The organism is Rhizobium sp. NZLR1b (assembly GCF_019685155.1).
In the GTDB taxonomy this organism is placed as follows: domain Bacteria; phylum Pseudomonadota; class Alphaproteobacteria; order Rhizobiales; family Rhizobiaceae; genus Rhizobium.
In genome coordinates this window covers 1-48758 of the sequence record NZ_JABDWC010000037.1, presented here as the reverse complement: position 1 = coordinate 48758, position 48758 = coordinate 1, and the positions used below count along the sequence as shown (strand labels likewise).

At 61.2% G+C, this 48758-nt stretch carries 47 protein-coding genes, 1 tRNA gene and 1 pseudogene; 25 read left to right on the top strand and 24 right to left on the bottom strand.

The window, feature by feature from the left end; all coding sequences use genetic code 11:
- From HJB84_RS31845 to HJB84_RS31825, 5 genes and pseudogenes are all read right to left on the bottom strand, one after another.
- A pseudogene (locus HJB84_RS31845) lies at nt 1-413 on the bottom strand (electron transfer flavoprotein subunit beta/FixA family protein); the annotation flags it as partial.
- Nucleotides 414-590: 177 nt separating this feature from the next.
- Nucleotides 591-1376 carry a rhomboid family intramembrane serine protease gene (locus tag HJB84_RS31840; RefSeq protein ID WP_207581983.1) on the bottom strand — a complete coding sequence of 262 codons (786 nt, stop codon included), beginning with the start codon at nt 1374-1376 and terminating at the stop codon, nt 591-593.
- Between the two features lie 32 nt (nt 1377-1408).
- Entirely contained in the window at nt 1409-1987 is a 579-nt protein-coding gene (locus HJB84_RS31835) for a cob(I)yrinic acid a,c-diamide adenosyltransferase (protein ID WP_207581982.1), read from the bottom strand.
- 394 nt (nt 1988-2381) lie between these two features.
- Nucleotides 2382-2585 (bottom strand): twin transmembrane helix small protein, encoded by a 204-nt coding sequence (locus HJB84_RS31830; RefSeq protein WP_207581981.1) that lies wholly within the window; start codon nt 2583-2585, stop codon nt 2382-2384.
- A 14-nt stretch (nt 2586-2599) separates the two neighbouring features.
- Nucleotides 2600-3433: an SDR family oxidoreductase gene (locus HJB84_RS31825; protein ID WP_221117841.1), complete on the bottom strand. Its 834-nt coding sequence runs from the start codon at nt 3431-3433 to the stop codon at nt 2600-2602.
- Nucleotides 3434-3509: 76 nt separating this feature from the next.
- Here HJB84_RS31825 and HJB84_RS31820 point away from each other — a divergent pair, with 76 nt between their 5' ends.
- A complete protein-coding gene (locus tag HJB84_RS31820; RefSeq protein ID WP_207581979.1) occupies nt 3510-4433 on the top strand; it encodes a YihY/virulence factor BrkB family protein in 924 nt (307 codons plus the stop codon).
- On the opposite strand, the gene gluQRS is transcribed toward HJB84_RS31820, so the two are convergent.
- Nucleotides 4398-5279 (bottom strand): tRNA glutamyl-Q(34) synthetase GluQRS, encoded by an 882-nt coding sequence (gene gluQRS / locus HJB84_RS31815; protein WP_207581978.1) that lies wholly within the window; start codon nt 5277-5279, stop codon nt 4398-4400. The two genes, HJB84_RS31820 and gluQRS, sit on opposite strands and share 36 nt — an antisense overlap.
- Between gluQRS and HJB84_RS31810 the strand changes: the two genes are divergently transcribed.
- Nucleotides 5278-5970, top strand: coding sequence for a DNA-3-methyladenine glycosylase (locus HJB84_RS31810; RefSeq protein WP_207581977.1), 693 nt, complete (start codon nt 5278-5280; stop codon nt 5968-5970). The genes gluQRS and HJB84_RS31810 overlap by 2 nt on opposite strands.
- A gap of 111 nt (nt 5971-6081) precedes the next feature.
- The gene (locus tag HJB84_RS31805) at nt 6082-6639 is read left to right on the top strand and encodes an HNH endonuclease (protein WP_007632738.1); all 558 of its coding nucleotides are present in this window, start codon (nt 6082-6084) and stop codon (nt 6637-6639) included.
- On the opposite strand, the gene HJB84_RS31800 is transcribed toward HJB84_RS31805, so the two are convergent.
- Nucleotides 6640-7155 carry a disulfide bond formation protein B gene (locus HJB84_RS31800; protein ID WP_207581976.1) on the bottom strand — a complete coding sequence of 172 codons (516 nt, stop codon included), beginning with the start codon at nt 7153-7155 and terminating at the stop codon, nt 6640-6642.
- Nucleotides 7156-7228: 73 nt separating this feature from the next.
- A complete protein-coding gene (locus HJB84_RS31795; protein WP_207581975.1) occupies nt 7229-7819 on the bottom strand; it encodes a YqaA family protein in 591 nt (196 codons plus the stop codon).
- Between the two features lie 253 nt (nt 7820-8072).
- Between HJB84_RS31795 and HJB84_RS31790 the strand changes: the two genes are divergently transcribed.
- Nucleotides 8073-8363 (top strand): hypothetical protein, encoded by a 291-nt coding sequence (locus HJB84_RS31790; RefSeq protein ID WP_207581974.1) that lies wholly within the window; start codon nt 8073-8075, stop codon nt 8361-8363.
- Between the two features lie 38 nt (nt 8364-8401).
- On the opposite strand, the gene HJB84_RS31785 is transcribed toward HJB84_RS31790, so the two are convergent.
- Nucleotides 8402-10150: a cation:proton antiporter gene (locus HJB84_RS31785; RefSeq protein WP_207581973.1), complete on the bottom strand. Its 1749-nt coding sequence runs from the start codon at nt 10148-10150 to the stop codon at nt 8402-8404.
- 200 nt (nt 10151-10350) lie between these two features.
- On the opposite strand from HJB84_RS31785, the gene HJB84_RS31780 reads away from it, so the two are divergent.
- Together HJB84_RS31780 and HJB84_RS31775 are read left to right on the top strand one after the other, a co-directional pair.
- Nucleotides 10351-10635 carry a hypothetical protein gene (locus HJB84_RS31780; RefSeq protein ID WP_207581972.1) on the top strand — a complete coding sequence of 95 codons (285 nt, stop codon included), beginning with the start codon at nt 10351-10353 and terminating at the stop codon, nt 10633-10635.
- Nucleotides 10636-10803: 168 nt separating this feature from the next.
- Entirely contained in the window at nt 10804-11091 is a 288-nt protein-coding gene (locus tag HJB84_RS31775) for a hypothetical protein (protein WP_097622071.1), read from the top strand.
- 185 nt (nt 11092-11276) lie between these two features.
- Here the strand turns inward: HJB84_RS31775 and HJB84_RS31770 are convergent.
- Nucleotides 11277-11361, bottom strand: a tRNA-Leu gene (locus HJB84_RS31770).
- Between the two features lie 124 nt (nt 11362-11485).
- A complete protein-coding gene (locus HJB84_RS31765) occupies nt 11486-12781 on the bottom strand; it encodes an MFS transporter (RefSeq protein ID WP_221117840.1) in 1296 nt (431 codons plus the stop codon).
- A 129-nt stretch (nt 12782-12910) separates the two neighbouring features.
- Here HJB84_RS31765 and HJB84_RS31760 point away from each other — a divergent pair, with 129 nt between their 5' ends.
- On the top strand, nt 12911-13489 hold the full coding sequence (locus HJB84_RS31760) for a TetR/AcrR family transcriptional regulator (protein WP_207581970.1): 579 nt from the start codon (nt 12911-12913) through the stop codon (nt 13487-13489).
- Nucleotides 13490-13574: 85 nt separating this feature from the next.
- Here HJB84_RS31760 and HJB84_RS31755 read toward each other — a convergent pair whose 3' ends face one another.
- Complete coding sequence (locus HJB84_RS31755) at nt 13575-14555, bottom strand: aldo/keto reductase (RefSeq protein WP_207581969.1); 981 nt, start codon at nt 14553-14555, stop codon at nt 13575-13577.
- A 250-nt stretch (nt 14556-14805) separates the two neighbouring features.
- On the opposite strand from HJB84_RS31755, the gene HJB84_RS31750 reads away from it, so the two are divergent.
- Nucleotides 14806-16437, top strand: a complete 1632-nt coding sequence (locus tag HJB84_RS31750; protein WP_221117839.1) for an AMP-binding protein — start codon at nt 14806-14808, stop codon at nt 16435-16437.
- A 58-nt stretch (nt 16438-16495) separates the two neighbouring features.
- Here the strand turns inward: HJB84_RS31750 and HJB84_RS31745 are convergent, their stop codons facing one another.
- The 3 genes from HJB84_RS31745 to secA all read right to left on the bottom strand — a co-directional run bounded on the left by HJB84_RS31745 (nt 16496) and on the right by secA (nt 22086).
- Nucleotides 16496-17773, bottom strand: coding sequence for a GNAT family N-acetyltransferase (locus tag HJB84_RS31745; RefSeq protein ID WP_207581967.1), 1278 nt, complete (start codon nt 17771-17773; stop codon nt 16496-16498).
- Entirely contained in the window at nt 17774-19189 is a 1416-nt protein-coding gene (locus HJB84_RS31740; RefSeq protein WP_221117838.1) for a lipopolysaccharide biosynthesis protein, read from the bottom strand.
- A gap of 179 nt (nt 19190-19368) precedes the next feature.
- Nucleotides 19369-22086 carry a preprotein translocase subunit SecA gene (secA, locus tag HJB84_RS31735; RefSeq protein WP_207581965.1) on the bottom strand — a complete coding sequence of 906 codons (2718 nt, stop codon included), beginning with the start codon at nt 22084-22086 and terminating at the stop codon, nt 19369-19371.
- Between the two features lie 245 nt (nt 22087-22331).
- Between secA and HJB84_RS31730 the strand changes: the two genes are divergently transcribed.
- The 6 genes from HJB84_RS31730 to HJB84_RS31705 all read left to right on the top strand — a co-directional run bounded on the left by HJB84_RS31730 (nt 22332) and on the right by HJB84_RS31705 (nt 26550).
- A complete protein-coding gene (locus tag HJB84_RS31730; RefSeq protein ID WP_207581964.1) occupies nt 22332-23213 on the top strand; it encodes a peptidylprolyl isomerase in 882 nt (293 codons plus the stop codon).
- A gap of 114 nt (nt 23214-23327) precedes the next feature.
- Nucleotides 23328-24569 carry a bifunctional glutamate N-acetyltransferase/amino-acid acetyltransferase ArgJ gene (argJ, locus tag HJB84_RS31725; RefSeq protein ID WP_207584384.1) on the top strand — a complete coding sequence of 414 codons (1242 nt, stop codon included), beginning with the start codon at nt 23328-23330 and terminating at the stop codon, nt 24567-24569.
- Complete coding sequence (locus HJB84_RS31720) at nt 24550-25356, top strand: N-acetyltransferase (RefSeq protein WP_207581963.1); 807 nt, start codon at nt 24550-24552, stop codon at nt 25354-25356. The genes argJ and HJB84_RS31720 overlap by 20 nt, the downstream gene beginning before the upstream one ends.
- A complete protein-coding gene (gene mutT / locus HJB84_RS31715; protein WP_221117837.1) occupies nt 25353-25766 on the top strand; it encodes an 8-oxo-dGTP diphosphatase MutT in 414 nt (137 codons plus the stop codon). Before HJB84_RS31720 ends, mutT begins: the two co-directional genes overlap by 4 nt.
- A 228-nt stretch (nt 25767-25994) precedes the next feature.
- Nucleotides 25995-26312, top strand: a complete 318-nt coding sequence (locus HJB84_RS31710) for a hypothetical protein (RefSeq protein WP_207581962.1) — start codon at nt 25995-25997, stop codon at nt 26310-26312.
- 70 nt (nt 26313-26382) lie between these two features.
- The gene (locus HJB84_RS31705) at nt 26383-26550 is read left to right on the top strand and encodes a Flp family type IVb pilin (RefSeq protein ID WP_207581961.1); all 168 of its coding nucleotides are present in this window, start codon (nt 26383-26385) and stop codon (nt 26548-26550) included.
- Nucleotides 26551-26564: 14 nt separating this feature from the next.
- Here HJB84_RS31705 and HJB84_RS31700 read toward each other — a convergent pair whose 3' ends face one another.
- Nucleotides 26565-27449, bottom strand: coding sequence for a methyltransferase domain-containing protein (locus HJB84_RS31700; protein WP_207584383.1), 885 nt, complete (start codon nt 27447-27449; stop codon nt 26565-26567).
- 182 nt (nt 27450-27631) lie between these two features.
- Between HJB84_RS31700 and HJB84_RS31695 the strand changes: the two genes are divergently transcribed.
- Genes HJB84_RS31695 through HJB84_RS31680 form a run of 4 tightly spaced genes read left to right on the top strand, consistent with a single transcriptional unit; the run spans nt 27632 to nt 29990 of the window.
- Complete coding sequence (locus HJB84_RS31695) at nt 27632-28408, top strand: ComF family protein (RefSeq protein WP_221117836.1); 777 nt, start codon at nt 27632-27634, stop codon at nt 28406-28408.
- A 31-nt stretch (nt 28409-28439) separates the two neighbouring features.
- Complete coding sequence (grxC, locus tag HJB84_RS31690) at nt 28440-28697, top strand: glutaredoxin 3 (RefSeq protein ID WP_221117835.1); 258 nt, start codon at nt 28440-28442, stop codon at nt 28695-28697.
- A 10-nt stretch (nt 28698-28707) separates the two neighbouring features.
- Nucleotides 28708-29565 carry a carbon-nitrogen hydrolase family protein gene (locus tag HJB84_RS31685; protein ID WP_207581958.1) on the top strand — a complete coding sequence of 286 codons (858 nt, stop codon included), beginning with the start codon at nt 28708-28710 and terminating at the stop codon, nt 29563-29565.
- The gene (locus tag HJB84_RS31680) at nt 29562-29990 is read left to right on the top strand and encodes a DUF1178 family protein (protein ID WP_207581957.1); all 429 of its coding nucleotides are present in this window, start codon (nt 29562-29564) and stop codon (nt 29988-29990) included. The genes HJB84_RS31685 and HJB84_RS31680 overlap by 4 nt, the downstream gene beginning before the upstream one ends.
- 110 nt (nt 29991-30100) lie before the next feature.
- Here the strand turns inward: HJB84_RS31680 and HJB84_RS31675 are convergent, their stop codons facing one another.
- The 7 genes from HJB84_RS31675 to HJB84_RS31645 all read right to left on the bottom strand — a co-directional run bounded on the left by HJB84_RS31675 (nt 30101) and on the right by HJB84_RS31645 (nt 35339).
- Nucleotides 30101-30373, bottom strand: coding sequence for a type II toxin-antitoxin system ParD family antitoxin (locus HJB84_RS31675; RefSeq protein WP_207581956.1), 273 nt, complete (start codon nt 30371-30373; stop codon nt 30101-30103).
- 61 nt (nt 30374-30434) lie between these two features.
- Nucleotides 30435-31124, bottom strand: a complete 690-nt coding sequence (gene ubiG, locus HJB84_RS31670; RefSeq protein ID WP_259671226.1) for a bifunctional 2-polyprenyl-6-hydroxyphenol methylase/3-demethylubiquinol 3-O-methyltransferase UbiG — start codon at nt 31122-31124, stop codon at nt 30435-30437.
- Nucleotides 31015-31743, bottom strand: coding sequence for an amidase (locus tag HJB84_RS33885; RefSeq protein WP_259671224.1), 729 nt, complete (start codon nt 31741-31743; stop codon nt 31015-31017). Before HJB84_RS33885 ends, ubiG begins: the two co-directional genes overlap by 110 nt.
- 403 nt (nt 31744-32146) lie before the next feature.
- Nucleotides 32147-32779: a glutathione S-transferase family protein gene (locus tag HJB84_RS31660; protein ID WP_207581953.1), complete on the bottom strand. Its 633-nt coding sequence runs from the start codon at nt 32777-32779 to the stop codon at nt 32147-32149.
- A 35-nt stretch (nt 32780-32814) separates the two neighbouring features.
- Entirely contained in the window at nt 32815-33561 is a 747-nt protein-coding gene (locus tag HJB84_RS31655) for an SDR family NAD(P)-dependent oxidoreductase (protein WP_207581952.1), read from the bottom strand.
- Nucleotides 33562-33679: 118 nt separating this feature from the next.
- Nucleotides 33680-34528: an alpha/beta fold hydrolase gene (locus HJB84_RS31650; protein WP_221117833.1), complete on the bottom strand. Its 849-nt coding sequence runs from the start codon at nt 34526-34528 to the stop codon at nt 33680-33682.
- Nucleotides 34529-34592: 64 nt separating this feature from the next.
- Entirely contained in the window at nt 34593-35339 is a 747-nt protein-coding gene (locus HJB84_RS31645) for an SDR family NAD(P)-dependent oxidoreductase (protein ID WP_221117832.1), read from the bottom strand.
- A 178-nt stretch (nt 35340-35517) separates the two neighbouring features.
- Here HJB84_RS31645 and HJB84_RS31640 point away from each other — a divergent pair, with 178 nt between their 5' ends.
- From HJB84_RS31640 to clpB, 7 genes are all read left to right on the top strand, one after another.
- Nucleotides 35518-36417 carry a LysR family transcriptional regulator gene (locus HJB84_RS31640; protein ID WP_221117831.1) on the top strand — a complete coding sequence of 300 codons (900 nt, stop codon included), beginning with the start codon at nt 35518-35520 and terminating at the stop codon, nt 36415-36417.
- Nucleotides 36418-36711: 294 nt separating this feature from the next.
- Complete coding sequence (locus tag HJB84_RS31635; protein ID WP_221117830.1) at nt 36712-37986, top strand: aspartate kinase; 1275 nt, start codon at nt 36712-36714, stop codon at nt 37984-37986.
- Nucleotides 37987-38075: 89 nt separating this feature from the next.
- The gene (gene ptsP / locus HJB84_RS31630) at nt 38076-40343 is read left to right on the top strand and encodes a phosphoenolpyruvate--protein phosphotransferase (protein WP_207581948.1); all 2268 of its coding nucleotides are present in this window, start codon (nt 38076-38078) and stop codon (nt 40341-40343) included.
- A gap of 29 nt (nt 40344-40372) precedes the next feature.
- Nucleotides 40373-41452: a peptide chain release factor 1 gene (gene prfA, locus HJB84_RS31625; RefSeq protein WP_221117829.1), complete on the top strand. Its 1080-nt coding sequence runs from the start codon at nt 40373-40375 to the stop codon at nt 41450-41452.
- Nucleotides 41449-42309, top strand: a complete 861-nt coding sequence (prmC, locus tag HJB84_RS31620; protein ID WP_207581946.1) for a peptide chain release factor N(5)-glutamine methyltransferase — start codon at nt 41449-41451, stop codon at nt 42307-42309. The genes prfA and prmC overlap by 4 nt, the downstream gene beginning before the upstream one ends.
- Before the next feature lie 342 nt (nt 42310-42651).
- Nucleotides 42652-43404, top strand: a complete 753-nt coding sequence (locus tag HJB84_RS31615; protein ID WP_221117828.1) for a DUF4167 domain-containing protein — start codon at nt 42652-42654, stop codon at nt 43402-43404.
- A gap of 250 nt (nt 43405-43654) precedes the next feature.
- Nucleotides 43655-46255, top strand: coding sequence for an ATP-dependent chaperone ClpB (clpB, locus tag HJB84_RS31610; RefSeq protein ID WP_207581944.1), 2601 nt, complete (start codon nt 43655-43657; stop codon nt 46253-46255).
- A gap of 83 nt (nt 46256-46338) precedes the next feature.
- Here clpB and HJB84_RS31605 read toward each other — a convergent pair whose 3' ends face one another.
- Complete coding sequence (locus HJB84_RS31605) at nt 46339-48279, bottom strand: M23 family metallopeptidase (RefSeq protein WP_207581943.1); 1941 nt, start codon at nt 48277-48279, stop codon at nt 46339-46341.
- Between the last annotated feature and the right edge of the window lie 479 nt (nt 48280-48758).

The window sequence follows — 48758 nt, the reverse complement described above, 5'->3', positions numbered from 1 at the left end:
GCGGACCCCAGCAGTGCTGCCAGCATCTGGCCGGTCTGGTTCGAATCGTCGTCGATCGCCTGCTTGCCGACGATGACAAGACCCGGCTGCTCGGCATCAACGATGCCCTTGAGGATCTTGGCGACGGCGAGCGGCTCGACGGCATCGTCGGTCTCGACCAGGATCGCCCGGTCGGCGCCCATGGCAAGGGCGGTCCGCAGCGTCTCTTCGGCCTTGGCCGGACCGATCGAAACGACGATCACTTCCTCGCACCTGCCGGCTTCCTTCAGCCGCAGCGCCTCTTCCACCGAGATTTCGTCGAACGGGTTCATCGACATCTTCACATTGGCAAGCTCGACACCCGTGCCGTCCGGCTTCACCCGGATCTTGACGTTGTAGTCGACGACCCGTTTGACGGGCACGAGAATCTTCATGGGGGGTCCTTCCTTCACGGGAAACTGGCTTCAACGAAAATGCCCGCTCGCGCGCCGCTCCGATTGTCGAATGGCGACATCGATACGCGCTTTTCCTCCAAATACAACGCTTCTATGCCGCCGGTAGACGATTCGCCGGGCAATATATGAACGTTTACGTTCACGTCAATATTGTTGTCAGCGTCGGCCCCAGGGAAGGCGCTGCGCAGTGCGCCCATCCGTGCCGGCGGCGATGGCAGGGCCGGCGCCAGGATCGCTTCTCACGGCGCGGGGCGTGACGATCTCCCGGTCGAACAGCGGTACACCGGGTCGGCGCAACACCAGGATCAGAAGAGCCCCGGCAAGGATGCCGCCGACATGCGCGCCCCAGGAAACATCGCCATCCGGTGCGATCGCCAGCATGAAGAACTGCTGGCCGATCCACAAAAGCAGCGGGATGAAGGCAGGCAAGGGCAGGGGCAAACGGAAGAATACCAGCACCCAGACCTTGACGCGCGGATGCAGCATGACATAGGCGGCGACGACGCCGGAGATCGCCCCCGAGGCTCCAACCAGCGGTGCCTGCGAGGCCATGGCCAGCAGACCGTGGCAGAGCGCGCCGGCGGCTGCACAGACGACGTAGAAAATCAGGAAGCGCAAGTGTCCCATCGCGTCCTCGACATTGTCGCCAAAGACCCAGAGAAAAATCATGTTGGACGCCAGATGCCAGAAGCCGGAATGGACGAAGGCATAGGTGAGGTAGGTCAGCGGTTCCGGCACGATTTCCAGCCCCTGCGCCAGCACCGCGTCACCGAAGGCGATCGCCGGGATATAGCCGAGCCCGACGGTCGTCGCCTGGGCGGCCTGCTCGCTCTCCAGGCTGGTCACAAGCCAGACCGCGACATTCAATGCGATCAGTGAGAGCGTCACCCACTGAACCTTGATATATTTCAGCGTATTGGCGTCGTGAAAAGGTATGAACATAAGGCCCCCCGGCGATCGCGACCGCGGCAAGCCTATCTGTTTTTTCCCGGAACCCAAAGCACATCCGCATGGCCGCGATCATTTGCATGACGCGCGGCGACGAAGAAGAAATCGGAGAGCCGATTGACATATTTCATCGCTGCCTCGCTGACGATTTCACCGTCGGTGCGGGCAAGCGCCACCATCAAACGTTCGGCGCGCCGCGCAATCGTCCGGGCAAGATGCAGATGTGCGGCGGCCGGGCTGCCGCCCGGCAGGATGAAGGATTTCAGCGGTTCCAGGCCGGCATTCAACTGGTCGATTTCGCGTTCCACGCGGTCGACCTGCGCCTCGACGATCCGCAGCGGTTCGTAGGCCGGCGGCTCGCCGGTATCGGGTGTGGCGAGATCGGCGCCGAGATCGAAGAGGTCGTTCTGGATCGACATCAGCATAGCGTCGAGCTCGGGCAAGCCGGCCGTGTGCAGTCGCGCCAGGCCGATGGCGGAATTGGCTTCGTCGATCGTGCCATAGGCCTCGACGCGGAGATCGTCCTTTGTCCGGCGCGGCCCGGAAACCAGCCCTGTGGTGCCGTCATCGCCGGTTTTGGTGTAGATCTTGTTGAGTTTTACCATGCCGCACCGCCTATTGGTGGGAAGGCTGAACCACTCCACCCTTCGTCATGCTCGGGCTTAACCCGAGCATCCACATGGCATTCACTAGCAGTCGTGGCACGGATCCTCGGCTCAAGGCCTGGGGTGACGGAAGGTGGAGTTGGCATTGTCGCAAAATTTGCCGCTGCGTACAGAACCACCGCGTCGTGCATGGCCTCACCTCCCTCATTCCTGTGCTCGTCACAGGAATCCACCGCGCCCAGGTCTTTGGGCGCGGGAGAGGCTTTTGAACGTCTGATTTTGTTATTCACCGCGCGGACGCGCGGTGGCTGGATTCCTGTGACGAGCACAGGAATGAGGGAGTTCGAGGAGACGATAGTACCCAATTTTATCCCTCTGTCGTTAGATTGCCCGGTCACGTCGGCCGGCCACCACCGGTCAGCCAGAGCGTCACCATGATCAGGACGACGGCGATTGCCTGTAGCAGGACGCGAAGCTGCATCAGCTTGTTGGAACGGTTGGCATCGCCGCCCTTCATCATATTGAAGAGGCCGCGGATCAGGACGAGGGCGACGGCGCCCATGACGATGATCGCAAGGATATAGGTGACCGTGGACATGGCATTCAGCTTTCTCAGTCCGTCCAGCGCATCAGGCGGTAGAAGAGGTCTGCCGGAAGCAGCCGCTTCAGGAACATGCCCTGCTTGGCCGGAGTCGTTACAGGATAATGTGGCCTTGGATTTTTCGAGTTCAATGCGTGTTTCAATACGGAATAGACTGCTTCCGGGCCAAGCTTATGGCGGCTGACCGGGCCAGATCCATTAAGTCTTGCCAGTTGCTTGACATAGTCGGCCGCGTGCGGCGAATTCTCAAGGTCGATATGCTCCTTGATCTTTGCGAGCGCGTTGGCGGTGAAACGCGTGGCGATCGGTCCCGGCTCGATCAGGCTCACATGGATGCCACTGCCCTGTAGCTCCATGCGCAAGGTGATGCTGAGGCCTTCGAGCGCGAATTTGGAAGCGGTGTAGGCGCCGCGATAGCGATAGGGCACGACGCCGAGGATCGACGAGCACTGCACGATCCGCCCCTCTCGGCGTTTGCGCATCGCCGGGATGATCTGCCGCGTCAGTTCGTGCCAGCCAAAGAAATTCGCCTCGAACTGGGCGCGCAACGCGGCCGTCGAAAGATCTTCGACGGCGCCCGGCTGGCCGTAGGCGCCATTGTTGAAAAGCGCGTCGATGCGGCCGCCGCTGCGTTCCAGGACCGCGTCGACCAGCTCCGAAATCGTCTCGGACCTGGCATAGTCCATCAGCAAGGCTTCAATGCCGTCTGCCTCCAGCCCCGGCAGGTCTTCCGCCTTGCGCACCGTCGCAAAGACGCGCCAGCCATCGGCTTTCAGAGCCCGCACGCAATGAGCGCCGATGCCGGACGAGCATCCGGTCACGACGATGGTACGCTCTCCCGCCATGGAATGATTCCTGTACAAAATGGGACTCGTTTCCCATATTCGGCCAGAGGATACAATCTGGAAAGCCGGAGACGGAATGCCGAAGGCGCTGCGCACGATCTACGACGTGGTCTACGACGCGATCTGTCATATGATCGAGGACGACGGCTTTGCCATGGCGAGCCATGTGGCGCTGTCCAGCCTGCTTGCGGTTTTCCCCTTCCTGATCTTCGGCACGGCGCTTGCAAGCTTCCTCGGCGCCGATCAATTTTCCTCGACCGCCATCCATCTGATCTTCGACACCTGGCCCGAGGCGATTGCCAAGCCGCTCGCCGACCAGGTGCTGCAGGTGTTGACAATTCCGCGCGGCGGGCTGCTGACGATCTCGGTGCTGGCGGCCGCCTATTTCGCCTCGAACGGCGTCGAGGCGCTGCGCATCTCGCTCAACCGCGCCTACCGGGTGCAGGAGACGAGACCGTGGTATTTCACCCGACTCGCGAGCCTCGGCTATGTGCTGATCGCGGTGATCATCTTTGCGGCGATCAGCATCCTGCTGGTCGCCGTGCCGCTGGCGCTCGATTATGCCAGGAACTGGTTTCCGCTGTTTGCCGACACGCTCGACATCGTCTTCAGCTGGCGCATTTACGGCACGCTGGTGGTTCTGACGGTCGGATTGCTGGTCATGCATCTCTGGTTGCCGGCAGGCAAGCGGCGGGTCTTTGATGTCATCCCGGGCGTGCTGCTGACCCTGCTTCTCTGGCTCGCCGGCGCGCTGATCTTTGCCTATTATCTGGCGACCTTCGCCAATTATACCGCAACCTATGCCGGCCTCGCCTCGGTCATGATCGTGCTGATCTTCCTCTACATGATCGGCGTCATCTTCATCATCGGGGCGGAGATCAATGCAGCGCTGATCAAATTCCGCGTCTTCCGGATGTTCTCCCACACGCTTTCGATCGTCGGCAGAGAGCGTGCCGAACGGGCATCAGAGCCCGACAAGGCGGCGAATATCGGCCCATGACATGCCGCGGGCGCGCAATTCGCCAAGCCCGCTGTCGCCGTCGCTTTTCGAAAGCTTGCGGCCGGCCGCATCGAGAATGAGACGGTGATGGTGATAGATCGGTTGCGGCAGGTCGAGCAACACCTGCAGCAGGCGGTGCACCGATGTCGCGGGGAAGAGGTCGAGGCCGCGCACGACGTGGGTGACGCCCTGCAGCGCATCGTCGACGACGACTGAAAGATGATAGCTCGACGGGGCGTCCGAGCGCGACAGGATGACATCGCCCCAGACTTCGGGGTCGGCGGCGATCTCGCCCGATCTGCCGTCGCCGGTTTCGGTCCAGAACAGCAGTTCGCCGATCAGGTCCAGCGCCTTGCGCATATCGAGCCGCCAGGCATGTTTCTTTCCCGAGGTCAGCATTTCCCGCCACTCGTCTTCCGGGCGCTCGCGATCGTTTGCGGGATAGTGTGGCGTGCCGTCGGGATCGCGCGGCCAGGATTCACCGGCCGCCTCATAGGCAGCGACGCGCGCCTTCACCTCGCCTCGGGTCAGGAAGGCCGGATAGACCAGGCCGCGCTCGATCAGCGCGTGCAGTACTGCCTGATATTCGGGGAAATGTTCCGACTGGCGCCGCACCGGGCTTTCCCAGCCGATATCAAGCCAGTCGAGATCGCTCAGGATGCCGGCCTCGAACTCTGGAGTGCAGCGCGCCTGGTCGATATCCTCGATGCGCAGCAGCAGGCGCCCACGCGCGATCGCCGCCATGTCGCGGTTCAGGAGAGCCGAGAGGGCATGGCCGAGATGCAACTGTCCGTTGGGACTCGGCGCAAAACGAAAGACAGGTTTTTGACGCTCGCTCGTGGTCATGCTTTCTTCTGCCATGGATTTAGGTTTTGAACCACTGCGAGGCGATGTGCAGATCATCCGCAACGAAGACGACGTCAGCCGGGGGCTCGAAGCACTGCTTCGTGTCGATCCACGCCTTGTGCCGATCGCGGTGGATGCAGGGCCCGTTCCGCTGCGGTTGCGCGAACCGGGTTTTGCCGGCCTTGCCCATATCATCGTCTCACAAATGGTATCGCGCGCCAGTGCCGAGGCGATCTGGCGGCGCATGCTGCCGGCGGACGGTCTTTTGACCGCCGAGGGCTATGCGCTGCTTCACGCCGAGGCCTGGCGTGAATTCGGCCTGTCACGCGCCAAGGCTGAGACCCTGTCGCGGATCGCCGAAGCCGTTGCCTCCGGCCGCCTCGATCTTTCCGGGCTCTGCCTGATGCCGCCTGAAGAAGCGCTTGGCGAACTCACCGCGCTGAAGGGCGTCGGTCCGTGGACGGCGGAGGTCTATCTGATGTTCTGCGGCGGCCATGCCGATGTCTTTCCGGCCGGCGATGTCGCGCTTCAGAATGCCGTCGGCGCGGCATTCGGTCTCGCGGCCCGGCCTGAAGCAAAGGCTCTGGCTGCCTTGGCGGAACCCTGGTCGCCGTGGCGCTCCGTGGCGGCCCGGCTTTTCTGGGCCTATTACGCCGCGAAAACGCGCCGCGACATGGTGCCGACCAGCTGATCGGCAACACTCTTCAAATTGCCTTTATCCTCTGAATTTATTGGACTTCACAATCCTGTAACAACCGGCCTAATATACAGGTGCAGATGCCGAATCGATCAGGAGAGTCCCTTGACGATTGCAGTCTCCCCACAGGCCCTGCCAGCGCTCGTCCTGAACGCTGACTTCCGGCCACTGAGTTATTATCCCTTGTCGCTGTGGTCCTGGCAGGACGCGATCAAGGCGGTATTTCTCGACCGCGTGAACATCATCGCGGAATACGAGCATTCGGTTTCCTCGCCGAGTTTCTCGATGCGGCTTCCGAGTGTCGTGTGTCTCAAGACCTACGTTCAGCCGTCCCGCAATCCCGCTTTCACCCGGTTCAACGTGTTCCTGCGCGACCGGTTCGAATGCCAGTATTGCGGCGCCCATGACGATCTGACCTTCGACCACGTCATCCCGCGCGCCCATGGCGGCGAGACCACCTGGGAGAATGTCGTGGCAGCCTGTTCGCCCTGCAATCTGCGCAAGGGCAGCAAGCTTCCCAAGCAGGCAAGCATGTTCCCGTCGCAGAAGCCCTATCAGCCGACGGTGCAGGATCTGCACAATAACGGCAGGCTGTTCCCGCCAAACTATCTGCATGACAGCTGGCTCGACTATCTCTACTGGGATACCGAACTGCAGCCTTGATCAAGCGGCTTTGCGAACGCCTGCGAAGGCGAAGGCTGCGAGCAGAATTCCGGCAATCACGTTCCAGCCCGCAAAAGACAGGCCGAGCACCCTGAGTGCTGCATCGGTGCAGGATGGGCCCTTGATCGTGTTGAGTTCGCCGAGCAGATCGCCGGCATTGGTCGTCATGCTGCTGGCCGTCGTCGAGCAGGTGGCCGGGCCGGCCCAGAAATGCCATTCGACGCCGGCGTGATAGACGCCCATGCCCGCGGTGACCAGCATTAGCATGCCGGCGGCAAGAATGAGCGCGCGGGTGATCCAGTTCGGCAGGCCGACGAGTTCCGAAATCGCTGCGAGGATGGCGATCGGGATGGCGTAATAATAAGGCTGGCGCTGCAGCAGGCAGAGTGCGCAGGGAATGTAGCCGCCGATATATTGGAAACCAAGCGCCGTGCCGACCGCGGCCGCCATGCCGATGGCGAGCAATATGGAATAGACAAACCCGGGGCGGGCGAGCGGCGAGGAAGTGGCAGTCATGGCGGAACTCCGCGAAGTTGGCTTAGTGGCACGATGCCGAAAAGCGCGAGCGGTTTTCGGACAACCTTATGTTCTAGTGAGCGAGGTAGCGGTAGGCGATGTATAAAACGATCACGGCAGTTGCACCGAAGCCGACGATCTGGCCGAGGCGCTTCTCGATGAAGTCCCGGATCGGTTCGCCGTAGCGGCGCAGCAGCCAGGCGAGGAAGAGGAAACGCGCCCCGCGCGCAACGATCGCCGAAACAATGAAAAGGCCCAGATTGACGTGAATGACGCCGGACAGGATTGTGACGATCTTGATCGGCGGCAGATGCGCAACACCTGATGTGACAAGCAGCAGCAGGATCGTCTCGTAGGTGACATAGGCTTTCATCTGCTCGAAGGCGTCGAGCTTGCCGTAGAATTCGAGAACCGGCCGGGCCACCGTCTCATAGGCGTAATAGCCGAGCGCCCAGCCGGCGATGCCGCCGAGCACGGAAGCGATGGTCGCGATCAACGCGTAGCGATAGGAGCGCTCCGGCTTGGCAAGCGCCATCGGCAGGAAAAGCACATCGGCGGGGACGAGAAAGATGGAGCTTTCGACGAAGGCGATGACGGCGAGCCAGACTTCGGCCGATTTGCGCGAGGCCAAAGACATGGTCCAGTCGTAAAGTCTGCGGAGCATTCCGTTCCCTTCCTGTTGCAGTGCGAAAAGCTTTAGGGGGCGTGTGCGGCGCTGTAAATGCTTGCCCGTGTCCTTCGTGCCACCCCTGTCCAAAAATTTTCGTGATGTGGGGCATCGGCGCCTCTCCCAAGATTTCATGGGATGGCGAATCGGCGATTCTCCGGCAAGCTGTCTCAGAGCATGATACCGAAAACTGTGGGCGGTTTTCTTAAGACATCATGCTCCAGCCGAATTGGGGCGACTGCAGGGTGGCATGAGCATGTTCAAAGTGATTGAAGGCGGCCGCGGGCAGGCCGTGCACATGGTTGAGCGGTTCGAAGAGGGCGGCGGGCCGAGCCGAGACGACGTGCGCCGGGAGGCGGCGCGGCGGTTGAGTGCCAGCGGCTATCATCTCTCGCGCATCCGGGAGTTCGCGACCGGCGTGCCGATGCTGGCGTCTCTTCAATACCTGTCGCTGCAGATCGATTTTGCGGCCGAGAGCTTGTCGCGACTCGATCCGATCCCGGAGGATTTCCGCGCCGATGGCTATTGGCCGGCAGGCTGAGCAATCGTGCTATCGCCGAGACATGCGCCCATGTTGCGTCATGAGAGATCCATCGATTTTTCCCATTGCTGACGCTGGTCGTTCATCTCCGTGCGTTTCTGGGCCATTTCGCTGACTGCGGCGCGCAAATTGGGATGACGCGCCATGAACATGTTGAAGTCGCGCCGCTCGAGCACCTCGAACTGGCAGAAGTCGACGGCAATGACGTCGGCAGTGCGCCGTCCGCCGGTCAGAAGCGCCATTTCGCCGAAAAAGGCACCGGGCTCCAGGCGGATCGCGCCACTGGCGAGGCGGACTTCCACCGCTCCCGATGAGATAAAATACATGCCGTCGCCGCGATCGCCGCGGCGGATGACGCGCTCGCCGGGCGGCGCGGATTTCGCCTTGAAGAGCAGCAGCAGTTCCTCTTGCGCGTCTTCGTCGACCTCAGAGAATAGCGGGAAAGTCTCGATCAGCTGCTGCATCTTCAGTTGATGCTCGCGTTCGCGCTCCTCACCGAGCGCCTTGATTTTTTCCAGTTCCTTGCCGAGCGCCTTCTGCCTCTTCCTGCCGTAGCTTTCCCAAAGGGAGGGCCATTTCGAATGGATATATTTCTTCAGCCCGTCGGTCGCGAAGATTACGATGGGATTGAGTGTGATCGACAGGATTGCCGCAGCAAGGATCAGATCCTGGCCCTCATGCGGCAGCAGCCCAAGCGAGACACCGAGGCCGGCGAGGATGAAGGAGAATTCGCCGATCTGGGCAAGGCCGCCGGCCAAGGTCAGCCCCAGGCCGATCGGATATCGCAGCAGCATGACGATCGTGAAGGTGATGATGCCCTTGCCGAGGATGATGAGCGCCAGCGCGCCGATCACCGCCAGCGGCTGGCGCACCAGGATCGATGGGTCGAAGAGCATGCCGACGGAGACGAAGAACAGCACGGAGAAGGCATTCTGCAACGGCAGCGAGTCGGCCGCTGCCCTGTGGCTGAGCTGGGATTCGCTCATGACGACGCCGGCAAAAAAGGCGCCGAGCGCGAAGGAGACGCCGAAGATCGCCGCCGAGCCGAAGGCGATGCCGAGGGCGATCGCCAGTACCGTCAGCGTGAAGAGTTCGCGCGAGCCGGTGCGGGCGACCATCGTCAGCAGCCAGGGCACGATGCGCGGGCCGAGGAAGATCGCCATGGCGGCGAAACCCATAACCTTCAGCAGCGTCAGGCCGATCGTCAGCACCAGGGAAAGCTCGCCGAGGCCGTGGTTGGCCGTAGCGACGGCATTGCCACCCAGAAGTTCTGCAAGGGCCGGCAGCAGCACTAGCGCCAGCACCATCACCAGATCCTCGACGATCAGCCAGCCAACGGCGACGCGCCCGCTCGGCGCGTTGACGAGATTGCGCTCCTCCAGCGCCTTCAGCAGAACGACGGTGCTCGCCACAGACAGGCTCAGGCCCAGGACGATGCCGGCACCGAGGCTCCAGCCCCAGAGTTTGCAAAGGCCGATGCCCATGAGGGTGGCGAGGATGATGCGCCCGATCGCGCCCGGCACGGCGATGCCACGCACGGCCAGCAGGTCGGAGGCGGAAAAATGCAGGCCGACGCCGAACATCAGAAGGATGACGCCCATTTCGGCGAGTTGACCGGCAAGGGCGGTATCGGCGACGAAGCCCGGCGTGAACGGCCCCATCAGGATACCGGCCATCAGGTAGCCGACCAGCGGCGGCAGCCGAAGCCGGTCAGCAGCATACCCCAGGACCGCCGCGAAAACGAAACTGACGGCAACCGTCGCGATGAGCCCTACTTCCTGATGCACGTCTGACCCTTCCTGTGATTGCGGCGGCCACTCTGTACGAAGTGCAAGCGGAATTAAACAGTTGATTTGGGTGCGCTGCCCTTGTTTGCGGTCTTGCCCGTGAGGCCCGGAACTCGTCTGCCGCAAGGTCGGGCCTCCGGCGATGTTGGAACCACTTGTCTCTTGTCTCGTTGCTCTTTCATCAAGAAAGGAGAAACGACATGCGGAAGATCATCCTGAATTGTACTGTAGCGGCCCTTGCCGCCTGCTCGTTTGCAGCGCCTGTTCTCGCCGACAGCGTCTATGTCCGGGAGCGTTCCTATGACGACGGCTATCGTCATGAGCGGGTACGACCCGGCATCACCATCAGCGAGCGTGGCGTCACTTTCGGTGCGGTGCGCGAACGCGAGCACCGCCGCTATCGCGACTATGGCTGCGAAACCAGGAGCGTCACCCGACAGACCGACGAAGGCGAGGTTACCAAGACGGTCCGGCGTTGCGATTGACCAGGATTACCCGACGAAGGCGAAGCCCGGTTCCAATGAGCCGGGTTTTCGCCTTTCGTGGCGCGAATATCGCAATGCAGTGGTGAAACTCGTCCGTCGGTGTTATGAGCACGCCTTTGGTACAAGCGCATTCCCAGCGCAAACAACACCTGCACAGGATCTTTTAGTATGATTGAGCTTACGCCGTCCCAGATTGCCGCACTGAAACTCGCCAGGGATGGAGACCTTTACCCTCAGCCAGCCAATAAATGGACGCATCAGAACGCGACGGTGACCTACGCAAAGACCGACCGTTGGAAAGAGCGGCCTCAGAAAATCAAATCGGTCACCGCCAAGACGCTGGGTGAGCTGAAGGAGCCTGGTTTTCTCGAGCGGCGGCACCTCGATGACGATGTCTCGAAAGACGTCTACGGCATCACCATGGCCGGCAAGATGTGGCTGTTGAAGAACAAGTAGTTTTATTCGGATACGGATTCGTTGCGTGCTCCCGCGTCAGTTTGTTGATGCGGAGGTACGACACAATTGTATTCGGGATGAACTATCGAACCAGTCCGCCTTCATTCCTGACGGAACTGCGGCGCGACAGCCTCCGCTTAGCTGCTCTCTTCGGCTGGCCGAGCCGAAGCTCATAGAGCGTAGGCTGGTGCCCCATGCCGGAGTCGAACCAGCACTTCTTTCGAAACTCGATTTTGAGTCGAGCGCGTCTACCAATTCCGCCAATGGGGCAACGGATACGACCGGGCGGCTGTCTAACATGTGAGCGCCTGCACGCGCAAGACGGGCAAGCGAAGTTATCCAACTGATCCTGTAGAGAGATCCGACCTCGTTTCGAGGCCGGATGCTTTTGATATCAATGGGCCGCCGCGGGTGCCGGAGCGGTCAGGCCGGACTTCTTCAGCGTGATCGCCAGGATCGATGCCAGCAGGCAGAAGGCGCCGGCGATGAAGAAGGCGGGCAGGTAACTCGAAAGCTCCGTGCGCGAGAGGCCGGCGCCATAGGCGGCGGTGGCGGCTCCCAGCTGATGGCCGGCGAAGACCCAGCCGAAGACGAGGCCGGCCTTTTCGCGGCCGAAGCGGTCGGCGGCGATCTTGACGGTCGGCGGCACGGTGGCGATCCAGTCGAGGCCGTAGAAGACGGCGAAGATGGAGAGGCCGTAAAAGCTGAAATCGCTGAAGGGCAGGTAGAGCAGCGACAGGCCGCGAAAGCCGTAATAAAAGAACAGCAGCCAGCGATTGTCGAAGCGGTCGGACAGCCAGCCGGAGCCGATGGTGCCGAAGAAATCGAAGATGCCCATGACGGCCAGCACACTGGCGGCGGCCACCGGCACGATGCCGAAATCGCCGCAGAGGGTGACGAAATGGGTCTGGATGAGGCCATTGGTGCTGAGGCCGCAGATGAAGAAGGTGGCAAACAGGATCCAGAAAGTCGACGTCTTCGAGATGTCTCTGAGCACTGTGATTGGCGTCATCAGCGCGACTCCGAGAGAGGTGCTTGCCGGCGGCGGCGTTACCTGGGTTTCGCCGAGGGCGGGCAAGTTGAGGTCGGCCGGCCGGTCGCGCATGAAGGCTAGCACGGCAAGGGCTGCGACCATGATCATGGCGCAGACAAAAAACACCGTCGAGCGCCAGCCATAGCGTTGCGTCAGCTCCGCCATCAGCGGCAGAAAGACGAGCTGGCCGGTGGCCGAACTTGCCGAAAGCATGCCGACGACGAGGCCACGATGCTTGGTGAACCAGCGGGTGGAGATCGTTGCGGCGAGTACCATGGCCGTCAGGCCGGTGCCGAAGCCGACGACAATGCCCCAGAGCAGCAGCAGCTGCCACAGCGTGGTCATGAACAGCGAACCGATGAAGCCAGCGCCGATCAGGGTGAGGGCGAAAACGATGACCTTGCGCACGCCGAAATAATTCATGAAGGCGGCGGCGAACGGGCCCATGAAACCGAAAAGGATCAGGCGGATGGCAAGGGCTGAGGAGATCTGCGACGTCTCCCAGCCGAACTCGTCCTGCAGCGGCTTGATGAGAACGCCAGGTGCGCCCATGGCGCCTGCGGTGACCAGCATGGTGAGAAAGGTTGCGGCAGCGACGACCCAGCCGTAGTGGATGTTACGCCGGGCAAGAGAGGAGGCAAGGGCTGTGGAAACCATGGGCGAGATTCCGTTCGAATTCAGCTTGGGGAAAATGCAAGATCGATTTACATGATGGCCATCATATTTGTTGCCTATTGATGATGGACGTCATATATTTTGTCAAGCGACTATTTCTGGAGATGAAAAATGCGGGTGAGCCGCGAGAAGTTTGCCGAAAACCGAGAGAAAATCCTGGGCGTTGCCGGCGTGCTCTTCCGCGAGAACGGTTTCGACGGGGTCGGCGTCGCCGACATCATGAAGGCGGCGGGGCTGACGCATGGCGGTTTCTACGGTCATTTCGCTTCGAAGGACGACCTGGCGCTGGAGGTCAGCCGTAAGCTGATCGACAAGGTCGAAACGCGCTGGAAGGAGCATATCGCCGATTCTCCGGATCGGCCGCTGGAATCGCTGCTCGACCATTATATCCACTGGCGCACGGTCGACGATCCGGGCGGCAGCTGCGTCTTCGCGACGCTGATCCAGGAGGTGAGCCGCAGCCGCGGTGCTGTCCGCGCCGTCTTCAGCGACGGGCTGTCCGTGCTGGTCGACACACTCGCCGATATCGTTCCCGGCGAGACCGAAGAAGAACGCCGCGCCAATGCCGCGACGACCCTCTCATCGATGATGGGCGCCGTCATTCTGGCGCGCGCGGTGGAGGACAGGGCGCTTGCCGAGCAGTTTCTGGTGACGATGCGCCGGCAGCTCGATCCCGGCAGTCGGATATAATCTCAGGATGGTGATGTTTCGATTTCCCCTCCGCGCAAACGGAGGGGATCTGCCTTGATCGCTGAGGCTGAAAACCCGCCGGCGGCTATTTGAAACCGGCGACGGCGTGCGGGATGTAGGGTGCTTCCAGTGCGGCGATTTCTTCAGTGGTGAGCTTGACGGAGAGCGCGGCAACCGCGTCGCTGAGGTGGCCCGGTTTGGAAGCGCCGATGATCGGGGCGGTCACGGCACTCTTCTGCAGGATCCAGGCGGTTGCGACCTGGGCGCGGGAGACGCCGCGAGCCTTGGCGATCTCGGCCACGGCCTCGACGATTTTGCGGTCTGCATCGCTCGACTGCGTGTAGAGCGTCTTGCCGAATTCGTCGGTTTCGCTGCGCGCCGTCGCCTCGTCCCAGTCGCGGGTCAGTCGGCCGCGGGCAAGCGGGCTCCAGGGGATGACGGCGATCTTCTGATCTTCGCAGAGCGGCAGCATTTCACGTTCTTCTTCGCGGTAGAGCAGGTTCAGGTGGTCCTGCATGCTGACGAATTCGGTCCAGCCGTTCAGCCTGGAGACGTAGAGCGCCTTGGCAAATTGCCACGCATACATGGAGGAGGCGCCGATATAACGCGCTTTGCCGGATTTGACGACGTCGTGCAGCGCTTCCAGCGTTTCCTCGATCGGCGTCGTGTAATCGAAGCGGTGGATCTGATAGAGGTCGACATAGTCGGTGCCGAGACGGCGCAGGCTGTTGTCGATTTCATCGAAGATCGCCTTGCGCGACAGGCCGGCGCCGTTGGGGCCTGGCCGCATGCGATTGAACACCTTGGTCGCCAGCACGATGTCCTCTCGCTTGGCGAAATCTTTAATAGCACGGCCGACGATCTCTTCCGAGGAGCCGTTGGAATAGGTGTTGGCGGTGTCGAGGAAATTGATGCCGAGGTCGATCGCCTGCTTGATCATCGCCCGGCTTTCTTCTTCCCGCAGGCTCCAGGCATGATTGCCGCGGCCGGGATCGCCGAAGGTCATGCAGCCCAGGCAGATTTTCGAAACTTCCAGACCGGTCTTGCCAAATTTTGCGTATTCCATGAAACGACTCCGCGATTAAAATTTGATCACCCAATTCGATGCCCCCAATTCCATGCCCCGGGGGATGGCCTCCATGATCTAGCGCGGAACCGGCAAAGTCGCAGGGCGGCCGACGAAGAACCGTTCTGCCAGGCACACAACAATGCGTGATGGGCTCGGAAGCCAGGCCTGTCATCGCCGCCCCGGACCGGCTGCTTGCGCAATTGCAGCACAAGGTGTTAGCTGGTGCAGCATTCACCGGATTTCGCCTATGATCCTGCCGTCCCACGATCGCTACGACGATCTCTATCGCGATTTCTCGTGGCGGATTCCCGAAGGCTTCAATATCGGCCGCGCCGTCAGCGACGACTGGGCGGCGAGGGCGCCGGAGCGCGTCTGCCTCGAACATTTCAGCCCGGACGGCCATCACCGCACCCTGACCTATCGCGCGCTCGCCGACCGTTCCTCGGCCTTTGCAAATGCGCTGGTTTCGCTTGGTATCGAACGTGGCGATCGCGTCGCGCTGCTCTTGCCGCAATCCTTCGAGACGGTGATTGCGCATGTGGCGATCTACAAGAGCGGCGCGATCGCGCTGCCGCTGGCGCTGCTCTTCGGCGTCGAGGCGTTGGAATACCGGCTGAAGGCGGCAGGCGTCGTGGCCGTCGTCACCAATGGCTTCGGTCTCGAACGCATCCGCCAGATCCGCGATCGGCTGCCGATGCTGAAACATCTCATCAGCATCGACGGGGCGAGTACCGATGCAGCCGCCTTCGGCGAATTGGTGGACGGCCATTCTCCCGTCTTCGATGTCGTCAAGACCGGTCCGGACGATCCCGCATTGATGATCTTCACTTCGGGAACGACGGGGCCGCCGAAGGGTGCGCTGCATGGCCACCGTGTGCTGCCCGGCCATATTCCCGGCATGCAGTTTGCCCATGAGGATTTTCCGAAAGCGGGCGACAAGGTCTGGACGCCGTCCGACTGGGCCTGGGCGGGTGGGCTGCTCAACGCGCTGCTGCCGAGCCTGCTGCTCGGCGTTCCCGTCGTCTCGTCGCCGGCGCAGAAATTCGATGCCGACATGGCCTATCGGATCATGGCCGAGATGGGGGTGCGCAACGCCTTCATTCCGCCGACGGCATTGAGGCTGATGCGATCTGTTTCGGATCCACGCTCGAAATACCATCTGGTGCTGCGCACCATCGGCTCGGCCGGGGAGGCGCTCGGCCGCGAGACCTATGAATGGGCACAGCGCACGCTCGGCATCACCGTCAACGAATTCTACGGCCAGACGGAGTGCAATTTCGTGCTCGCTTCGAGCGCTGCCCATGGCGTCACCAAGGCGGGCGCCATCGGACGGGCGGTGCCCGGGCATCGCGTTGCGATCGTCAGCGAAGCGGGTGACGCTTTGCCAGTCGGCGAACCGGGCCAGATCGCTATCGCCAGTCCCGATCCCGTGATGTTCCTCGGCTATTGGGACGATGCGGCGGCGACGGCGCGAAAATTCGCCAAAGGCTGGCTGCTTACCGGCGATATCGGCCGGCAGGACGCCGACGGTTACGTCACTTTCGAGGGCCGCGATGACGACGTCATCACCTCGTCGGGATATCGCATCGGCCCGGCCGAAATCGAGGATTGCCTGATCGGCCATCCCGCCGTGCAGCTTGCCGCCGCCGTCGGCAAACCCGATACGGTGCGCACCGAGATCGTCAAGGCCTATATCGTTCTGTCGCCAGGCCATCATCCAAGCGAAGCGCTGGCCGCCGATATCAGGGAGTGGGTGAAGACGCGGCTTTCAATGCACGAATATCCGCGCGAGGTGGAATTCATCGATGCCTTGCCGCTGACGACCACCGGCAAGGTGATCCGCCGGCTGCTGCGCGAAAAGGAGGCGGCCGAAGATTAGTGCATATCGCCCGGAAGTGTGTAGCGGTTCCGGAAGAACGATATGCAAATAAAGGGCTTTAGCCCCGGCCGGCCAGCGACATGATCTTCTCGCGCAGCATCTTCGCCATATTGCGGGTGCTGCGGTACATGTGGAGCTGGGCTGAGACCTGGCGCATGTCGCGGTCGCCGTTCTGCGTCAGGCCGATCACCAGCGTTCCCATCTCCTCGCGCTCCTGCCAGAAGCGGCTCATGATCGGATGATCCGAGACGGCGCAGGAATCGGAGCGCACGATATTGGCGTCGTCGAGATGCCATTCGGTGAGTTCGCTCATCAATAGCTTGCCCGGCGAATAGCGGGCATAGTTCTCGTCATAGGCGGTCTTCCAGGTGTAGGCCTCGCCACCCATCATCAAAACGACGATGGCGGCAATCGCCTTGCCGTTGAGGTCGATCGTGTGAATACGCACGGCGTCGACGGCGGCAAGGTTCGACACCGCCTCGCGGGCGAAAGCCGTATGATAGCGATCGGTGACAAGAGCGCTTCGCCGCTTACCCTTCCAGCCGCCGGCTTCCATCGCCAGGAATTCCTCGAAACGGATGTGGATTTCGCGGGGCTGGCGGGCGACGGCATACACCGCCGTTCCCTGTTCCTCCAGCAGACGCCACTGGCGGCGCATCTCGCGCATGTGCGAGGAAGAGATGGTGCGGCCGAGATAGGCCGGCGCCTCTTCGTCACTCTGCAGCATCGGCCGCAAGTAGGGATTGGTGACGGTGACGGGAAGATTGCGGCTGAGCGCCACGGCCTTGACCATGCGCACGAAGATGCCGTTCAGCCTGAGATCCGGCAGAACCAGTATGCCGGGCAGATTGAGATCGCGCGCGGTCAGTCCCTCGAAGAGGTTGTCGAGGGTCTCGGCTGCATCCTCGCTGTCGACCAGCGGCGTGCCAAGCGGGCCGAAGCTGTTCGACCAGCCGCGGATGATCGACGGACCGACGGCAAAGCCCGGCTTGTCGATCGAAAACGGCATCAGAAAGCGCATGCGGCTGCGGCCGGCATTGTGGTCGCGGATCAGGGCGAAGTTTACCTGCCGGTCTTCGAGCCGCGGCATGGCGGGAGCGAGAAAGCGGCCGGAGAAGAAGACGTTCGGTTCCATAGCCCGGTGGGAGAGAAAGTCGAGTTCTTCCTGCAGCTCATAGCCGAGCTTGCCCGGGTAGAGGCAGAGCTCGCGTCCGGGTCGTCCGATCTCGGCGCGCGCCTCGGCCCGCGGCGCTTCGAAATGCAGCGCGGCGAGATCATGCACCATGCGGTTGGCAGCGCTGTCGGTGCTTTCGGTAACGGGAGGAATACGCACCATCTATCGAACTCTCATCTCTGGCGTTGCGGTGGAGGGGCTGGCGAAGGCGAAAAGGACGATGCCGAGCGTGCGGCGCACGGCGAGATGCAGCAGGATTGCCTCGACCGCCATGGCGGAAGCCGTGGCGATCGCTGTGCCTTCGATGCCGTAATGCGGGATCAAAGCAAGGTTGAGGCCGACATTGGCCGTCAGCGCGCCGGCGTAGAGCGCGACGCAGATATTCTGTCTGCCGGCCATCATCAGCAGCGTTTCGGCCGGGCCGACCAACGACTTGGCGAGGATGCCGGCGAGCAGGATCGCCATGACCAGATAACCTGAGGTGAAGGCGCCGCCGAAGAGCGACAGCAGAAGATGTCCGGCGGCAAGCACCGCAAGTCCAACACCGAGCGCCGGCCAGAAGGTCCAGCGGGCGGCGTCGATGGCGGCGGTCGCCAGCTGGGCGTGGTCGCCTTCGGCGATAATCGAGGAGAAGCGCGGGCCGGAGGCCGCCTTGACCGAGAAATTGATGAAATGCACCAGCGCCATCGTCTTGGCGGCGGCGAAGTAGATAGCGACGTCGTGCGGCTCGAGGAAAATGCCGACAACGACGACATCGGAATTGGTGAGCAGGAAGCTGACGCCCTCGATCAGGAAAATCGGAAAAGCGACGCTGAACCAGGCGAGGAAATCGACCTTGTGCGGGCCTTTGTCATAATGCCGGCGAAGGCGATAGAGCGTTGCGGCATACTGGCCAAGCGCGGTGACGAAGGTCGCGGCGAGTGCGGCCTGCATCGCGGTGACGGCCGTATGCTCGGCGCCGCTGGCAATGGCGATGAGCATGAAGGCGATGATGAGAATCGGGCGGATAATATAGACCGGGCTCAGCGCCATCACCGGCCAGTGGTTCGCCCGCGAGGTGCCTTCCAGAATGTCGCCGAGCGCGATCATCGGCATGGCGAGCAGGCCGAGGAAGATCGGGACGAGATAATAGACCTGGATCATATCGCCGAAGAAATGCAGCCCGAGCATGCCGGCGGCGAGCACTGCAGTACCCGAAAGCAATGCAAAGATGCGCGCCGTGCCGGTCAGGCCGCGGATTTCCTCGACGGCGCCGGCTGCCCGGTATTGCGGCAGGAAGCGGATGATCGCGGTGTGGAAACCAAGGCATGAGAGATCGCCGAAGACGACGACCAGTACCCAGACGAAAACGAAGATGCCGTATTCATATTCGCCCATCAGCCGGGCAAGCACGATCTGGGAGACGAAGGCGAGTGCCGCGCTAAGGATGCGGATCGTGAAGGCCGTCAGCGCCATGCGCTGAGCGGCCGCCTTCTCACCACGTTCGGTGAGCACGGCTGCAAGCATGCGCAACGCGCGGCCGCCGATCGGGCGCAGGCCCGCGGGCAGCATTTTCTCCGCTGTTTCTATGACCGCCATGATGAACACGCAAAACTCTGAAAGTCAGGCAAATCGTCCCGAAGTCTTGACAGAACAGGGTTAAGAAACGGTTCCGGATCGGGCTTGCCGCCCGACACTGTAATTCCGGTTTTCCGGCGCTGCCGCAGAAAAGAAAATGCCGCCCGAAGGCGGCATTTCCGCAGTCTTTGCGGCTTGCCTCAGACCTGTTCGAAGGCGCCGTGGCAATGCTTGTATTTCTTGCCGGAACCGCAGGGGCAGGTCTCGTTGCGGCCGACTTTGCCCCAGGTGGCCGGGTCATCAGGATTGCGGTTCTCGGGAGAAACGAGGACTTCCGATGCCTGGTAGATCGCCGGGGCGAAATCGTCCTCGCCGGTCGTCGGATCCAGGTGGTGGGCCTGCATCAACGGCGGTTCGGGCTCGACAGGGGCCTGCTGCACCAGCTCGACGCGCATCAGCTGCGCGGTCACCGCCTCGCGCAGATTGTTCAGCAGCGCGGTGAACAGCTCGAAGGCTTCCGACTTGTATTCCTGCAGCGGATCGCGCTGGGCATAGCCGCGGAAGCCGATGACGGAGCGCAGATGGTCGAGATTGACGATGTGCTCGCGCCAGAGATGATCGAGCGTCTGCATGACCACCGAGCGTTCGACATAATGCATGATGTCGTCGCCGAAACGCTCGGCCTTTTCTGTGAAGGCGGCGTTGGTGGCTTCCGTCAGGCGCTCGCGGATATCGTCTTCGCCAATGCCTTCTTCCTTCACCCAATCCTCAACCGGCAGGTCGAGATTGAGGATGTTCAAAGCACCGGTCTTCAGGCCGGCGGCATCCCATTGCTCGGCATAAGCGCGCTCGGGGATGTGCTTTTCGACCAGATCCTCGATCACCTCACGACGCATGTCGGAAACGGTTTCGGAAATATTGGTCGATTCCATCAGTTCGAGGCGCTGCTCGAAGATCACCTTGCGCTGATCGTTGAGAACGTCGTCGTACTTCAACAGGTTCTTGCGGATATCGAAGTTGCGGGCTTCGACCTTCTTCTGGGCGCGCTCCAGGGCCTTGTTGATCCACGGATGGACGATCGCCTCGCCCTCCTTGAGCCCGAGCTTCGTCAGCATGCTGTCCATGCGGTCGGAGCCGAAGATGCGCATCAGGTCGTCCTGAAGCGAGAGGTAGAATTTCGAGCGGCCGGGGTCGCCCTGACGGCCGGAGCGGCCGCGCAGCTGGTTGTCGATGCGGCGGCTTTCATGGCGTTCGGTGGCGATGACGTAGAGACCGCCGGCGGCGAGCGCCTTCTGTTTGAGTTCCTTGATTTCCTCGACGATTGCCTGGATCCGGGCGTCACGCTCCGGACCGGCTTCGACTTCGCCGAGTTCGCGCTCGATGCGCATGTCGAGGTTGCCGCCGAGCTGAATATCGGTGCCGCGGCCGGCCATATTGGTGGCGATCGTGATGGCACCGGGCACGCCGGCCTGGGCGACGATATAGGCTTCCTGCTCGTGATAGCGGGCGTTCAGCACCTTGAAGTCGTCGAAGCCCTGATTGCGCAGGCGCTCTGCGAGCAGTTCGGATTTTTCGATCGACGTGGTACCGACCAGCACCGGCTGACCGCGGTTGTGGGCGTCGAGGATCTCCTCGATGATCGCCTTGAACTTCTCGTCAAAGGTCCGGTAAACCTCGTCGTCTTCGTCGAGGCGCTGGATCGGCAGGTTGGTCGGAACCTCGATGACATCGAGATTATAGATGTTGGCGAATTCTTCCGCTTCCGTCTGCGCCGTGCCGGTCATGCCGGCGAGCTTGGCGTACATGCGGAAATAGTTCTGGAAGGTGATCGACGCCAGCGTCTGGTTTTCCGGCTGGATCTGCACCCTTTCCTTGGCTTCGAGCGCCTGGTGCTGACCTTCCGAATAGCGGCGGCCCGGCATCATGCGGCCGGTGAACTCGTCGATGATGACGACTTCGTCGTTGCGGACGATATAGTCCTTATCGCGCTGGAACAGCTTGTGGGCCTTCAGCGCGTTGTTGACGTGGTGGACGATCGCGACGTTCTCGATGTCGTAGAGTGCGTTGCCCTTCAAGAGGCCGGCCTGACGAAGCAGGTTTTCCAGCTTCTCGGTGCCCTCTTCGGAGAAGTTGGCCGAGCGCTGCTTCTCGTCGATCTCGTAATCGCTAGGCACCAGCATCGGAATGTAGGCGTCGATCGTATTATAGAGTTCGGAGCGGTCGTCGAGCGGACCGGAGATGATCAGCGGCGTGCGCGCCTCGTCGACGAGGATCGAGTCCACTTCGTCGACGATCGCGAAGTTGTGGCCGCGCTGGACCATCTGGTTCTTCTCGTACTTCATGTTATCGCGCAGATAATCGAAGCCGAGTTCGTTGTTGGTGGCGTAAGTGATGTCGCAGGCATAGGCCGCGTGACGTTCCTCGTCGGAGAGGCCGTGGACGATGACGCCGGTGGTCATGCCGAGGAAGCTGTAGACGCGGCCCATGGTCGCGGCATCGCGCTGGGCGAGGTAATCGTTGACGGTGACGACGTGCACGCCCTTGCCGGAAAGCGCGTTCAGATAGACCGGCAGGGTGGCGACGAGGGTCTTGCCTTCGCCGGTCTTCATTTCGGCGATCGCATTCGAATGCAGGATCATGCCGCCGACCAGCTGTACATCAAAAGGCCGCAGGCCGAGAACGCGGCGCGAGGCTTCGCGCACGACGGCAAAGGCCGGGATCAGAATGTCGTCGAGCGTCTTGCCCTCGGCAAGCAGCGCACGAAACTCTACGGTCTTTGCCGTGAGCTGCTCGTCCGTCAGGGCCTTGGTCTTCTCTTCGATAGAGTTGATGGCAGTGACGTTCGGCTGGAAAGACCGCACGCGGCGGTCATTGGAAGATCCAAACAACTTGCGGGCTAGACCGCCAAAGCTGACCATATGACTGGTCCTTTCTCAAATATTCATCCCCGACGTTTGTTGTTCGCGGCCCAGCCGAAAATCAGGCGCGCGGCTAAAACGCCCGGAAACTGTTCTGGACGCGAGGTTGCGTGACAGATAAGAGGGGGGTCGAATGATGTCAACGGATTTGGCGGATACAGAAAGGCCACAATCCGGTGTTGATGGCTATTTTGGGCCGATTCAGGCGATGCTGAAACCGGCGATGTAACTGTGAAGGGTATTTCATGTTGAGCACCAACAAACTTGCCGTACTGGCGTTTGCAACTTTTGTTGCGCTCCAGGCCCCGGCCTATGCCGATGACGCCGTCATCGCCAAGGTCGGCACGCTGGAGATTCACCAGTCGGAACTCGACCTCGCCGTCGCCAATCTCGACCCGCAACTGGCGCAGCTTCCCGATGACCAAAAGAAGGTCGCAGCCCTTTCCGCCGCCATCGACGTGAAGCTGCTCGCCGCCGACGCTGCGGCCGAGAAGCTCGATCAGACCGACGAATTCAAGAAGCGCATGCAGTATCTCACCGACCGCGAGCTGCACAACGCCTACTTCAAGAAGCATGTCGTCGACATCGTGACGCCTGAAGAAGTCAAGGCTCGCTACGACAAGGAAGTCGCTGCTCTGCCGAAGCAGGAGGAAGTTCACGCCCGTCATATCCTCGTCAAGACCGAGGACGAAGCCAAGGACATCATCAAGCAGCTCGACGCCGGCAAGGATTTCGCCGAACTCGCCAAGGAAAAGTCCACCGATCCGAACAAGTCGGAAGGCGGCGATCTCGGTTATTTCTCGCGCGGCCGGATGGTCAAGGAATTCGAGGACGCGGCCTTCGCGCTGGAGAAGGGCACCTATTCCAAGACGCCCGTCAAGACCGATTTCGGCTATCACGTCATCAAGGTCGAGGATAAACGCGACGCCGCGCCGCCGCCCTTCGAGCAGGTGCAGGATCAGGTTCGTCAGCTCGTCATGCGCGACAAGTATCTTGAGCTTCTGAATAAGGCGAAGGCCTCCGCCAAGATCGAAATCACCGACGAGACGCTGCGCAAGGGTTACGATCAGGCCAACAAGCAGCCGGAGCCGGGCAGTGATCCCGTCGCGCCGGCGCCGAAGCAGTAATATTCGCATCAGGGCCCGGTTTTTCCGGGCCCTTTAATATCATTGTTGTTGTTGCATTTCCGGACGGCGAACCGGTTTCCATTCGCCTGGAAATGCCCATTGGCAGGTTTCATCATGTCCGGTTCCGTCTCTCCGCTCGCTCCGAAATCCTTCGTCTCGATGCCGCCGCTGCGCGGCGTGCGCATGGCGACGGCTTCCGCCGGCATCAAGTACAAGGACCGCACCGACGTGCTGATGATGGTCTTTGACAAGCCGGCGGCCGTTGCGGGCGTCTTCACCCGTTCGAAGTGCCCGTCGGCGCCGGTCGATTTCTGCCGGGCCAATCTGCCGCATGGCAGTGCCCGCGCCGTCGTCGTCAATTCCGGCAATGCCAATGCCTTCACCGGCCTGAAGGGCCGCCAGGCGACCGCACTGACGGCGAAGTCGGCTGCCGCTGCAGTCGGCTGCGCCGAAAACGAAGTCTATCTGGCCTCGACCGGCGTCATCGGCGAGCCGCTCGACGCCACCAAATTCTCAGGCGTTCTGGAGCGGATGCAGGTCGAAGCGACCGGCGATTTCTGGTTCGAGGCCGCCAAGGCGATCATGACGACCGACACCTATCCAAAAGTTTCGACCCGCAGCGCCGAGATCGGCGGCGTCGTCGTGACGATCAACGGCATTGCCAAGGGCGCCGGCATGATCGCGCCCGATATGGCGACGATGCTTTCCTTCGTCGTCACCGATGCCGACATCGCGCCCGAGGCGCTGCAAGTGCTTCTGTCCGATGGCGTCGGCCCGACCTTCAATTCCATGACCGTCGACAGCGACACTTCCACCTCCGACACGCTGATGCTGTTTGCGACGGGTGCTGCGGCCAAGGACGGCCAGGCCCGTATCGAAAGTGCCGACGACCCGCGCCTTGCAGCATTCCGGGCCGCACTCAACGACGTGCTGAAGGATCTGTCGCTGCAGGTGGTGCGGGACGGCGAGGGCGCCACCAAGATGCTCGAAATCACCGTGACGGGCGCCGAGAGCGATGCCGCAGCCAAGCGCATCGGACTGTCGATCGCCAATTCGCCGCTGGTCAAGACGGCGGCCGCCGGCGAAGACGCCAATTGGGGCCGCATCGTCATGGCGGTCGGCAAATCGGGCGAGATGGCCGACCGCGACCGGCTGGCCATCTGGTTCGGCGACATCAGGGTCGCGGTCAATGGCGAGCGCGATCCCGATTATTCCGAGGAGGCCGCCTCGAAGGTCATGAAGGCGCAGGATATCCCCGTCAAAGTTGACATTGGACTCGGCACTGGTTCGGCAACCGTCTGGACCTGCGACCTCACCAAGGAATATGTTGCGATCAATGGCGACTATCGGAGCTGATCGTTCTTTGGTGCAGGCATCCATCTCTTCACACAATCTGCCGCTGGTGCGCAGGCTGGAGGCCGTCGGCTTCCGGGCCTGGCCGGCGGCGTCCGTGCAATATGACGGCAGCTGGCAGGTGCGGCTGACGGCCGGCCATCCGTCCAACCGGCTGAATTCGATCGTGCCGCTCGATCCCTCGGACCATCGCGATGTCGAAATCCGCCTGGAAAAGGCGAGCCGGAAGTTCGAGGCCTATGGCCGCGCCGCCGTCATCCGCCAGACGCCGCTTGCTTCGCCGGTGCTGATCGAGCTTCTGCGCGCGCAGAGCTGGACGCGGTTCGACGAGACGGTGGTGATGACCTGCGACCTTGCCGAGGCCGAGCTGCCGGATACGCTCGATCACCTGCCGACCCATGATATCGGCCGGTTCGTCGACGCCAACCTCGCCGTCGACCGGGCGCCACTGAACTTGAAGCCGGCGCTTGCCGAGATCATTTCGGCGATCAAGCCGCCGTCCGGCCTGTTCATGATCGAGAATGCGGCGGACGGCCCGCTGGCGACCGTGCTCTGCGTTCAGGACAACGACCTTGCCGGCATCATGTCGCTTTCGGTCTCCGAAACGCGGCGGCGCGAGGGACTGGGCACCGAGATCCTGACCTCGGCGCTGCGCTGGGCGCGCATGCGCAGCGCCCGATCGGCCTGGCTGCAGGTGAAGTTGTCCAACCGTCCGGCCATCGCACTCTATGAACGCCTCGGTTTTCGCGACGCTTATCATTATTGCTATTGGCAGCAGGAGCCGCGATGAGCGATGCCGGCCGGAAGATATTGCTGGTCGTCGCCTGTGCGCTGATCGATGCCGATGGGCGTATCCTATTGGCACAGCGCCCCGAGGGAAAGTCGCTTGCCGGGTTGTGGGAGTTTCCCGGCGGCAAGGTCGAGCCCGGCGAGACGCCGGAGGAAACGTTGATACGGGAGCTCGAAGAGGAGCTCGGCATCAACACCAAGATCGCCTGCCTGGCACCGCTGACTTTCGCCAGCCACTCTTACGAAACCTTCCACCTTTTGATGCCGCTTTATATCTGCCGGCGTTACGAGGGCATTCCCCAGGGCCGCGAGGGTCAAGCACTGAAATGGGTGCGTCCGCAGGCGCTACGCGATTACCCGATGCCGCCGGCCGACGAGCCGCTCATCCCGATGCTGCAGGATTTACTTTAAAGCGCATCACGCCGATCCGGATTCGGATGATGCGCTTTAGTCTTTGTCTTTTGCATGATGCCTCCCCGGAACCGCTGCAAATTTCCCGATGATATGTATTAGCGTTACCTGATTATTATCATGCCGGGCCATTTTCGGCTGTGGATATTAATGGATCATTTAACACATTCTGCCAAAGATCGGCCTCAATCAAGCATCTGGCGTGCGTGTATTAAAAGGCTTGACGTCATGGACGATGATTTCTGGAAAGCTGTCCGGGAAAAGGAACGGGTTTCGTCTGCCTCGCGCAGGACGGGTGCGCTTAATATCGCCCTTCTGTTCGGCACGGCGGTGGTCGCCCTGACGCTTATCCTGACGCCGATGCTTGCGGATTCCTCGAAGAAGAGCGTCTTTGCCAGCGCGCCGCTTGAATTCGACACGATGACAACCGGATCGATCCCGAAGAGCGAAAGCGGCAAGCGTTATACGATCCGCCGCAGCGTCCTCCAGGATACGCCCGGCTCGGTCTGCGTCGTCCAGGGCTATGGCGTCGGCGCCGGTTGCTGAAAAATGCCGGCCATCGCCCGATGGTCGTGGAATGGTCGTTTGCTGTCAGTTCGCGCCAAGGGTTGGGGTCATGCATCTTTTGAAAGCATTTCTTGCAGATAACAGAGGTGCGACGGCCATCGAGTACGGTCTGATCGCCGCGCTCATTTGCGGCGCTCTCGTCTCGGGTCTCGGGTTCTTCACCGGCGCCCTTCAGAATGTCTTCAACGTGATCAACAACGGTATGATCACAAATTGAAGAGACCGTCGCTGTCACTGGCTGAGCTTGTGCTCGTCCACCTTCAGCGCATCGGCAAGGCGTGCCTTGGCTGAACCCGGCCTCAGCGGCTTTTGCTGGCTCTCGTGCGGCGCCCATCCCGAGACATAGATGATCGAGAAGGTCGCGCGGATGCGCCCGTCGGGATCGGAATAGCGCTCGGCATAGATCTCGGCTGCACGCAGGAAGAAGGCGCGCGTCAGCGGCACCCGGCCCCTGGCTGCAAGCGGATTGCTCATGCCCATGGCTCTCAGATCCCGCATCAGCGGAAATAGCGAATCATATCGTACCGTGTAGTTTTCCGCGTCGATCACCGGCAGCGCGAAACCGGCGCGCTGCAAGAGGCTGCCGACATCGCGCACATCGGCGAAGGGGATGACACGCGGGCTTGCGCCGCCTGTCATCTCGACCTCGGCGGCCAGCAGCACGTCGCGCAGTTCCTGCAGCGTGCTGGCACCGGGGATAGCCGCCAGGAACAGGCCGTCCGGCTTTAGAGCGCGACGGATCTGGATGAAGACGCCTGGCGTATCGTTGGTCAGATGCAAGCTGAGCGGAGCAAGGATGAGATTGGCCGATTGCGGCTGGAGCGGCACGTCCTCAAGCGGCGCCTCGATCAAGGTTTCGCCTGGGCTCGCATAGGCCCTCTCGCTCTCGACGCGCATCATCGTGCCGATCTTGCCGGTCGCCAGCGCGGCACGGGCGGCGGCTCCAGTTGCGCCATGCAGTTCGACGGCGGTCTCGAAGGTCCGCTCGACAACAGCAAGCCTTTCCGCCATTTCCTCAGCGGCAATGTCGAGCAGGAAGGCGGCTTTCGGGTCGTTATTGGCGAGCGCGCGATGACGATGTGCGGCGATCAGGGCTCTGTCGAAGATCGATTCCATGACGATGTCATTAATCCTGTGGCGCTGACGCAGCAAGACGATTTTCCTTTCTGAAAGAACGCGCTAAAGCGCGTCGCGATCTTTCAGATTCGCTCCATGCGCTTTAGCTCTTTGTTTTTACGCATGTGGTTGACGCAAAAACCGCTGCACACTTTTGCGCGACATGCTTTAGTCTCAGCCGGATGAGGCCGATCGATGGCAAAACACGGACGGAGTTCTTGCGGGCGCAGCTTTTGCGGCCGTTTTCCGTGCTTGCAGATTTTCTCTATCCCCCGGCCTGTTCCGTCTGCGGCATTTCGACCGGCGGCCATCGCGGGCTGTGTGCGAAGTGCTGGTCCGGCATCCGCTTCATCGAACGGCCCTATTGCGAGGTGCTCGGCATTCCCTTCTCGCATGATCTCGGCGCCGGCATCCTCAGCGCCGAGGCGATTGCTCACCCGCCGCCCTTCGATCGGCTGCGGTCGGCTGCGACCCACGACCATGCGGTTCGCGATCTCGTGCATGGGTTGAAATATCGCGACCGCACCGATCTGGCACCGATGATGGCTGCCTGGATGCTGCGCGCTTCCGACGGGACGGTCGAAAGCTGCGATGCGCTAATCCCGGTGCCGCTGCACCGCACCCGTATGCTGGCGCGCAAATTCAACCAGGCAGCCGAACTTGCCCGCCATATGGCGAGGCTCTCGGGTAAGCCGCTTCTTGCCGCCACACTTGTGCGCGTCAAGCGCACCAGCCAGCAGGTTGGCCTTGGCGCGAAGGCGCGCGAAGATAATGTCAGGGGCGCTTTCGCGATTGCCAAAGGTTGCGAAAACGACATTTTCGGCAAGCGCATCGTCCTCGTCGACGACGTCTATACAACAGGGGCGACGGTGGCTGCGGCAAGCCGGACGCTGCGCAAGGCGGGCGCGGCCGAGATAACGGTTTTGACCTTTGCAAGGGCATTGTCCGAGCCTATATGACAGAAATACCCGGCATCGGTCTGGAGAGATTATGATACCCGTCACCATCTATACGCGGCAGTTCTGCGGTTTTTGCACCCGCGCCAAGTCCCTTCTCGAAGAAAAGGGTGTCGACTACGTCGAGCACGATGCGACATATTCACCGGACCTTCGCCGAGAGATGATCGGCAAGTCGAACGGGCGTACCACCTTCCCGCAGATCTTCATCGGCGCCGATCATGTCGGCGGTTGCGACGATCTCTTTGCGCTCGATCGGGCCGGCAAGCTCGATCCGATGCTGGCGGCCTGAGGAAGAACCGATGAGTTTCAAGGCTGCCGCCGTCCAGATGTGCTCCGGGGTTGATCCGGTGAAGAATGCCGCCACCATGGCACGGCTGGTGCGCGAGGCCGCCGCCCAAGGCGCGACCTATGTGCAGACGCCTGAGATGACCGGCATGCTGCAGCGCGACCGCGCGGCGGCGCGTGCGGTGCTCGCAGACGAGACGCATGACATCATCGTCAAAACCGGCTCCGAGCTCGCCCGGGAACTCGGCATCCACATGCATGTCGGCTCGACGGCGATTGCGCTAGCCGACGGCAAGATCGCCAATCGCGGTTTCCTGTTCGGCCCCGACGGCAGGATCCTCAATCGCTACGACAAGATCCACATGTTCGACGTCGACCTCGACAATGGCGAGAGCTGGCGGGAAAGTGCCGCCTATACGGCTGGCTCGGAGGCGCGCGTCCTGTCGCTGCCCTTTGCCGAAGTGGGCTTTGCGATCTGCTACGATGTGCGCTTTCCAGCACTCTTCCGCGCCCAGGCGGTTGCCGGCGCCGAGGTGATGACAGTTCCCGCCGCCTTTACCAAGCAGACCGGCGAAGCGCATTGGGAGATACTGCTCAGGGCACGCGCGATCGAGAACGGTGTCTTTGTCATCGCCGCCGCGCAGGCCGGCCGGCACGAGGACGGGCGCGAGACCTTCGGCCATTCGATGATCGTCGATCCCTGGGGCACGGTGCTGGCGTCGGCCGGCGCCACAGGGGAGGCGGTCATCATCGCCGACATCGATCCCGGCGCGGTCAAGGCTGCGCATGACAAGATCCCGAACCTGAGGAACGGCCGGGAGTTCTCGGTCGAGAAGATTGCGGGAGCAGTCGCCGGAGGCGTCGCCGCTTGATCCGCTATTCCCTCACTTGCGACAATGCCCATGAATTCGAAGGCTGGTTTTCGGAAAGTGCCGATTTCGATCGCCAGGTCGCGACCGGTTTCCTGACCTGTCCGGTCTGTCATTCCGCCGCCGTCTCCAAGCTCCTGATGGCGCCCTCGGTGTCGACGGCGCGGAAGAAGGACGAGAGGCAGACGCTGGCGATGGATGCCCTGCGTCAGGAGGCGCTGCAAAAGCTCAAAGAGGCGGTCGCCGCGGTCAAGGCCAATTCCGAGGACGTCGGCACGCAGTTTCCCGAGGAAGCCCGCAAGATCCATTATGGCGAGGCGGATGCCCGCGGCATCATCGGCCAGGCGACGGTCGACGAGGCGCAGGCGCTTCTCGAAGAGGGCATCGAGATCGCCGCCATTCCCGTTTTGCCTGAAGATGTGAATTAAGATTTCAAGTCATCCATCGAAGGATGCGGGCGTAATCGCGCGCGCCATGCGGGATACGCAACACCTTCACGGTAGAGCCTTCAACTCGAAAGAAGATGAAAAAGCCACCTTCACCGAGCGCGGAGCTTGTCCAGACCAAGTTCCGCGTAGACACTGTCGAACGTCTCGTCGAGGGACATGACTTGTCCCGCTTCCAGATCGTCGATGCCCTTCTGTAACTCGTCTTCCAGTTCGTGAACGCGTTGATCATCATCGTAGCGCTCGCGGAGCACACTTTCGATATAGTCGCTACTCGATTTATAGGCGCCGCGGGCGACATCGTCGCGCACATATTCTTCGAGACGAGGCTCGAGAGTAACGGTAACTTCTGCGGCTTCGCCCATCGGTTTTCTCTTCGGATGACCGGATCATCTTATCACAATTTTCTTGGTGCAAGGACTTTGCTTACGCCCCGCGCCTGGCCAGCAGCATATAGTTCACGTCCATATCCCTGGACAGGTTCCACTGGTTCGACAGCGGATTGAAGAAGACGCCGGTGCGGTCGGTGATTTCGAGCCCGCTTGCCGCCAATGGCTTTTCCAGCTCTTCCGGGCGCACCAGTTTTTCATACTGGTGGGTGCCGCGCGGCAGCCAGCGTAAGATGTTCTCGGCAGCGAAGATGGCAAGCGCTGCCGCCTTCATGGTGCGGTTGATGGTGGCAACGAAGATCAGGCCGCCGGGGCGGACCATTTTCGCGCAGGTGGTCATGAAGAACTCGACGTCGGCGACGTGTTCGACCACTTCCATGTTTAAAACGATGTCGAAAGTTTCGCCGGCGTCTGCCAGCTCCTCGGCGGTGACGGCGCGATAATCGACCGAAACGCCGGAAGCCCTGGCATGGGTCGAGGCGATGCCGATATTCTTCTCGGACGGATCGGCGCCGGTGACTGAGGCGCCCATGCGGGCGACCGGTTCAGACAACAGACCGCCGCCGCAGCCGATATCGAGTACGCGCAGGCCGTCGAGCGGGCGGGCGCTTTTCGGATCACGGCCGAAATTCTCGCAGGCCTTGTCTCTTATATAGGTGAGGCGGACGGGGTTGAATTTGTGCAGCGGCTTGAACTTGCCGGTCGGGCTCCACCATTCCGCCGCCATTGCCGAGAAGCGGTCCACCTCGGTCTGGTCGATCGTGCTTCTGGCGGTTTCCGTCATCGTCCTCTCCTTCGTTCGTCCCAAGTGAAGTCGGACGATCGCGGGCATAAGTCAAGGGGCACGGTTCAGGGTGGCGGCAGACGCGTTGGGTGATGCCGGTTGCGATTAGGCGTGCCTCCAGTGCAGCACCATGGGAAAGTACATGTTCGTCGCCGAAACGGCGGCCGACAATCTGCAACCCGACGGGCAGCGAGAGGGCCGGAAGCTGCGGCAGCATATTGAAGGGACAGGTCATGTCGAGACCCTTGAAGCGGCCATCTGTAAGCGTCGAGACATAATCGTCGTCGGTCTCGTGGACTGGCGGGGCGGTGATGGCGCAGGTCGGGCAGAGCAGGGCGTCGTAACTCTCGAAAAGCCTGGCCATGTCGCGCCAAATCGAAGTGCGCAGCAGTTCCACCCGCTTGTAGGCAGTGGCGTTCATCGCCATGCCGCGCTCGATCATCGTAACGACAGCGGCATCTATATTCTTGCGATATCTTTCGATCGTCTCGCCGAAGAAGGCGGACATGAAGACGCACCAGAGGTCGAGCCATTCGTCGTTGACCGCGCGCGTCCAGGGCATCGGAACCTCGTCGACAATCGCCGGCGAGACGCAATTCGCCGACCGCGTCGAGGACGACGCGCTGCACTTGCGGCTCAACGTGGTAGTAGCCGAGGTCCGGACCAGAGTCCGAGCGCACGGTCGAGTTTTACAGTGTCAGTCATGTTCCGCCTCCGCGAAGAGTTATGGTTATCTTCATGGCGAAAGCTGCCAAAGCAGGGTTCGATATAGCTGCTCCGCGCAAGTCTTCGCCTGCATTTTGTTTTTGTGAACAAATGACGAAGGAAGGCGGACGGATCGAACATAACCCCAAGAGGTTATGCCGAGCGAGCGGTGCGGCCCTGTTCCCAGAGGAGATCCGAGTTGCAGGGGCAGGAGAAGCGTATGCGACGGTCGCAATGCTTGCTACCGTCGCTTACGGGCATCAGGCAGTTGCCGCTGGCCGGTTGGCGATCTTGTCGTACCAGGCCTTCAATGCCGTCGTCTCAGCAGGGATTGGCGCGGAGATTGCGTTTGTAGCGAAATCCACGGTCACCAGTGCCGTGATATCGGCCACCGAGAAGGCATTGCCGGCAACAAAGGGGACGTCTTTTAGGCGCATTTCGAGATCGCCGTAGAAATTGGCGAGACGTTTCCTGCTACGGTCGATGAGGGCAGGGATCTGTTCGTAATCATGCGGGCCAGCAATGGCGCGGTCCTTCAGTCCTGGCACAGTGTTGCGGATCGCTTCCATTGTGGAGGCGAAGCCTTCCGCCTCTACCCGCCGATCCCACATGGCAATGATCGCTTTTTCCTTCGGCGTCGTACCGAGCAGCGGCACATCAGGATATGCCTCGTCGAGATAACGCTGGATGGCGGGAACCTCGCCGATCGCCGTGCCGTCATCGAGCACGAGGGTCGGCACCACCACGCGCGGGTTGACCGCCTGGTAGCTATCGGAGAATTGCTCCTTGGCGCCCAGGTCGATAGCGACCAGTTCGACGTCGAGGTGCTTTTCGGCGATCAGTATCCGCACGCGGCGAGAATTGGGCGAACCCTTGGATTGATAGAGTTTCATTGTCCTGTCCTTGAAGGATTGAGATGGATGAGCGTTTACAGTTTCGATCCGCCGTCGACGCGGAGTGTGTCGCCGGTGATCCACCGGGCATCGTCGGAAGCGAGGAAGACGATGGCGCCGGCAATATCGTCCGGTTGGGCGATGCGCTTCAGCGCCTGCATGCCGAGCGTGAAATCCCGGCCGGCATCCGTCTTGGTGAAGTTCGACATGTCGGTCTCGACGACACCGGGGGCAACGGCATTGACTCGGATGCCATGCGGGCCGAGCGCCGAGGCAAAATGCTTGACCAGTGTATCGATTGCGCCCTTCGTCGCGGCATAGGCCGAAAGCGTGCCGACCGAGGCATGCGCCGCCAGCGAGGAGACGAAGATGACACTGCTGTCGGTGCACATCACCGGCCGCAGCTGCTGCACGAGGAAAAAAGGCGCCCGGACATTGACGGCGTAGAGACCGTCGAAGTCTTCGACCGTCATGTCCTCGATTGTCGCGGCTTTCGAGACGCCGGCGTTTGCCACCAGAATGTCAAGTCGCCCGCCGATAATGTCGCGGGTCTGCCTGGCGAGCTTGTGCGGTCCGTCTACTGCCGAAAGGTCGGCACCAATTTTTTCGGCGCGACCGCCGGTTGCGCGGATCTCGGCGACAACAGCGACGGCTTCGGCCGGGCTGCTAGCGTAGTGGACGAGCACCTGTGCGCCTGCCTTGGCCAGCGCCCGCGCGCTGGCGCGGCCGATGCCGCGCGAGGCACCAGTGACGAGGGCGGTTTTACCTGAAAGATTGGGCACGAAGGTCTCCTTTCGAGTTGGAATTCAGGATGATCCACGCATGGTCCATCGGCCGGTAGTCGCGTGCCGGGTGTCGGCTGGGTTTGTCGGAGTGCTGGATTGCGCCGGTTTGGGTCGGTTACTTCAGTGCATCGAGGAAATGAGATGCGTGCGCGACGAAGAGTTCGGGATACTGATACTGCGAGCCGTGGTTCGCATCGGGGTAGATGATGAGCTGCGCGTTCGGGATCTGTTGCTGCAGGATGAAGGAGTTGACGGTATAGATGATCACGTCGTGTCCTCCATTCACGACCAGCGTCGGCTGATGGATCGCCTTGAGATAGTCGAAGGGATTCTCGCGAGGAGCGCCCCACTTGCCAAGTGCTGCGATCTGGGCCGATGCTACCTTGTCGCTGACGTCCGGATCACGACCTTCGCTGCGTAGACGGAAGCGCTTCAGATATTCGCGGCCGGCCGTCTGGCTTTTCTCGGAAGGTGTGAAAAAGGCGCCAAGCCAGAGATTATCCGGATCCGCATAACTTGCGCCGAAGATCTGTTGGGCCTCGGGCGTCAATGTTGTCATGCCTTCACCGCTGCGCGGACCGGTACCGACGAGGATCAGCCGGCGCACGAGCAACGGTTCTGCGATCGCCAGTTCCTGTGCGACAAGTCCGCCGAGCGAGAAGCCGAGAACGTCGACCTCAGTCAGCCCAAGCGCCTTGATGAAGACTGCGGCGTTGATGGCCATTTCTTCGATTGAAGTTGGCACTTCGCCAGAGGTGCTTGATATGCTGGCATTGTTGAACAGGATCACCTCGCGATTCCTTGCCAAACCATCGGTTACCAGTGGATCCCAATGATCCATCGTACCGGTGAAGTGCATATTGAAGACGAGCGGAATGCCGTCTTTATTGCCAAAGCGGCGATAGGCGAAGCGGATACCGTTGGCGTCGACGAATTCGGTCGGGGCGGTCTGGTGGGTAAACATCGTATTCATCCTTTGCTGGAGTTTGGAGGATGCGGGCGGCCAGGGGCCGCCCTTGAGTTCGGCATTAACCAGCAGTCTTGCCGCCATCGACCGTGACGATCTGGCCGGTGATGAACGAAGCCTTGTCGGAAGCAAGGAAGGCGATGGCATGGGCCATTTCTTCCGGCTGGCCGATACGGCCAAGCGGCACGCCAGAAAGCAGTGCAGTCTTGTTCTCCGGTGTGCCGGTGAAGCGGTTCAGCATGCCCGTCTCGGTCGGGCCAGGTGCCACGGCATTGACACGAACGCCGGTCGCGGCGACTTCGAGCGCCGCCGACTTGGTCATGCCTTCGACCGCATGCTTGCTGCCGACGTAAACGGACGCGCCGGCGGCTCCTTCATGACCATAGGTCGACGAGATATTAATGATACTGCCGCGGCCCTGCGCCTGCATGACGCGCAACTCGTGCTTCATCGAAAGCAGCGTACCGAGCACGTTGGTATCGAAGGTCGCTCCATAGCTCTCAGCGGTTTGTTCGGTCACGGCACCCGGCTTGCCTTCGGTGCCGGCGTTGTTGACCGCTGCATCCAACCGACCGAAGCGTTCGATCGTCTGATCCACCAGCTTGCGGACATCGTCATCGTCGCGAACATCCGCGCGGATGAACTCGGCTTCAGCGCCTAGCGAGCGAAGCTCGGTTTCCAAGGCATGGCCTGCTTCCTCATTGCGGCCGGAAACGACAACTCGGTTACCTTCCTTGACCAGTGCTACTGCAGCGGCCCGACCGATGCCGGTCAGCGCGCCTGTGATAAGAACGACGGGGGTAGACATGATATTAATCCTTTGAAATTCATTGTTTTTCCGAAAGACGGATCAAAACAGGCGCAGATTTTGTCGTCGGATTTCGTTTCCGTGATCGTTTCCGTTGAGCAAAGATCTAGGCGCTTCTTGCGCCGATGAAAAAGACTTTGTAAGTTGGTAGCCATGCCTTCCAGGCATGGAGGTTAAGATGGAACTCCGGCATCTTCGCTATTTTGTCGCCGTCGTCGAAGAAGGCAGCCTGACGCTTGCCGCTGAACAACGGCTGCACACGGCACAGCCTTCGCTCAGCCGTCAGATCAGGGATCTCGAATACGAGGTCGGCGTTCCGCTGCTGACGCGCAGCGCGCGGGGTGTGGAGGCGACGGCAGCCGGGCTTGCCTTTCTGGAGCATGCACGTCAGGCGATTGCTCAGGCGGAAGCTGCGGTGGAGGCGGCGCGGCGCGCTGCAGAGCCTAGCAAACCGGTGTTCTCCATCGGCTTTCTGACGGGACAGGAGGTGGATTGGCTCCCTCATGCCACGAGAATTCTTCGGGACGAGCTGCCCAACATCGAGATCAGGGTCTCGAGCCAGTATTCGCCGCAGCTTGCCGATGAACTCCAGCGCGGAAAACTCGACATCGCCTTTCTGCGCCGCGAGCCGAAGCCGGATATCGAATATGTCGTCATCGCAAGAGAACCGCTGGTGGTGATCCTGCCAAGCGACCATCGCCTTGCCGCATGCAAGGCGATCGATCCCATGGATCTTGCCAGCGAGACTTTTATCGGGATGTCCGATACGCCGCATATACTCCGCGGCGTCATCAACGACTATTTCGATCGGCTCGGTCTCAAGATCGCGCCGAAGCACCTGATCGACAATTTCGCCATGGGCGTGTCGCTTGTCGCGTCCACCCGCGGCGTCGCGCTGCTTCCCGCCTATGCCGAGAACTTCCTATCCCGGTCGGTCATCAGCCGCCCGCTCATCGGCAAGGCGCCGACAATCGATCTGATGGTGGGGTATCACAAGGCAAACAGCTCGCCATTGCTCAAGCTCTTCCTGTCGCGTGTGGACGATATGATCGAGCGTTTTTCCGACAAGGTGAAATGAGAGTCCTGCGATCTGTTTTCTTAATCCTACGTGCCGGGATCTCCGCGGGCAACGTGACGGGTAGTCAGGGACAGCTTTTGACGCAAAGTTGGGTAATTGCTTTTATCGCGCGCGCTTGCCTCCCCCCGCCAAACTCGCTAAGAGACGCCGCAACTTGGGGCCTTGGGGACCTAGGCTTTTTGAGCGGTTCCGGAAGTCGGGAGCCCGGCTCTCTGGCCAAGAGGTCTGCCCCAGAGCTTTCGTGATGCCGGATCCGGTTTTCCGCTTTCCCGGCGCCAGTCGTGGTAGAGGCATATGGCACGCATCGTAATGAAATTCGGCGGCACGTCCGTCGCTGACCTGGACCGCATCAGGAACGTCGCCCGCCATGTAAAACGCGAAGTCGATGCCGGCCACGAGGTGGCGGTTGTGGTGTCGGCCATGTCCGGCAAGACCAATGAACTGGTCGGCTGGGTCCAGGGCATGCCGAAGGTGATTGGCGCGAACTCTCCGTTTTACGATGCGCGGGAATATGATGCGGTAGTCGCCTCCGGCGAGCAGGTGACCTCCGGGTTGCTGGCGATCGCATTGCAGGCGATGGATATCAATGCGCGCTCCTGGCAGGGATGGCAAATCCCGATCCGCACCGACAATGCGCATGGCGCGGCGCGCATCATGGAAATCGACGGTTCCGACATCGTCAAACGGATGGGCGAGGGGCAGGTTGCCGTCATTGCCGGCTTCCAGGGACTGGGACCAGACAACCGCCTCGCGACGCTCGGGCGCGGTGGATCGGATACGTCGGCCGTCGCCATCGCGGCAGCTGTCAAGGCGGATCGCTGTGATATCTATACTGATGTCGACGGCGTTTACACGACCGACCCGCGCATCGTGCCGAAGGCGCGCAGGCTGAAGAAGATCGCCTTCGAGGAAATGCTCGAGATGGCTTCGCTCGGCGCCAAGGTGCTGCAGGTGCGCTCGGTCGAGCTTGCCATGGTGCACAAGGTGCGCACCTTCGTGCGCTCGTCATTCGAAGATCCCGATGCTCCGGGCATGGGCGATCTGCTAAACCCGCCCGGAACGCTGATTTGTGACGAGGATGAAATCGTGGAACAGGAAGTAGTCACCGGCATCGCCTATGCCAAGGATGAGGCTCAGATCTCGCTTCGCCGTCTAGCCGACAGGCCGGGCGTTTCCGCGGCGATTTTCGGGCCGCTCGCGGAATCCCATATCAATGTCGACATGATCGTCCAGAATATCTCCGAGGATGGGTCGAAGACCGACATGACCTTCACCGTACCGTCAGGTGACGTCGAGAAGGCAATCAAGGTGCTCGGCGACCATAAGGAGAAGATCGGCTACGATGTCGTGCAGAACGAATCGGGGCTGGTGAAAGTGTCGGTCATCGGCATCGGCATGCGCAGCCACGCCGGCGTTGCGGCTACCGCATTTCGTGCACTTGCCGAAAAAGGCATCAACATCAAGGCGATCACGACCTCCGAGATCAAGATTTCCATTCTGATCGACGGTCCCTATGCAGAACTCGCTGTCAGGACTTTGCATTCCTGCTACGGTCTGGATAAGAATTGATTCCCAGTGGGCGGCCTGCCCCTTCAGGTTGAGGAGACGAAGGCCGGCCCGCCGGGACTGAGTGCGTTGTTTCGGGAGCTTGAGACGCCATGAGAGACCTTTCCGGCGGTCCGCGCGTGCTGCTCAGGCGGCTGCGCGAGTTGATGGCGGAGCCGCTGGAGCCGCAGGATCGTCTTGACCGGATCGTCCGCCAGATCGCCGGCAACATGGTGGCGGAGGTGTGCTCCGTTTACGTGCTGCGGGCCGACGGCGTGCTCGAACTCTATGCGACCGAAGGCCTCAACCGTGAGGCCGTGCACCTGGCGCAACTGAAAATGGGGCAAGGCCTGGTCGGCACGATCGCCGCCTCGGCCCAGCCGCTGAACCTTTCCGATGCGCAGTCGCACCCTGCATTCCGCTACCTGCCGGAAACGGGCGAAGAGATCTACCATTCCTTCCTCGGCGTGCCGATCCTCAGGACCGGGCGCTCGCTTGGCGTTCTCGTCGTGCAGAACAAGGCGAGCCGCAACTATCGCGAGGAAGAGCTGGAAGCGCTCGAGACGACGGCGATGGTGCTGGCCGAGATGATCGCCACGGGCGAGCTGAAGAAGATCACTAAGCCGGGCCTCGAACTTGACCTGACGCGTTCGGTGACCGTCGACGGCGACACGTATAATGACGGCATCGGCCTCGGTTACGTCGTGCTGCACGAGCCGCGCATTGTCGTCACCAATTTGTTGAACGAGGATGCCGAGAAGGAAATCCGGCGGCTGGCCGAAGCCATGGGCTCGCTCAGGATCTCGATCGACGACATGCTGTCGCGTCGCGATGTCTCGATGGAGGGCGAACATCGAGAGGTGCTCGAGACCTATCGCATGTTCGCGCATGACCAGGGCTGGGTGCGCAAGCTCGAGGAGGCGATCCGCAACGGCCTGACGGCGGAAGCGGCGGTCGAGAAGGTGCAGAGCGACACGAAAGCCCGGATGATGCGGTTGACCGACCCCTATCTGCGCGAACGCATGCATGATTTCGAGGATCTGGCGAACCGGCTGCTCAGGCAATTGACGGGGTATACCGGGCGGACGACTGCCGAAGGTTTCCCCAACGATGCGGTCGTCCTGGCGCGTGCCATGGGGGCGGCCGAGCTGCTCGATTATCCGCGTGCCAATGTGCGCGGGCTGGTGCTGGAAGAAGGCGCGGTGACGAGCCACGTGGTGATCGTTGCGCGCGCCATGGGTATTCCGGTCATCGGCCAGGCAGCCGGTGTGGTGGCGCTCGCCGAGAACGGCGATGCCGTGATCATCGACGCCGACGAGGGACATGTACATCTGCGACCGATGGCCGATCACCGGCGTTCCTACGAGGAAAAGGTTCGCTTCCGCGCCAGGCGGCAGGAACAGTTCCGGGCGCTGCGCGCCGTCGAACCGGTGACCAAGGATGGGCAGCGGATTGGGTTGATGATGAATGCGGGGCTGCTGGTCGACCTGCCGCAGCTTTCGGAATCGGGTGCCGAGGGCATCGGCCTCTTCCGCACCGAACTGCAGTTCATGATCGCCTCCACCATGCCGAAGGCGGACGAGCAGGAACAGTTCTATCGCAATGTGATAAAACAGGCGGCGGGCCGCGCCGTCACCTTCCGTACGCTTGATATCGGCGGCGACAAGGTCGTGCCGTATTTCCGCGGCCATGAGGAAGAAAATCCCGCACTCGGCTGGCGCGCCATCCGGCTGTCGCTCGACCGGCCGGGACTGTTGCGCACCCAGCTGCGCGCTCTGTTGAAGGCATCGGCAGACACCGAGCTGAAGTTGATGGTGCCGATGGTGACCGAGGTTTCCGAGCTGAAGATCGTGCGCGAGCTGTTGCAGAAGGAAGTGCAGCATCTCTCGCGCTTCGGTCACGGGCTGCCGCGCAAGCTGCAATTCGGCGCGATGCTGGAGGTGCCTGCACTGCTTTGGCAGCTCGATGAACTGATGGAGGCGGTCGATTTCGTCTCGGTCGGTTCGAACGACCTCTTCCAGTTTTCGATGGCGGTCGATCGTGGCAATGCGCGGGTCTCGGACCGCTTCGATCCGCTCGGCAAACCGTTTTTGCGCATTCTGCGCGATATCGTGCGCGGCGCGGACCGGAACAAGACGCCGGTAACGCTCTGCGGCGAGCTTGCCAGCAAACCGATCTCGGCGATGGCGCTGCTCGGCATCGGCTTCCGTTCGATCTCGATGTCGCCGGCCTCGATCGGGCCGGTGAAGGCAATGCTGCTCGGGCTCGATGTCGGGGCGCTGACCAAGGCGATGGACGAGGTGCTGGACGATATCCACGCCATGATGCCGATGCGCGAGGTGCTTGCCCGCTTCGCCGAAAGCCACAATATTCCCCTTTAGACAGAGACTAAGAAGAATCGGAGTGAAGGGTGGCGAAGCTTCCCGTTGAAAAGATGCGCGAGCTGGAACGCCGTTTCGGAGAGATCGAAGCGCGCATGTCGGCAGGCCCGGCTGCCGATGTCTATGTGAAGCTCGCATCCGAATATTCCGAGCTGCAGCCCGTCGTGACGAAGATCCGCGCCTATGAGAAGGCGATAGCCGAGCTTGCCGATCTCGAAACGCTGCTCGAAGACAAGTCGGTCGACCGCGAAATGCGCGACCTTGCGGAGCTGGAGCTGCCCGAGGTGAAAGAGCAGATCGAGGCGCTTGAGCAGGAGATGCAGATCCTGCTGCTGCCGAAGGATGCGGCTGACGAGAAGAGCGCCATCCTCGAAATCCGCGCCGGCACAGGCGGCTCTGAAGCGGCCCTTTTTGCCGGCGATCTCTTTCGCATGTACGAGCGTTTTGCGGCGGAGAAAGGCTGGAAGGTTGAGATGCTCTCGGCGAGCGAGGGCGAAGCCGGCGGCTACAAGGAAATCATCGCGACGATCACCGGCCGGGGCGTGTTCGCCAAGCTGAAATTCGAATCCGGCGTGCATCGTGTGCAGCGTGTGCCGGAGACCGAGGCGGGCGGGCGCATCCATACGTCGGCCGCAACGGTGGCCGTGCTGCCGGAGGCCGAGGAGATCGACATCGAGATCCGCCAGGAGGATATCCGCATCGACACGATGCGCTCTTCGGGTGCGGGTGGCCAGCACGTCAATACGACGGACTCCGCGGTGCGTATCACCCATCTGCCGAGCGGTATCGTCGTCACCAGCTCGGAAAAATCGCAGCACCAGAATCGCGCCAAGGCGATGCAGGTGCTGCGCTCCAGGCTCTACGATGCCGAGCGGCAGAGGGCCGACAGCGAGCGCTCGGCCGACCGCAAGAGCCAGGTCGGCTCCGGCGACCGCTCGGAACGCATCCGAACCTATAATTTCCCGCAGGGTCGCATTACCGACCACCGTATTAATCTGACGCTCTACAAGCTCGACCGGATGATGGAAGGTGAGATCGAGGAGGTGGTGGATGCGCTGATGGCCGATTACCAGGCAAGCCAGCTGGCACAACTCGGCGAGCAACAATGAGCTCGACGGTCGCCGATACGCTTGCCGAAGCGCGCCGCCGCTTCATCGAAGCAGGTGTCGCCGACCCGGCGACCGATGCGCGGTTGCTTGTCGCGGGCCTTCTGAAACTATCGCCGACCGAGCTTTTGACGCGATCGTCCGAGCGGCTTTCTTCTGAGCAGGCCGAGGTGATTTTCAAGGCGGTGCAACGGCGGCTCGGTCATGAGCCGGTGCATCGCATTCTCGGCGAGCGGGAGTTCTATGGCCTGCCGCTTCGGCTCTCAGTGGAAACGCTGGAACCGCGACCGGATACGGAAATCCTGGTCGATACGGTGCTTGCCTATCTGAATGACCTTGCAGAGGCGCAAGACCATCTCCATATCCTTGATATGGGAACCGGGACGGGGGCGATATGCCTTGCGCTTTTGCGCGAATGTCCCGAAGCGTCAGGTATCGGCAGCGATATTTCGGCGGATGCACTTCGGACGGCAACATCCAATGCAGAAAGGAACGGATTACAGGATCGTTTCCAAGCCGTACAGTCGAGATGGTTCGAGAGCATCCAGGGTTGGTTTCATGCGATCGTCTCAAATCCGCCCTATATTGCTTCCAATGTCATTCACGATCTTGCTCCCGAAGTGACGAAATTTGATCCGGTTGCGGCACTGGATGGCGGCCCGGATGGGCTTGACGCCTACCGCGCGATCGCCAAAGATGCCGCAAGGTTCATGAGGCCCGATGCGGTCGTCGGACTCGAAATCGGCTACGATCAGCGAAACGATGTGACGGCGATTTTTGAAGCGAAAGGCTTCAAATGCCTCAAATCCGTAAAAGATTATGGTCAGAATGATAGAGTGCTCGTGTTCGCGCTCGCGTGACTGGCGATAATTGCTGCATTGAACAGGACATTATTGTTATTGCGAAGAAAAGGCTTGGATTTCCACGGGAAGCAATATAGGTTGCGGTCACGTGTTGGGCAGATAGGAATGAACGAGATTCGTTCGGTACTTGGTTTGCCTCGGGGGTCCGCTCTTTTAAACGAGAGTTTCAACGGTTGAACACGACCCAATGCGTGAATCAGTCAATCTGACTTGAAAACCAAGCGGCAGGTCGGCGCAAAGGCGCAGTATGCTCGCGGCACAAAGGTCCTGACCCGCTTTTCGGTCATGGCGGTTGGTGCCATGTATCCATCATAAACAGAGAATTCAGGTGAACGATCTATGAGGCCAGGACAGCAGAACAAGCGCGGTCGAGGGCGTGGTAACAACAATAACGGCGGTGGCGGCGGCGGAAGTAACAATAACAATAACAATAACAATAACAACAATTTCAACCGCAAGGGCGGCAATCCGCTGACCCGGACCTATGACAGTTCCGGCCCCGATGTGAAGATTCGCGGTACTGCGCAGCATATCGCCGAAAAATACGCACAGCTCGGCCGCGACGCCCAAAGTTCCGGCGACCGCGTGATTGCCGAGAACTATCTCCAGCACGCCGAACATTACTATCGTATCATCGCCAGCGCCCAGGCGCAGATGCAGGAACGCTTCCAGCGAGACGATCGCGGCGAATATGATCGCGATGGTTCTGATCGGGACGGTGTGGATCGCGACGGCGACGATATGGATAACAACGACAATGACGGCGACGATGTCGTTATCGTCCAGCCGCCGCAGAGCAGGCAGCAGCACCGGCCGCAGGCTCAGCCGCAACCGGCGCCTGCCCCGGCGGCTGCACCGGCACCCCAGCCCGAGGTGATCGACGGAACCGGCCCGCAGCCGGAGATCGAAGGCATTCCGGCCGAGGTCGCCATGGATGAGGAAGGTTCCGGCGGTCAGCCGCGCCAGCCGCGCCGTCGCAGCACCGGCAGCCGTCCCCGTCGCCCGCGTCGCGGCGCCGAAGGCGAAGCAGCCGCTGAGGGCGAGGGTTCCTCTGGCGAGGCGCCGGTACTGGCTGACGCCGCATCGGAATGAGGATTTCGCTTCTCCTTCAGGGGGAGTATGAGGTTCATGCCATCTGTTAGAATTGCGACGAAAATCCCCGGCTTCGCGCCGGGGATTTTCGTTTTGTCGGCTCTTTAAACTCGCAGAACAGGGTACCATATTCTCCTCGACTGCTTCGCCCAAATCTGAGATGGGCCAAGCGCGGCCTGCCTTTTCAGGGGGTCGATCTCAATCATCGGTCTGCGCCTCGTCAGGGCAGGGCGATCCATGGAGGTAGAATATGAATATCGAGAAATACTCCGAGCGGGTGCGCGGCTTCATTCAGTCGGCGCAGACCTATGCGCTGGCGCAGGGTCACCAGCAATTCACGCCCGAACATGTGCTGAAAGTGCTGCTCGACGACGATCAGGGCATGGCGGCGTCGCTAATCGAGCGCGCCGGCGGCGATGCCAAGGCTGCACGCCTCGCCAATGACGCAGCGCTGGCCAAACTGCCGAAAATTTCCGGCGGTAACGGCAATATCTATCTGGCGCAGCCGCTCGCCAAGGTGCTCTCGACCGCAGAAGAGGCGGCGAAGAAGGCCGGCGACAGCTTCGTCACCGTCGAGCGCCTGCTGCAGGCGCTGGCGATCGAATCCTCGGCCTCGACGTTTTCGACGCTGAAAAACGCCGGCGTGACGGCCCAGGGCCTGAACCAGGTCATCAACGACATCCGCAAGGGCCGGACGGCGGATTCTTCCAATGCCGAGCAGGGTTTCGATTCGCTGAAGAAATTCGCACGCGATCTCACCGCCGAAGCCCGTGACGGCAAGCTCGACCCGGTGATCGGTCGCGACGACGAAATCCGCCGCACCATTCAGGTGCTTTCGCGCCGTACCAAGAACAATCCTGTGCTGATCGGCGAACCCGGTGTCGGCAAGACCGCGATCGTCGAGGGTCTGGCGCTGCGCATCGTCAACGGTGACGTGCCGGAATCGCTGAAGGACAAGAAGCTGATGGCGCTCGATATGGGCGCGCTGATTGCCGGTGCGAAATACCGCGGCGAATTCGAGGAGCGGCTGAAGGCCGTGCTCAACGAGGTGCAGGCTGAGAACGGCGAGATCATCCTGTTCATCGATGAGATGCACACGCTGGTCGGCGCCGGCAAGGCCGATGGGGCAATGGACGCGTCCAACCTTCTGAAGCCCGCTCTTGCCCGCGGTGAGCTGCATTGCGTCGGCGCGACCACGCTCGACGAATATCGCAAACATGTCGAAAAAGACCCGGCGCTTGCTCGGCGCTTCCAGCCTGTTGTCGTCGACGAGCCGACGGTCGAAGACACGATCTCGATCCTGCGCGGCCTGAAGGAAAAATACGAGCAGCATCACAAGGTGCGCATCGCCGATGCGGCGCTGGTGGCGGCTGCGACGCTTTCCAACCGCTATATCACCGACCGTTTCCTGCCCGACAAGGCGATCGACCTGATGGACGAGGCGGCGGCGCGGTTGCGCATGCAGGTGGATTCCAAGCCGGAAGAACTCGACGAACTCGACCGCCGCATCATCCAGCTGAAGATCGAGCGCGAGGCATTGAAGAAGGAAACCGACGTCGCCTCGGCCGACCGGCTGAAGCGGCTGGAGACCGAACTGACCGGCCTGGAAGAGGAAGCCGATGCGCTGACGGCCCGCTGGCAGGCGGAAAAGCAGAAGCTCGGCCTTGCCGCCGATCTCAAGAAGCAGCTCGACGATGCCCGCAACGAACTGGCGATTGCCCAGCGCAAGGGTGAATTCCAGCGCGCCGGCGAGTTGACCTACGGTGTCATCCCGGATCTGGAAAAGCAGCTGGTCGATGCTGAGAGGCAGGATGGCGAACGCGGCGCGATGGTGCAGGAGGTTGTTATCCCCGACAATATCGCCCATGTCGTTTCCCGCTGGACCGGCATTCCGGTCGACAGGATGCTGGAGGGCGAACGCGACAAGCTGCTTCGGATGGAGGATGAACTGGCGAAATCGGTAATCGGCCAGGGCGATGCGGTTCAGGCGGTGTCGCGCGCTGTGCGCCGCGCCCGCGCCGGTCTGCAGGATCCGAACCGGCCGATCGGCTCGTTCATTTTCCTCGGCCCAACCGGCGTCGGTAAAACGGAGCTCACCAAGGCGCTCGCCCGCTTCCTCTTCGACGACGAAACGGCGATGGTGCGCATGGACATGTCGGAATATATGGAGAAGCACTCCGTTGCCCGGATGATCGGTGCGCCTCCGGGCTATGTCGGTTATGACGAAGGCGGGGCGCTGACGGAGGCCGTGCGCCGCCGGCCGTATCAGGTCGTGCTGTTCGATGAGATCGAAAAGGCGCATCCAGACGTCTTCAACATCCTGCTGCAGGTGCTGGATGACGGACGCCTGACGGACGGCCAGGGGCGGACCGTCGATTTCCGCAACACGATGATCATCATGACCTCGAACCTCGGCGCCGAATATCTGACGCAGCTCAAGGACGGTGACGACAGCGATACGGTTCGCGAGGAGGTGATGGAGGTCGTGCGCGGGCATTTCCGGCCGGAATTCCTGAACCGCATCGATGAGATCATTCTGTTCCACCGGCTGAAGCGTGAGGAGATGGGCGCGATCGTCGATATCCAGCTGAAGCGGCTGGTGGCGCTGCTGTCCGAACGCAAGATCGTCATCGACCTTGACGAGGAAGCGCGCCACTGGCTGGCGAATAAGGGTTACGATCCGGTCTACGGCGCAAGGCCGTTGAAGCGGGTGATCCAGAAATTCGTGCAGGATCCGCTGGCCGAGCAGATCCTGTCGGGCCAGGTGCCGGATGGATCGACGGTGAAGGTGACGAATGGTTCCGACCGGCTGCAGTTCAGGACCGGCCAGACGGTGAGCGAAGCGGCATAGGCCGGCTTTGCTGGATAAATGAGAAATGGCGGCTTCGGCCGCCATTTTATTTTACGGGGACGAGACGAGGAAAAGGTTGCAAATTACTTGCTCGCCACCTGATCCGAGGTCTGGTTGTTCAGCAGCGTATCAATGCGCTTGCGCTCGTCCTCGAATTTCGCCAGCGCCTCGCCCTGCAGTGACTTGCCGCCCGGCAGGCGGATGCGCAGGGGATCAACCTTTGTGCCGTTGACGATCAGCTCGTAGTGCAGGTGCGGTCCGGTGGACTCGCCCGTCGTGCCGACCCATCCGATCACCTGACCCTGACGAATCTTGGCGCCGGGGATAACGCCCTTGGCGATGGCGCTTTGGTGATTGTAGGAGGATTCATAGCCGTTGGCATGGCGGATGATCGTCTGGTTGCCGTAACCGCCGGAATCCCAGCCGGCTTTTTCGACCGTGCCGTTGCCGGCGGCGATGATTGCGGTACCGCGGGGGGCCGCCCAGTCGACACCGGTGTGCATGCGGGCGAAACCGAGGATCGGGTGACGGCGCATGCCGAAGCCCGATTTGAAGATGCCGTTGGGAACTGGGTTGCGCAGCAGGAACTGGCGGATGCTCTTGCCGTTCTCGTCGAAATAGTCGAGCGTGCCGTCATCGGGGTCCTGGAAGCGGTAGAAGCGCGTCTGCGTATCGCCGAAACGAGCGTTGACGTAGAGCAGTTCGGAATCCTCGGTCGCCTGGCCGGCGCTGTCGGCGACGGAGAAGAAGGCCTCGAGACTATCGGTCGACCTCAGCTGCGCCTGGAAATCGACATTGCTGGCGAGCAGCTTGATGATCAGCGCCGTCATATCCTTGGTCATGCCGTAGGACAGGGCCGCGCGATAGATGCCGTCATAGACGCGCGGCAGGTTCTGACCGGGTGGCGGCGCGAAGGAATTGTCATCGAAGGCGGTGGCGATGGCATCCAGCATCGGCGGCTCGCTTCCGGGCACGTATCTGCCCTTGTCGTCGACGGCCACGGTGACGAGATGGCGCGTGCCGCGATAGACGCTGGCTCGGATGATCTTTGCCTGCTCGCCCTTCTGAATGATGCCGATCCGCAGCACGTCGCCTTTGTCGAGATCGGCGGAACCCAGTTGCTGCGAGATAAACCCGGCAATGCCATCGGCATATTGCTGCGGATAGCCGGAATCCGTCAGCGCCTTGGCGATCGGCGTATCGACGCGGACGGGCAGGATGTCGTCGGCGAACTCCTCGGTCTGCGGCGTGATCGATTCCGATGCGGAAACGGTCATGTTCTGTTCGAGCACGCGAGCCGAGAGGCCGGCGGTCAGATCGACATCGGCATCCTCATTGGAGAAGCGGCGTGGATCGACGTAATAAAGGGCTGCAAGCTGCGTGTTGCCATCAGTCAGCACCGAGCCATTGGAACGCACGTTTTCTTCGACCTCTTCGAGCGACAGGCCGGACGCCATCTTCATGCTGCTCTTGCCGGTCGGGAAGGAAATGGTCTTCAGGCTGACTTCGGATTCGACATCGGAGCCGTAAAGCGCACCAGTGCGGCTTTGCGGGGCGGGCTGCGGCTCGTCGGCGGAAAAGATCGCCAGGGGATCAAAGTCGGGATAGTCCTCGGTCGCCACATGGTTGGCGGCCAGCGTCATCTTCACATGCGCGAAAGGCTGGCGACGAACGACCTCTTTCTCGCCATCGTGGACAACGGTCGAAACTTCCATGATGGCACGGTCGGACGGTTTTGCGGCGATGGCGGGCGCGATCAGCCTTCCGCCGCGCACCACTGTCGTATCCTCGTGCGCGTCCGCGGCAGCACTTGCATAGGCCTCGGCGGGGATCGCCAGTTGCTGTCGGCCGTCAAGAGCGGCAAAAAGCGCGACGCCCATCAGAACGGAGGATGTAATGCCGGTGAGGAACGTGCCCGAGAGCCAGCGCAAGGAAACCTCTCGGCGGTCGGGCGCACGCCTGCCGTCGGCCAGAAGCGGAGGCTCGTTGCCCAACGAGCGGATCATCATTTTCTCCGTCATCATGGCAGTCGGGTCCGCGTCCTTACATTCGACGTCTCTGGAAGCATTTCTCGGCCATCCTGGCTGGGGCGAAAGATGTGCATATTATAGGCATGGAAGTCAAATCGCACCGGGAAAGGCAGTCTGCCTGCATTTGCCTGTGTGAATCGTGTGTCTCTTAAGACCAGCAGATTGTGATGATGTCGGGGCGCGGTGGAGTGGAAAAAGCATTCCTCCCCCAAAAAGTCGAAAGAGGTTCATTTTCCTGGTCGCGTCAGGTCGGTCGGAATCCGGGAAACGACCGCATTTCCATGCGGTCTGAAATTTCGTCTGAAAAAACAATTGTTTGAAAGAAAAATCAGTTTTTTCGAAAAGCGCTGTTGACTGTTTGGGAGGGTTAGTTCTATAAGCCCACTCACTGAACGAGGGCGGCGGCGCTGCTGGCGACGAAGTCTTTCGTTCTAAAGAAACTCAAGCGGATTGGCGATTGCTGGTTTGTGTTC

What these genes read in the sequence shown, in the direction of transcription:
- HJB84_RS31790 (WP_207581974.1), top strand. Translation starts at nt 8,073, where the DNA reads ATGAGCATGTTCAAAGTGATTGAAGGCGGCCGCGGGCAGGCCGTGCAC.
- HJB84_RS31660 (WP_207581953.1), bottom strand. Translation starts at nt 32,779, where the DNA reads ATGAAACTCTATCAATCCAAGGGTTCGCCCAATTCTCGCCGCGTGCGG.
- HJB84_RS31685 (WP_207581958.1), top strand. Translation starts at nt 28,708, where the DNA reads ATGAGTTTCAAGGCTGCCGCCGTCCAGATGTGCTCCGGGGTTGATCCG.
- HJB84_RS31835 (WP_207581982.1), bottom strand. Translation starts at nt 1,987, where the DNA reads ATGGTAAAACTCAACAAGATCTACACCAAAACCGGCGATGACGGCACC.
- HJB84_RS31745 (WP_207581967.1), bottom strand. Translation starts at nt 17,773, where the DNA reads ATGGTGCGTATTCCTCCCGTTACCGAAAGCACCGACAGCGCTGCCAAC.
- HJB84_RS31605 (WP_207581943.1), bottom strand. Translation starts at nt 48,279, where the DNA reads ATGATGACGGAGAAAATGATGATCCGCTCGTTGGGCAACGAGCCTCCG.
- HJB84_RS31780 (WP_207581972.1), top strand. Translation starts at nt 10,351, where the DNA reads ATGCGGAAGATCATCCTGAATTGTACTGTAGCGGCCCTTGCCGCCTGC.
- HJB84_RS31830 (WP_207581981.1), bottom strand. Translation starts at nt 2,585, where the DNA reads ATGTCCACGGTCACCTATATCCTTGCGATCATCGTCATGGGCGCCGTC.
- ubiG (WP_259671226.1), bottom strand. Translation starts at nt 31,124, where the DNA reads ATGGCGGCGGAATGGTGGAGCCCGACCGGCAAGTTCAAGCCGCTGCAC.
- HJB84_RS31650 (WP_221117833.1), bottom strand. Translation starts at nt 34,528, where the DNA reads ATGTTTACCCACCAGACCGCCCCGACCGAATTCGTCGACGCCAACGGT.
- prmC (WP_207581946.1), top strand. Translation starts at nt 41,449, where the DNA reads ATGAGCTCGACGGTCGCCGATACGCTTGCCGAAGCGCGCCGCCGCTTC.
- HJB84_RS31840 (WP_207581983.1), bottom strand. Translation starts at nt 1,376, where the DNA reads ATGTTCATACCTTTTCACGACGCCAATACGCTGAAATATATCAAGGTT.
- HJB84_RS31795 (WP_207581975.1), bottom strand. Translation starts at nt 7,819, where the DNA reads ATGCTCCGCAGACTTTACGACTGGACCATGTCTTTGGCCTCGCGCAAA.
- HJB84_RS31730 (WP_207581964.1), top strand. Translation starts at nt 22,332, where the DNA reads ATGTTGAGCACCAACAAACTTGCCGTACTGGCGTTTGCAACTTTTGTT.
- HJB84_RS31705 (WP_207581961.1), top strand. Translation starts at nt 26,383, where the DNA reads ATGCATCTTTTGAAAGCATTTCTTGCAGATAACAGAGGTGCGACGGCC.
- HJB84_RS31740 (WP_221117838.1), bottom strand. Translation starts at nt 19,189, where the DNA reads ATGGCGGTCATAGAAACAGCGGAGAAAATGCTGCCCGCGGGCCTGCGC.
- HJB84_RS31700 (WP_207584383.1), bottom strand. Translation starts at nt 27,449, where the DNA reads ATGGAATCGATCTTCGACAGAGCCCTGATCGCCGCACATCGTCATCGC.
- HJB84_RS31820 (WP_207581979.1), top strand. Translation starts at nt 3,510, where the DNA reads ATGCCGAAGGCGCTGCGCACGATCTACGACGTGGTCTACGACGCGATC.
- HJB84_RS31800 (WP_207581976.1), bottom strand. Translation starts at nt 7,155, where the DNA reads ATGACTGCCACTTCCTCGCCGCTCGCCCGCCCCGGGTTTGTCTATTCC.
- HJB84_RS31615 (WP_221117828.1), top strand. Translation starts at nt 42,652, where the DNA reads ATGAGGCCAGGACAGCAGAACAAGCGCGGTCGAGGGCGTGGTAACAAC.
- mutT (WP_221117837.1), top strand. Translation starts at nt 25,353, where the DNA reads ATGAGCGATGCCGGCCGGAAGATATTGCTGGTCGTCGCCTGTGCGCTG.
- gluQRS (WP_207581978.1), bottom strand. Translation starts at nt 5,279, where the DNA reads ATGACCACGAGCGAGCGTCAAAAACCTGTCTTTCGTTTTGCGCCGAGT.
- HJB84_RS31720 (WP_207581963.1), top strand. Translation starts at nt 24,550, where the DNA reads ATGGCGACTATCGGAGCTGATCGTTCTTTGGTGCAGGCATCCATCTCT.
- HJB84_RS31765 (WP_221117840.1), bottom strand. Translation starts at nt 12,781, where the DNA reads ATGGTTTCCACAGCCCTTGCCTCCTCTCTTGCCCGGCGTAACATCCAC.
- HJB84_RS31750 (WP_221117839.1), top strand. Translation starts at nt 14,806, where the DNA reads ATGATCCTGCCGTCCCACGATCGCTACGACGATCTCTATCGCGATTTC.
- HJB84_RS31635 (WP_221117830.1), top strand. Translation starts at nt 36,712, where the DNA reads ATGGCACGCATCGTAATGAAATTCGGCGGCACGTCCGTCGCTGACCTG.
- secA (WP_207581965.1), bottom strand. Translation starts at nt 22,086, where the DNA reads ATGGTCAGCTTTGGCGGTCTAGCCCGCAAGTTGTTTGGATCTTCCAAT.
- HJB84_RS31810 (WP_207581977.1), top strand. Translation starts at nt 5,278, where the DNA reads ATGCTTTCTTCTGCCATGGATTTAGGTTTTGAACCACTGCGAGGCGAT.
- HJB84_RS31710 (WP_207581962.1), top strand. Translation starts at nt 25,995, where the DNA reads ATGGACGATGATTTCTGGAAAGCTGTCCGGGAAAAGGAACGGGTTTCG.
- HJB84_RS33885 (WP_259671224.1), bottom strand. Translation starts at nt 31,743, where the DNA reads ATGCCCTGGACGCGCGCGGTCAACGACGAATGGCTCGACCTCTGGTGC.
- HJB84_RS31640 (WP_221117831.1), top strand. Translation starts at nt 35,518, where the DNA reads ATGGAACTCCGGCATCTTCGCTATTTTGTCGCCGTCGTCGAAGAAGGC.
- argJ (WP_207584384.1), top strand. Translation starts at nt 23,328, where the DNA reads ATGTCCGGTTCCGTCTCTCCGCTCGCTCCGAAATCCTTCGTCTCGATG.
- grxC (WP_221117835.1), top strand. Translation starts at nt 28,440, where the DNA reads ATGATACCCGTCACCATCTATACGCGGCAGTTCTGCGGTTTTTGCACC.
- HJB84_RS31760 (WP_207581970.1), top strand. Translation starts at nt 12,911, where the DNA reads ATGCGGGTGAGCCGCGAGAAGTTTGCCGAAAACCGAGAGAAAATCCTG.
- HJB84_RS31825 (WP_221117841.1), bottom strand. Translation starts at nt 3,433, where the DNA reads ATGGCGGGAGAGCGTACCATCGTCGTGACCGGATGCTCGTCCGGCATC.
- clpB (WP_207581944.1), top strand. Translation starts at nt 43,655, where the DNA reads ATGAATATCGAGAAATACTCCGAGCGGGTGCGCGGCTTCATTCAGTCG.
- HJB84_RS31675 (WP_207581956.1), bottom strand. Translation starts at nt 30,373, where the DNA reads ATGGGCGAAGCCGCAGAAGTTACCGTTACTCTCGAGCCTCGTCTCGAA.
- ptsP (WP_207581948.1), top strand. Translation starts at nt 38,076, where the DNA reads ATGAGAGACCTTTCCGGCGGTCCGCGCGTGCTGCTCAGGCGGCTGCGC.
- HJB84_RS31695 (WP_221117836.1), top strand. Translation starts at nt 27,632, where the DNA reads ATGAGGCCGATCGATGGCAAAACACGGACGGAGTTCTTGCGGGCGCAG.
- HJB84_RS31755 (WP_207581969.1), bottom strand. Translation starts at nt 14,555, where the DNA reads ATGGAATACGCAAAATTTGGCAAGACCGGTCTGGAAGTTTCGAAAATC.
- HJB84_RS31645 (WP_221117832.1), bottom strand. Translation starts at nt 35,339, where the DNA reads ATGTCTACCCCCGTCGTTCTTATCACAGGCGCGCTGACCGGCATCGGT.
- HJB84_RS31775 (WP_097622071.1), top strand. Translation starts at nt 10,804, where the DNA reads ATGATTGAGCTTACGCCGTCCCAGATTGCCGCACTGAAACTCGCCAGG.